We start from the raw sequence: 57,671 nt of genomic DNA, 5'->3' as shown, positions 1-57,671 counted from the left end.
AACCACCGTTTGGCATTGGCCTCACCGATGCCGATATCCAGGTCAGTGGGACTGATGTTGATGTCCCCCATAACCACTAGGTTATCATCCGGCGTGTGATGTTGGCTAAGGTGATCCATCAGGTCGGAGTAGAACTGTTGCTTGGCTGGGAATTTGGTCTCGTGGCTGCGATTCTCCCCCTGGGGGAAGTAGCCGTTGAGCACCCGTATCGGTTCTCCACCGGGGCCTTCAACGGTGGCCATGATCATCCGTTTCTGTGCGGCGTCGTCATCCGTGGTCCAGCCTTTCTGCACCTCTCGAGGAGGGGTGCGAGTAAGAAGGGCCACTCCATAGTGACCCTTCTGACCGTGGTGGACGACGTGATACCCCATCTCCTGAACCTGTTCCAGGGGGAATTGAGGGTCGTCCACCTTAATCTCCTGCAGTCCGATCACATCCGGTTGATGGGTGTCGATCAGCGCCTGCAGTTGATGTAGCCGAGCCCGAATGCCATTGATATTAAATGACACGAACTTCATTGGTGATTCCGTTTGTTGAGTGTTTAGGGCAGTACCAGCTTGTAAGGCTTGATGGTGGATTTGGCGTAGACTCCGGCGTCGATGTAGGGATCGGCGTCAGCCCAGGACTGAGCGGCTTCCAGGGAGTCAAAGTCGGCGATTACCAGAGAACCGGTGAAGCCTGCTTCGCCTGGATCTTCCGCGTCAACGGCGGGCAGGGGACCGGCAGCAAACAGACGGCCTTCTTCCTTTAGTTGCTGCAGTCGGGCCAGGTGCGCTGGGCGAGCCTCTTTGCGCAATGGGAGGCTGTTCTCAACGTCCTCGGAGTAGATCATGTACCACATAGCCATATCCTTCCTTATTGTGAAAATCATCCTGATTATCAGTGCTACTTATGGCTGAGTAAAGGGGTAGATCTCACCCTGTTGAAGAAAAGTGAATGTGGGTCAGCCCCCGGACAGCTTACCGGGGGCGCAAGGCTAATTATTTGCGGATGAAGAGATGGGTTCGGCGCTGATCTTCGCCTTGTACTCGGCTTCCAGCAGCAGATTGACCGGCCGGTAATGGTTGGCGCCGGCGGTGGCTTTACCCTGGAGTTCCCTGAGTTTCTCCAGGTTGTCCTGAGCCTTGGCAAAGTAGATTGGCGAGGCGTCTATCGCCTTCCAGAACAATTCCTGGGCATCCCCATAGCGTCCCTCAAGCATGGCGAAGTAGCCGAGATCGTTGAGGGCGTCGGCTTCTGGCATAACCTGTTTCAGTGCCACCAGAGCCCGCTTGTAGTGCTTCATGCGGGCGTACACCAGGCCTAGGTTGTTCCAGGCACGTTTAAAGTCGGGCTGCTTCTGTACCGCCTGCCTCAGGTGGATCTCCGCCTGTCGCAGGTTGCCATCCAGATAGTAGGAGTAGCCAAGATTGGTCAGCACATTGGCGGCAGAGGGCGCCCGGTTGAGCACCAGCCGGTAGTACTCCCGTGCGTCTGCGTAGTCGCCGCTGAGGTCTTTCAAGATGCCCAGGGCGTTGTAGCATCGAAGCGGGGAGTTTTCATCCAGTGGCTGCAGGGGGGCAGTCTCACCGACGACGACCAGTGAAGTTTGAGTCAGCAATCTGAGCTGATCCAGATCGGCGGCCTTGTTGAGATAGATCAGTGCCTGTTCGTTTTCCCCCATATTGAGCTTATGCAACCCCAAAGAGGTGAGGGCCTCGACATTATCCGGTTGTTTTTCCAGCACGTCGGTGAAGGCTTTAAGGGCGTACTCGGTGTGGCCCAGCTGGGTCTGGATTTCGCCAATCTCCATCAGAATCGCCGGATCGCCGGGCTTCTGCTCCAGAGCCTGGAGGTAGTGGGACAGGGCGTTGTCCAATTGCCCCCGTTTGACGGCCTTCTCTGCCTTGGCCACCAGCTCTGCCGGATTCGCCTGTGGCGGTGTGGTCTGCTTGGGCGCGGTGGCGCACCCAGCCAGGGTGAGCGCCAGAGCGATTGCGGTTATCAGTGTTATTCTTTTCATAGTGCGTCCTTGTCTAGAAAGCCACATCCCAAACCTCAGCCAACTTGAGCATCGCCGGGCCGATGGCCACGATAAAGAAGGAGGGCCAGATACAGAAGATCATGGGGAACATCATTTTGACCCCAAGTTTTCCAGCCATCTCTTCCGCAGCCTGAATCCGTTTTTCGCGATACTCGTCTGAGTAAACCCTTAATGTTTCAGCAATACCTGTACCCAGGCGCATGCTCTGGGTTATGGAGCCGTTCAGACCCTGAATGTCTTCCAGGCCGGTGCGCTCGGCAAACTCCTGCAGGGCCACGTTCATGGGCAGTCCGGCGCGACACTTCTGGCAAACCAGGTGCAGCTCTTCGGAGAGCTGGAAGTGGCTGAGGCGAATCTCGGTGGCGACCCGGTTGAGGGCGGCCAGCAATCCCAGTCCCGCTTCACAACATACCACCAGCAGATCCAATGCGTCAGGAAATCCCTGTTTGAGTTTGCGCATCCGCCGGTTAGCCAGATGGTCCAGAATCATGGAGGGCAGAATGAAGGCGATGCCCATCATCACGGCAATGCCGTAGAACAGGATGGTCCTGGAGGTATCGGGAAACGCCTTAAGCAGATAGAGAGTGCCAATGGCCGCACCCACAAACAGCAGTATGCGGCAGCCGTTGTAGATGGCGAGCGCACTGTTGGAGTGGAAGCCAGAGTGGATCAGGCGCTTACGGGTGTCCTCGTTGCCGAAGGCGAAGCGGCCGATCAACTCCTGTCGCTTCTTGCCGGACAGGCCATGCTCCAGGGACTCATCGAAGTCCTGCTCCATGCTGATCTGTGGTCCCTCCTGCATCTTCAGTTGAGCCAGGCGCTTGCGCGTCGGGGAGTACAGTCCACTGAGGATCTGCCCTATGCCTAAGGCCAGGGTGATACCGGCTGCGGCGGCGATGGCGTAAACCACGTACAACGCCTGGGTGGGATCATTCAGTAGTTCGGTAATCAGGCTTAACAGATAGTCCATGGTTACACCTCGATGCGAATCAGCCGGCCAATCCAGTAGGTACCCAAGAGCATGCCCAGGGCGCCATATATCATCAGTCTGTGGCCATCTGGGCTGTCGGTCAGCTCTCTGGCATAGCTGGGTGAGGTCAGGAACAGGAAGGCAAACAGGCCCAGGGGCATCAATACCAGTACCCAGGCGGACATGCGCCCTTCTGCTGACATGGACTTCACTTTGCGCTTGAAGGTAAATCTCTGACGGATGATGCGAGAGAGGTTCTTCATGTTTTCAGCCAGGTTTCCGCCGGTCTCCTTCTGTACCTGTACTGCCGAAGAGAAGGCCATTGCGGAGACCGAAGGGACTCGCTCAATGAAGCGCAGCAGAGCCCGTTTGGTGTCCTTACCGTAGTTGATGTCTGCAAACATCAGTCTGAACTCGAAGGCCAGCGGTCCCTCCATCTCTTCGTACACCAGTTTGATGGAGTCGGAGAAGGCGTAACCGGCCTGAAGGCCCCGGCGAAGGATGTCCAGGGCTTCAGGAAATTGGGTCTCTATCGCCTCCATGCGTTTATCGAAATCCCGATTGAGCTTCATATGGAACAGGGTTATGGTCAGTATCGCAGTGATGATGCAAAACAGCATGTCATTGGTGAACATCCAGCAGATGACGCTGAGCACCAGAGCGGTGATCAGTGCCATTATCAGATATTGGTGCCCCAGATAGGAGGAGCCGGACTGTTCCAGTTTGAAAGAGAGGTTCTGAATAAAGGCGAAGCTTTCCAGTTTCCTGCCCAGGGCCGAGGTTTTCTGCAATCGGTTGCGCCTGAGCAGAGACAGGTTTTCCTCATCGTCGCCTTTTTCCTTAGCAAGCTGCTTCAGGCGCTCTCTGATCACCCGGGTGTCACCCCGCTGAGGGCGATACACCGGCAGAAACAGTGCCTGGGAGAGCAGCAGTACGGCGGCAAACACACAGCCTAGGAAGATCAGTTCAATGCTCATGGCCGCCTCCTAGAGAATGTCCATGTTGTTGTCGACGCCGAAGAGTTCGAAAGGCAGGACAATCCCTTTCTTGGCCAGTTGGTCGTGGAAGTTGGGTATCACGCCACTGGCTCGGTACTGGCCGAGGATCTGGCCCTCTTCGTTTCTGCCCTGGCGCTGGAAGCCGAAGATCTCGGACATGGTGATCACTTCACCCTCCATGCCGTTGATCTCGGTGATGGAGACCACCCGACGCTTGCCGTCCTCCTGGCGCTCAAGCTGAACCACCAGGTCGATGGCGGAGGCGATCTGAGTACGAATGTTCTTTACCGGTACATCGAAACCGGCCATGCACACCATGTTCTCCAGACGGCTGAGGGCATCCCGGGCAGAGTTGGCGTGCAGGGTGGTCAGCGAGCCTTCGTGGCCGGTGTTCATGGCGGTTAGCATGTCCATCGCTTCGGCGCCCCGAACCTCCCCGACAACGATGCGGTCCGGCCGCATCCGCAGGGAGTTTTTCACCAGGTCTCTCTGGGTGACTTCCCCTCTTCCCTCCAGGTTGGAGGGGCGGGTTTCCAGGCGGACGATGTGTGGCTGCTGCAGTTGCAGTTCTGCCGAGTCCTCGATGGTGATGATGCGCTCATCTGAGGGGATGTAACCGGAAAGGATATTGAGCAGGGTGGTTTTACCGCTACCCGTTCCGCCTGAGACCAGCACATTGAGTTTGCCCATGACCACCGCATTGAGTACGTCGGACATTGCCTGGGTCATGGAGCCAAAGTGCACCAGCTGTTCTGCGGTCAGCTTGTCCACGGTGAAGCGGCGGATGGACATGCTGGGGCCGTCCAGAGCCAGGGGGGGAATGATGGCATTCACCCGGCTGCCATCTTTAAGGCGGGCATCCACCATGGGGCTGGATTCATCCACCCGACGACCCACGCCCGAAACGATCTTGTCGATGGTGTTAAGCAGGTGCTGGTCGTCGTTGAACTGCATGGGCACCTGTTCCAGCTTACCGAAGCGCTCGACGAAGATGTGGTTGTAGTTGTTGATCAGGATGTCGGAGATGGTGGGGTCTTCCAGTAGGGTCTCCAGCGGTCCCAGCCCCATAACCTCATCGTTGATCTGCTTGATGATTTTTTCTCTGGAGCTGAGATTGATGGGGCGGGGATTCTCATAGAGGATCTCGTTGCAGATCTTGGCAATCTGCTGTCTGGCTTCCACCTCGGACACGGCTTCCAGCCGGGATACATCCAGCAGCTGCATCAGGCGATCATGCAGCTCCTTCTTGATGATGTTTTCCTGTTCTGTCAGCAACTTCTTGCTGATGTCATTATCGTGTTGAGTTGCGTCCATAGCTTATCGTCTCCAGATCTTGTCCCATAGGCTGCCTTTGGTGTCATCTTCCATGACGGGCAGAAGGTCGTCGCAGATTGCCTTTATGTCTTTAGTGATCGCCTCTTTGGCGGCAAACTCCGAGAGACGTTTGCCCTCATCCACGCAGACGCTGACCCGCTTGAAGTCGTTGCGTACCGTGTAGACTGAGTTGATGCCCACGGTCTCTTTCACATCCGCGATAGTGAGCTGACTCTTCGAGGGGACATAGCGGTTGAATACGATGTGGATTCGCTCCTTGGGTATGCCCAGCTGTACGGTAAAGAAGCGGATGGCTGCCGCAGCGTCCCTCAGACAGGCGATGCTGTCCTGGATTACCAGCAGGATGTGCTGGGCATCGGTGAGGATGGGCAGGGACCAGTGATCCGGTCCCCGGGACAGGTCAACGGTGACTGAACTGTAGTGAGTACGAATCTTGAATAGCAGGGTTGGAAGATTCTGGAACTGGAAACAGTTGCTGTCCAACTGACTGAAGGGCAGTGCCGGCAGCAGGTGGATGTTGCCCAGTTGACTCATCAGGCCGGTGATGGCGGTGTCATCCAACTCCTCCACCTGAGACAGAGCATCGTGAAAGTAGTACTGGGGCTTGCTGTCCAGCAACAGCATCTGGCTGCCATGGAGATGATCACCGTCCAGCAGGGCGACGTTTTTCTGGGTTTCGCGCCGGGAAAGTTCATCGGCAATGGAGGAAGCCAGGAAGCTGGCTCCAGCTCCCCCTTTGGCGTTGACGACGGCGATGGTGGGGGCCAGCTCCATATTTTCTGCCATGCGAGCGGCCACTTTGTAGATGGCATTGGTCAGCTCTTCGGGGTCCGACTCCAGGGGAATGAAGTCATTGGCGCCGGATTGCATGGCGGTGCGCAGTACCTCAGCAGAGGCCTCTTTGCCCAGTATCAGCATATTGGTGCAGCGGCCGGCGAAGTTCTGAATCAGGGTTATCGCCTGCCGGTCATTATTGGGCACCAGCAGGATCAGCAGTTGGGTGCTGTCCAGCACCTCACGGTTGATCTGGTTGATGGGGAAGGAGTCCAGATTCAGGTTGGGCGTCGAACGCAGCACCTCAACCAGGGACATCTGGTCAGTCAGATTCGCGGCAACCAGAAGTGCACTGACCGGAACCGGCAACGCCTTGGGGCCTTTTGGGGGCTGGGTTTGAATACCCTGACCGCCCTCCTGTTCGCTCCATTGCTCCTTGCAAAGCGGAGTGTTTGATTTATCCATCTTCGGTTACTCCTTACCCTCAATCATGTGCATACCGTGGTGCCGAAACGGGTTCTTCCCAAGCTTTCTCTCGGCAGGGTGGTAACGAAATCCGGGGAGTTGATCTGAAACGTCAGTCCCGGTACCACGAAGGTATGCTGGTAATTGGTTATAGAGGCTCTGACCAGATCAATCTTGTCAAAGCTGGTTGCCGCGGTGCCATCCAACTGCAGGTACTCGATAGTGAGATTTGCGGTAGAGATGTTGGGGCCAAAGTCGGTGCCATCGAACAGGGCCAGGGTCTGCAACGCTGCCGGAGCCGTGGGCGAGGCGCTGAGATCAGGCGAGCAGACTGTCGCCAGTCTTGCAGCGCGCCGGGACGCTTCTGTCAGCACGTTATAGGAGAACATCAACCGGGAAACCTCCAGGCAGGCGAAGAGGGCGATGAACACTACGGTGGCGACGATGGCAAACTCCACCGCATACACCCCTTTCTGCTTCTTGAGTTGGCGACGCAGCATTTTCATGGAATCGCCCTCATGGAGATGGTGGCAGTCAGGGGGAAGTTGTAGTCCACGGTCTCGCCATAGTTCCCCGCCAGGTTGCCACTGAAGATGGAAGTCCAGTTGTAGGTGGCGGTGACTGTAATGAGATCGCCACCGCTGACAGTGATGCTGATGTCATCGGCTTGCAGGCCTGTCAAAAGTGGTGTGGTGCCACTGCTCTTGCCGTAAAGGGCCAATGCCTTGGCGGTGTTTTGAAGTTCCGGCTGCACCACCAGGTCACTGGCGCCATTGTTGGCGGAGATGGCTTTGGCTGCGACATAGCGGCATGCATCCCGCACCACGGAGTTGAGCTGGTTGTACTGATACATCAGTCTGCCCAGTTCCCCCACGCCGAAAAAGAGCAGAAACAGCAAGGGGAGGGTGACCATAGCTTCTATGGCCGCCACCCCCCGCTGTTTGCTGCGCGTTGCTCGAGTCAGTGCCAGCATCATGAATCCTTATTGTCCGGGTCCCGGTACAGGACTATGGTGAAGGGTCCATCGTCAGCGGAGGTGTCCTGGGTGGGGTTGCCTGTGCCGGTGCAGTCATCCACGAACTCGCCGATGACGTAGGCCAGGTTGCCCTTTTGGATCACCTCCTGCATAAAGTAGAAGCAGGCAAAACCTTTAAACACGATGTCGTTGTTTTGGCCATTGGCCAGTCCGTCACAGTCTCCCACGACGACGGCAAACTCCCGGCGTTTGGCGCCGCCATTGCTGTCCCAGCTGTCACCGGTGGCAGCGCAGCTGTTCTGGAAACGGGAGCCGCCATCTACTGTGTTGTCTACGTAGTTGTCGGCGTAGTCGGAGTAGCGGTACAGCGTAGGGGTACCCGTAGTAATGTCCACCACTTCTCCGTCGTCGGCGTATACGATCTCGTCATCGTCGTTGATATCCAGCTCTTCTCCGACACAGATGTCCTTATCTCTGGGGTGATCCGTCGAATTTACCGTTCCCCCATGGTAGATACCCAGACGGGTGTTCATCCCGGTGGCCACGGGACCCACATTGTTGCCGGGCTCGGTGGAGACGCCCTCGCTGCCGCCGAAACAGTAGTTGGTGCTTGAGTTCTCTCCCGCCATGGCGGCGCGGATGTCAGCTGCACCTGAGCTGTCCCCAAGGCGAATCAACTGGAAATTGCCTGCGCCAATGGCGGAGTCCTGCTGGCTGGAAATCTTCATCGACATGATGTTGCCGCGAGGATAGCCAAAGGGTTCACCCGGAGTATCCCCTTCGCACACCATCATCGGCAGCACGTTCTCGGCGCAGTTGACCAGAGGCAGGCTGGGGCCGGCCACCGCAGAGGCGCTGGTGAACTTATCCATGTTGATCGCCTGGCCCAGGTAGGTGGCCAGTTGTACATTCTCGACCCGCACCCGCACATACTCGGCACTGGTGTCCGTGGTGACGATGAAGGGATCTGGCTGGAGAGAGAACTCCACTGCCACCTGCGGCGCGACCTGGTTCTGGGTGTAGGTCAGGCTGGCGGTGTCGATATCCTCCTGAAGCTGGCTGAAATCGACGTTGCCCAGTACCGCGAGCAGGGTGGCTATGCCATCCTGCCGGGCTGTGGAATGGTCGTTGCCCTCTTTGACCACGGAGATGGCCGCACTGAGCGCAGCAGAGTCGACTGCGTTTTGCAGGCGAGTCTTGCTGAGAAGCAGGTGCCCGCTCTCAAGGGCCATGGCTGCCATGATCAGTATGGTCAGCAGTGCAACCGTGACCAGCACCAGGATCGAACCCCGCTGCTTACGCTGCGATTGCCCCGACGGCTGGAAAGACGCTCTCAACATTGTGGCCTCCTAGGTGGCGCCGATAGTTGGCTCAGTTACCTTCACCTCCCAGATTCGCCTCTTTAAATTCGCTGCGGGCGGTCTCTGGTCGGTAGGTGGAGGTGCGGTAGTTTTCCATTACCGCCACACCGTACTGGCCATCCAGGCTGCTTACTCGGCCGGCATTCCTTGCCACCGCGTCAGGGTCCAGAATCTCTTGCTGCTTGATGCTTCTGGTGGTGCCCCCCAAGTCAAACTGGGTCATGACGCTTGATGCGCAGCCACTGAGCAGCAGCGTTGCGGAAACAGCGATAACCATGGTTTTCATAACGCGCTCCTTAGAGTGAATGACCGTATTTGTTCTGGGTGCCACCAGTGTCCGTAGTCGGCATGGGCTCCTGGACTTCTGCTGTCGGGTTCGGGTTGGTATCCGGTTGAACGGACTCTTGTCTTTGAGACAGCTCACCCAGCAAGTAGAAGCCGACGTCCGAGGGAGACACGAATCCGTCGGTGGGCAGCACCAGGTCATCACGGATGATGGGACGCACCAGGCGTGGGGTAACCAGAATCACCAGTTCGGTTTCGCCATTGCGGTACTCCTGGCTGCTGAACAGCTGACCCAGTACGGGAATCTCACCCAGGCCAGGCAGTTCATCAATGCTTTCGCGCACCGTGTTGCTGAGCAGGCCGGCGATGGCGATGGTCTGGCCATCCCCAAGTTCTACCGTGGAGGCGGCGCTGCGTTTGATGATGGACGGGGTGACCAGTGCCGTGGTGGATCCCTGGGGAATCACGCCGACGGAGTTGGCGTTACTCAGTTCACTGACCAGCACATTCAGGTTGAGGTTGATCCGCCCGGAGTCGAGCACGGTGGGCACAAACTTTACGCCGACACCGAAGCTCTTGTACTCAATGGAGGTGCCTTCACGGCTGGGGACCGGAACCGGGAACTCTCCGCCGGAGAGAAACTCGGCCATCTGGCCACTGAGGGCGGTCAGGTTGGGCTCTGCCAACACCCGGGCAAGGCCTTGCTGCTTGGCGGCATCTAGAGCAAAGTTGAACAGGAAGTCGCCACTGACGTAGCTGCCGAAGAAGCCCTTGTCGTTGATGATGCCGTCACCACCGATGATACCGCCGATGAAGTCACTGCCCTCGGAGATGATCTGGAAGTCGGAGTCCAGTTGGCGGGCAAGCTCGCGCTGTACCTCGGTGACCGTCACTTCCAACATCACCTGGTGGCCGCCGCCCACAGACATGATGTTCAGTACGGAGCTGGGGTTGCCTTTGGTGTCCGCGGCGACTGCGTAACCCTGGGCCAGGTTCATGGCCATGGTCATCCTGTCGGTGTTGGACACCTGACCGCCGATCACCAGTTGACCCTGAGAGCTGTGTACCTCAATCAGCTCCTCCGGCAGGAACCGGTACAGCTTCTCCTTCAGGCCATTGAGGTCATGGGTGATCTCAATATCGATGATGTCGACCAGGCGATCTTCTTCATCCCACACCAGGATATTGGTGCTGCCCAGCTGCTTTCCGAGGATATACAGCTCGGTGGGTTGCATGATCAGGATGTCGGCGATCTCTGGGTTTCCGACAGACACCCGTGCTGCCTCATGCTTAATGGGCAGGGTACGGGACTTGTATATGGGCACCGGAAAGCTCTGCTGTTGCAGTGAGGTTGGGCCTCCTGCCTGAACCGGTGTAGCCATCATCACCATTGCCAGCACGAATCCCAGGCTGAACAGGTGATGGAGAAGCGATGTGTGGGATCTTGCCATAGCGTCTCTTTCCTTCTTCGCTGTGAACTGTCAGCTTTCAACACTGACGGTTTGCTGTGAAGTACCGCGAATCACTTCAATTTTTCTCTTGGATGATTGGGCTGGCCTTGGGGCTGCGGGAGCAGGCTCCTTAGGCTTGGCTTCCACCTTGGGGTCTTCCGATTCAGGGGTGAGTTGGGCCAACTCAGCCTCACTTTCGTCGGTGGGGTTGCGCAGCGCCAGCTGAATGATGCCGCGGCTGCGGGCACTCATCAGTGTTTCAGCTTCTTCAAGGGAAACCTCCAGGGTGACCGCCCTGACCACCAGCGGTTGATTGGTCTCTTGATCCACTTTTTGGTCAACCGCCAATACCTTAAGATTACTCAGTACAACATCGGTGACCGACTCTGCCGATTCACTGCGAAGGTTGCCGACTTTGTAGGTCACCAGAACATCCACCCTGTTTCCCGGTAGCAGGAAGCCTGCTACACCCACCACGTCGTTGACTCGGATGGTCACTGCCCGTTTGTTGGGTTCGATAAGGCTGGCCAGCACACTGCCCTCACCTCGTTGGGCCAATTTGTCCGGATGCAGGATATCGCCCCTTATCATGGGAAACTTGGCTACCATCTCAACTGCGTCCGAGGTGGAGGTGATGGCGTCATCGGGCACCAACTCATTGGGTATGTTTTGTATGCTCAAGTGGCGGGTTTCCAGTACGGTACCTGCGGGGACATTCACCGCCATGGTGACCACGATGGACTGGTTGGGGTTGCCCTCTGCAGGTTGCCGCTGTTTCAGCCAGCTTTGGGCTAGCAGAACTGCTCCGACACCGAACAGCAGAGACAACAGAACGAAAAACATTGACCTGGTATTCATCTCTCCTCCTGACCTTAGCCGCTGTCAGGCGCCTAGCGCGCCGAGCTGACAAAGTAGATCGACCATGCCCGCTCAATTAGCTGCTGAGTCACTGCCGCGGGTAGCTGGTTGTAACTGATCTGGTCCGCCACAATGGAGAGCAGATCTCTTGGGTGGCAGGGTAATAAGGGTTTCCCTGACCTGGCGTAGTGAGTATTTATTAGCCACTCACAAACTTTTGGATCGAAGTTTAAATTTAACTCTTCGCAGTTTTGCCGCCAGATGTCGATGTATTGATCTCCATTGATGGCGGAAAATTCTATCTTGTAACCGAGGCGTCTTAAGAAGGCGTCATCCACTAATTCGTTTGGATCAAGATTAGTCGAGAAAAGCAGTATCTGCTCAAAGGGCACATCGAAGTGCTCACCACTTGGTAGGGAAAGAAAATCACGACGCTCCTCCATTGGGACGATCCAGCGATTGAAGATCTCTTTAGGGGTTATTTGTTGCCGCCCCAAATCGTCAATCAGCAGGATGCCGTTATTGGCTTTAAGCCCAATAGGTGAGTGATAGGTTTTACTGTTGGGATCATAGTGGACATTAAGCATATCCCTGGTGAGTTCTCCGCCAACAACTAAAAGGGGGCGCCGACACCTGTGCCACCTTGCATCGTGACCCTCTGTGAGAAGCAGGGGACTATCTGACTCATCTTCGATTGATTCATGTAACTCATGAATCTGGGGATCGAACACCTGAATAATTGCCTGACCCACACAGATAGCGTGTGGAATAAAGACGTCATCGCCCAGCACCAGGTTAAAGTGCCTGCAGAGGTAACTCTTTCCCGTACCTGGAGGGCCGTAGATCAGTACGGGGCGCTTTGAGTTAAGTGCCGGACCTATCTCTTCCATCAATCGGTCTGGAAGGACGAGGTTCTCCATGGCGGCTTCAATCAGATGACGGGTAATGGCAACGTTTCGGCTTGATTGCGCTCGGCACACTTGCCAGTACTGGTCTAAAGGAACGGGCACTGGGCCCAGGTAACCACTTTTCAAAAATGCGGTTTCTGCTTGGGCACGGCCGGTGTGGCTCAGGGCGTAACGCATCTGGCCATCGCTGGAGGTTTGCTTGTTTTCGACCAGGCTTTCCTGTTTGCATTTGTCCAGCAGCTGCTGCACCAGATTGCCGGGGAGGGAAAGCCGGTCTGCCAGCTCATTGAGGGTAAGCACATCACCATCACTGAGGTGCTTGATAGCCAGGCTTTGGAGTATTGGATAGGAGATACCGACATCCCTCAGTGAAACTGGCTTGTTTACACCGGTCTGGAAAGAGGGTAATGCGGATGAATCTAATGCCTGGTTCATTTCAGTTGTCCTTAATTTATACCCTGTGTTTGACTTGCCTTTTTACTCAGAAATAGTAACGTCCGCCTTTGTCTGAAATTTATTGATATCCATCTCCGAGCATTCGCCTTTTTAAAGCCGAGACAGTTCTGCCAACAATTAAGTTGGCTTGGGAATCTGAGCTGGGGGAGTCTTCGGATTACTGGCCGTCACAATCTCCGGCAGCGTCTACGTTGCTGCACATTTCGGATATTCTTCCAGCAGTTTCAATTCCGAGTTCGCCAAACGCGACAACCATTCCTGCGGCAACCAGACTGCCTGCAATGGCGTACTCCACAGTAGAAAGTCCATTTTCATCCTTTAAGAACGCGCTAATCCCTGATTCTTGCATTCCCCTAACCCCTGTTCATTCCGTTGCATTAAATTGCGCACTAACTCAAGCCTAGACAACAGCAATGAAATTGGCCTTTCTCCTAATTGCGTAGGCTGGCACCAGTCTGCGATCGAAAATTTACAGACCGGGTAAATTAGTGGGGCCCAACATGATAACCAGCCAGCCAATAGCCAGGGCAGGAGCATAAGGCACTCTTAGTCCGGCAGCCTCGTAGGGACTGGGCTTGAAGTAGGTGCGGGTCATCAGGCATTGGTAGTAACGCTTGAGGCTGGCCAGCACCCCGTACCAGCCGACGCGAAACAGGGCGAAGCCCATGGTGGTGAACCCGCCTGCGATGATGCCGAAGCAGAGATTCCAGAACACCATGTAGGGGCCGAGAATGGCGCCTATGCCGATCATCAACTTGACGTCGCCTGCGCCCAGCATCTTCTTGACATAGAAGAAGATCAGCAAGACGGCAGCTGCCAGAGCCCCTCCCAGGGAGGTCAGCAAGCCGCTCCAACCCTCAAAGGCGAATTGCAGACCCAGCCCACTGATTAGTGCAGAAAGAACCAGCCAGTTAGGGATGCGCTCCGTCCTAAGGTCGGTGACAACTGCGATAAGGAAGACGATGGAGGTCAGTACGTACTGGCATTGTAATAGTGTCATGGTGATACGCCCCTGAAAAAACAGAGCACCGCCGACAGGCAGTGCTCTTCATTGCGACAAAGTATGTCAACGTCCGTGTTTACTGGCCGTCACAGTCACCGGTTGCGTCTACAGCAGCACACAACGCAGAGATCTCCTGTGTGGCCTCTGTCCCTAGCTCACCAAACGCGATAACCATACCGCCTACTACCAGGCTACCGGCAATGGCATACTCTACCGCGGACAAACCGCTCTCATCATTCCAAAACTCAACGAGTGCCTTCTTGAACATAACAATAATCTCCGCGCAGTTAGTATTACCTGTTTAATGTCCCAGGAATGTGTTCGAGCGATAGGGTAAGAGGTTGCTCGACACTGTTGTAAACTTAGTCGAGAAAATTCAGCTCTGCCTAGCCTGAAGTTGCGAAAACTGTCATTTAAATGATGCCAAGTGGATATTCACACATCTGTTTTCATTTGTTTGTGGAAAAAATGGTAAACATATCAGTTATCTAAATCAAATTGTATATGTCTGCAGCAATGGAGGCACTATTGTCCCCTTTTGGCCATGCGGGCATATAGACAATATACACCTTGGCAGTATTGCCCAGGCTTTGGGTAAAGCTGTCCCTGCTTTTTTTTGCATATTGCAATTTTTGACGTTCAGGTAAAGGGATATTTCTCTCCAGATAAGCGAGCAGACGATCGATATTCTGGATTCTGATACATCCATGACTAAGTGCTCTCTGGGGACGAAGAAACAGTTTCTGGTTTGGGGTGTCGTGAAGAAATATGGCGTTGCTGTTTACCAGGTTTAATCTGGCGCTGCCCAGTGCATTGTTACTCCCCGGCCTCTGTTTAAGCTGGTACTGCGACAACAGGCCGGGAAGCTGGCCCGGAGCGACATTTTTCCAGGGAAGAGGGGAGTTGGGCGATTTTGGGTCGATAAGTTCGAAACCTTGGCGCTTAAGGCTGTTGCTGTCCCGCCGGTAGGCCGGCAACAGCTCTCCCTTGATGATGCTCCAGGGCGGGGTCCAGCTCGGGTTGAGGGTCACCGAGCTGAAACGGCTGTTGAATCTGGGGGTGGGCGTGTCTGGCGCCCCGATGATGACCGGCAGGACCATGTGGACCCGCTTGCCTTCTAGGGCCATCAACTGATAGTGGGGCAGGTTCACCAATATGGCGTCCCCTGACAGCTGTGGGGGAAGTTGCAGCCACTGGCGCAGGCTGAACCTGATGGCGGCCAGTCTTTCCTCATTGTCCAGAGAGAGCGCATCAATGGTGTCTGCGGTCAGCCGACCAGACGCGGGCAACTGGCTCTCCCGCTGGAAGCGGCGCAGGGCATCGATCAGGGGAGGGTCCCACACATCCCGGTTAATCAGGTGGGGGGGCAGAGTGTCTCCAAGCCTGGCCGCCAGAAGGCGGCGCAAAGGAACAAGCTCTGGATGAGATTGCCCAAGTGAGAAGGTGCGGATGTCGGTGAAATCCGGTCTTGGCAGGTCAGCCAGCTTCTGTTCTTCATGGAGTGCGGCCCTGAGTCGCTCAAACGCCTGATAGCTTGGGGCAATGCCGCTTACCCAGGTTTGCAGCTCGGCGGGGGAACTGGCCTGGGCCAGTGCTTCCAGAACGGGATCCGGAGAGACTCCCCTCAGGGACGCCTGAAAACGGACCAGACGCTCGCTTGCCCTGAAGGCCTGGGTTGCATCTTCCGGTAGTGCAGGGCTGAACTCCAGATCCACCAGTATCCGGTACCAATGGTCCGCCCATGGGGCACTGCCTGGTGCTGGCCAGAGAGTCTGCCCCTGAAGCGGCAAAGAGAGGGTGAGCAGGAGCAGTAGCAGACTGCGCATCAGCTCTCCGAGGCCAGATAGTCAGGGTTACGACACTGGAGGTATCGGTGAAACGCATGACTGTGTCTGCCCTGGCTGCTGCCCTGTTTAAACTCAGTGGGGGTCATGCCGTAGTGGGCCTTGAAGGCCCGGCAGAAGTGGGATGGGGTGGAGAAGCCCAGCTTGTAGGCTACCGACGCAATGTTCAGCCCTTCGTCCTGGAGAGCATCCGGGGCGGCTTCCAGGCGGCGACAGACCAGATAGAGACTGAATTTGAGTCCCAGGTGCTGACGAAACAGGTGACACAGCCGGCTGTCGCTGATCCCCGCCTCATGGGCCAGCTTTTGCAGGGAGAGAGGCTGCTCGAACCGCTGCTCGATGTTCTCCAGAACATTGCGCAGCTTTTCATGGGTGGGACGCAAGCTGTGCCCCGGAGCCTGGAAGCCATCATTGAGCAGCAGCTTGAGCTCCACCGTGTCTGCGGGAGAGAGGGGCAACGCAAACACTTGGGTTATCTGCAGTGACAGGGCAAGTTTCAGTACAGGAATGTTGAGTCTGGGCACCAGCCAGATGATCTTCCGCTCGGGCTGTTGTTGCCTGAGCTCCCGGGCCCGGCTGAGCTCCGCCGCGCTCTGGGCATCGAACTCCACCAAGCAGGGGCAACCCTCTCGTTTCAGCTCGTTGAAGGGCTGTATCTCCACATGCAGCGCGTCCGCCAGTTGATGGCGCACACGTCCCAGGGGTTGTTCTGAGAAGTGGGTCAACACCACTCTTGGCACATCCATTGTTAACATAGTTTACCCCATTGTCATCATTGTCATCGGCCATGTTTCTGTCGGCACGGCTCACTATAAAGAGCTAGTACAAGTGGGGCGTTAGTGCAAAGAAATCATTTTATTAGTGGAAGTTAGATGTCTGGAATCCAGTCATGCGGAGACAAGAAAGCCCGCATGGGAGCGGGCTTTTGGGGCATTGGAGGTGGCCCTCGCGGCTGGTGGCGGGAACTAGTCCGCCAGGGGGAATTCAGGCCCCCAAGGGACTAGTCCGTCTTGTCCTCGGGTTTGAAGTCCTTGGGCAGATGCCGGTAGAGGTAGAGGATGGTCAGCAGGGTGTAGACCAGGGTCATCCCCATCAGGCCGAACACCTTGAAGTTCACCCAGGTCTCCTGGGACAGGTTAAAGGCGATATAAAGGTTGAGCACGCCGCTGGCCACGAAGAAAATCACCCAGGCCAGGGCCGCCTTTCGCCATACCTTGTCAGGCAGAGGCATCTCCTTGCCCAGCATCGCCTTGAGCAGAGACTTGTTCATCAGTTCGGCGATAAGCAGGGCGCCGGCAAACAGGAACTGGACTATGGTGACCTTCCATTTGATGAAGGTGTCATCCCTGAGCACCATGGTCAGGGTGCCAAACACCGCCACCAGGGCGAAGGTGATCAGGTGTTGTTTCTCAACCCGCTTGTAGAGCAGGTAGATAAGGGCTATTTGCAACGCAGAGGCGGCCACCAGGGCTCCGCTGGCGAGGAAGATGTCGTAAAACTTGTAGACGGCGAAAAATACCAGCAGGGGCAGGAAGTCGAGGATCTGTTTCATTGTGTCTCTGTCATCCAGGGGCAGGCGGACAGTCTAACCAATAGCACAAGTACTGGAAAGGCGGAGCGCAGGGGGCTCCGCCTTTTGGGGTGGGTTTTAACCAACTTTGCGGGTGGCGTCCTTCATGGCTCGGGTAAACCGGGTTAACTCCTCGGTCATACGCTGAATATCGCCATGATATTTCTCGATGATCTTCACTGTGGCACTGCCGGAGATGGCGCCGGCGGCGCCCGCGCCTACCGCATCGCGTACCTGCTGAGGCTCAGAGATGCCAAAGCCGAGGATTGCCGGAGGGGCGTCGAACGCCTTGAGGCTCTCCAGCAGAGGGCCAACCGGCATCCCCGCCTTGGTCTCGGTGCCGGTGACCCCGGCACGGGAGAGCAGGTAGGTGTAGCCTTCTCCTTGCTCGGAGACCGCCTTCAGGGTCTGTTCGTCGCCGTTGGGCGGTGCGATAAAGATGGGGGCCACGCCGTGACGTCGGGCAGAGTCGGCAAACTCCCGACTTTCCTCCACGGGGACATCGGCCACCAGTACCGAGTCGATGCCGGTGTCGCGGCAGCGCTGATAGAAAGCGTCGATCCCGGGGGAGAACACCAGGTTGGCGTACACCAGCAGGCCAATGGGCAGCTGGGGGTAACGCTGACGCACCTGGGCCAGCAGGTCGAAACAGCGGGCCGGGGTGGTACCGGCACTCAGGGCGCGCACCGTGGCGTTCTGGATGGTGGGACCGTCCGCCAGGGGATCGGAGAAGGGGATCCCCAGCTCCAGGGCATCGGCACCACCGGCCACCAGGGCGTCAATCACCGCCAGGGTCTGATCCGGGTGGGGGTCACCCAGGGTCACAAAGGGGACAAAGGCGCCTTCGCCCTTTTCATTCAGGGCGTCAAACAGGTTCTGGTAACGGCTCACAGTTTGCCCTCCTGCTCCAGGATGTTGTGTACGGTAAAGATGTCCTTGTCTCCGCGGCCGGAGAGGTTGACCAGCAGCAGGGTTTCCTCGGTGGCGGCCTCGGCCATCTTGTAGGCGTGGGCCAGGGCGTGGGAGGATTCCAGGGCGGGGATGATCCCTTCGCAGGCGCACAGGCGCTGGAAGGCGGTCAGGGCCTCGTCGTCGGTGATGGAAGGGTATTGGGCCCGGCCGGTGGCGGCCAGGTGGGCGTGCTGAGGGCCGACTGAGGGGAAGTCCAGTCCGGCGGAGACCGAGTAGGACTCCTGAATCTGGCCATGCTCATCCTGCATCATCGGGGATTTCATGCCGAAGAAGATGCCGGTGCTGCCGTGGGCCAGGGGAGCGCCGTGCTCGCCGGAGTCGATGCCGTGACCGGCAGGCTCCACGCCGATGAGGGCCACATCGGTCTCTTCAATAAAGTCGGCGAACAGGCCGATGGCGTTGGAGCCGCCGCCGACACAGGCGATCACCGCATCGGGCAGGCGCCCCTCTTTGGCCAGGATCTGTGCCTTGGCCTCCTCACCGATCATCCGCTGGAACTCGCGCACTATGGTGGGGAAGGGGTGGGGCCCGGCGGCGGTGCCCAGCAGGTAGTGGGCGTGGTCGTAGTTGGCGGACCAGTCGCGCATCGCCTCGTTGCAGGCATCCTTGAGGGTGGCGGAGCCGGCGTGCACCGGGATCACCTCGGCGCCCATCAGTCGCATGCGGAACACGTTGGGGCTCTGGCGCTCCACGTCCTTGGCGCCCATGTAGACCCGACACTTGAGGCCCAGCAGGGCACAGGCCAGGGCGGTGGCCACGCCGTGCTGGCCGGCGCCGGTCTCGGCGATGATCTCATGCTTGCCCATGCGCTTGGCCAGCAGCGCCTGACCCAGGACCTGATTGGTCTTGTGGGCGCCGCCGTGGAGCAGGTCTTCCCGCTTGAGGTAGATTTTCACCTTGGGGTTGGGGCTGAAGTTGCGGGTCAGGGTCAGGGCGGTGGGGCGACCGGCGTACTCTTTCAGCAGCTCGGTAAACTCCTTCTGAAACTCGGGGTCCTGCTGGGCGTCGACAAACGCCTTCTCCAGCTGCTTGAGGGCCGGCATCAGGATTTGGGGCACATACATGCCGCCATATTCACCGAAGTAGGGGTTTAGGATGGTCATGGGGCTTCCTCAGTATTGGCGCAGGCTGGCAAAGGCCTGGGCTATTTTATCTTGCTGTTTCAGGCCGGGGGCGGACTCCAGGCCTGAGTTGAGATCCAGTCCCAGGAAGCCGGCGGCGGCAGCCTCCTGAACGTTGTCGGGGGAGAGACCACCAGCCAGCATGGCGCTGGGGCGGTCCTCGCCCACCAGGGACCAGTCGAAGGTGGTGCCGGTGCCACCAAACTGGCCCGCCTTGGCGCTGTCGAACAGCAGCCGGTCGGCGTTGCTGACCCGGTTGCTGCCGTCGGGCTTGACCGCCTTCCAGATCTGGGTGTGTGGCAGTTGCGGGCGCAGGGCGTCGATGTAGGCCTCATCCTCACTGCCGTGCAGCTGCACTGCGTGCAAGGTCAGTTCGTTGGCCAGTTTGGCCACGGTCTCCGCGGATTCGTTGACGAACACGCCGACGAAGCGAAGATCGGCGGTCTGGCGTAGGCGGGCAGCCTGCTGCGGGGTGACGCAGCGGGGCGACTTAGGGGCGAAAATCAGGCCGCCATAGAGGGCGCCGGCCTCGGCCACCGCCTTCACATCGGCGTCGCGGGTGAGGCCGCACACCTTGTTCTCGCCGAAAATCAGCTGGCGGCAGGCCTGGTCAATGTTGTCCTGGGCGGTCAACTGGCTGCCCACCAGGAAACCATCCGCCAGGGGTGCCAGGCGGCGCACGTCCTGATGGGTGGCGATGCCGGACTCACTGATCACCACCCGGTCCTGGGGAATCCTGGGGGCCAGGCGCTCGGTGGTGGCCAGGTCGACGGAGAGATCGCGCAGATCCCGGTTGTTGATGCCGATGATGCGGGCACCCAGGGCGATGGCGCGCTCAACCTCTTCGTCGTTGCTGACTTCGGTGAGGATGTCCAGCCCCAGGATGTTGGCCTCTTCGGCCAGTGCCCGGTACTGCTCATCGTCCAGCACCGACAGCATCAGCAGGGCGGCGTCGGCGCCCATGTGGCGGGCCAGGCGCAGCTGGCGGGCGTCCACCACAAAGTCTTTGCACAACACCGGCACGCTGACCGCAGTCCGCACCGCCTTCAGGTACTCGAAGTCGCCCTGGAAGAACTGCTCGTCGGTAAGCACCGAGATGCCGGCGGCGTATTTGTCGTAGACCGTGGCAATGGCCACCGGGTCGAAGTCGGGACGGATCAGCCCTTTGGAGGGGCTGGCCTTTTTGCACTCCAGGATGAAACCGGCGTTGCCGCCTTTGAGGGCGTCATACAGGGAGCGGTCGCTGGGGGCGGCGCGGCTGTGCAGCAGTTCGCCGTAGCGCCGCTCCAGCTGGTCGATGTGCCGGGCCTTGGTGTCGACAATCTTGCCTAAGATGGTACTCACTTACACCGCCTCCTGTTGACTGAGCTGGGCGAAGTCGCGGATCAGCTGCAGCGGCTTGGCGGCGTCCATGGTGGCCATGGCCAGCTCGGTGCCGGCCTTCATGCTGTCCGCCTGACCGGCGAGGTAGAGGGCGGCGCCGGCGTTGACCGCCACCGCTGCCCGCTGGGCATCGGTGCCGCCACCGCCAAGCAGCTGCTCGGAGATGGCGCGGTTCTCTTCCGGTTCGCCACCGCGGATGGCGGCCAGATCGTACTGATTGACTCCGAGGTCGGCGGGGGAGAAGTGGCGCTCAATCATCTCGCCACCGATGATTTCCAGTGCCTGGCTGTCGCCGTGAATGGCCAGCTCATCCAGGCCGCTGCCGTGCACCACCATGGCCCGCTCCACGCCCAGAGAGCGAATCACCTCGGCGATGGGACGGATCAGCTCAGGAGCGTAGACCCCCAGCAGCATCTGGTTGGGGCGCGCCGGGTTGATCAGTGGCCCCAGCACATTGAACAGGGTGCGGGTCTTCATCACCTGGCGCACCGGCGCGGCGTGGCGCATGCCGGCGTGGTAGTGGGGGGCAAACAGGAAGGTCACCCCCAGCTGGTCCAGACACTGGGCGGAGTGATCCGGACACATGGTCAGGTTGACCCCAAACTGGTTGAGCAGGTCGGAGGCGCCGGAGCGGGAGGAGACGCTGCGGCTGCCGTGTTTGGCCACCCGGGCACCGGCGGCGGCGGCCACAAAGGTGGCGGTGGTGGAGATGTTGATGGTGTTGGCGCCATCGCCGCCGGTGCCGACGATGTCGATGAGATCACCTTGCGGGCGGGGGAAGGGGCGGGCCGCTTGGCGCAGGGCTTCGGCGGCACCGGTGATCTCCTCGATCTGCTCGCCCCGCAACTTCAGCGCGGTGAGCACACAGGCCAGCTCCACCTCGCTCACCTCTCCATGGACCACATAACTGAACAGGGTCTTGGCCTGCTCGCGGGAGAGGGCGTTGCCGTCAAACAGCTGGGTCATCATCTTTTGTACTGGAGTCAGCATAGGGGCGTGTCCTCGGTCAGCAGGGTCAGGGTGCGGGTCAGCAACCCGCTGCCCTCCAGGGTCAAAATGGATTCGGGGTGGAACTGAAAGCCCACGGCCCGGTGCTGTGGGTGGACGATGGCCATCGCCATCTCGTCGACCTTGGCGGGCACGTGCAGGCAATCAGGCACAGTATGGGCCACCAGGCTGTGGTAGCGCGCCACCGGCAGAGGGTTGGCCATGCCGCGGAACAGCGGACCGCCGTCGTGGCTCATGGGGCTGGCCTTGCCGTGCACCACCTCGCCGGCGAAGCCTACCTTGCCGCCGTAGTGCTCCACCAGGGCCTGATGCCCCAGGCAGATCCCCAGGATCGGCAGTTTGCCCGCCACCAGCTCAATAAGCTGCATCATGCAGCCCGCTTCGGCGGGAGCGCCGGGGCCGGGGCTGAGCACCAGCACCGCGTCCTGGTGCTCCTTCAGCAGTGTGTTCGCCAGCTGTGCGGCATCGATGTCGTTGCGGTAGACGGTCACCGGGTGGCCCAGGCTGCGGAACTGGTCCACCAGGTTCCAGGTGAAGGAGTCGAAGTTGTCCAGCAGGATGATGGGGTTCACAGGCTACCTCCCATGGCGCGGATCACCGCCATCGCCTTGTTGCGGGTTTCATCGGCTTCCGACTGCGGATCGGAGTCATACACCACGCCGGCGCCGGCCTGGACATAGGCGGTGCCACCGTTGACCAGGGCGGAGCGGATGACGATGCAGGTGTCCATGTCACCCCGGCCGTTGAGGTAGCCGACGGCGCCGCCGTAGCTGCCTCGCCGCTCCCCTTCCGCCTCACGCAGCAGCTGGGCGGCACGGACCTTGGGGGCGCCGGTGAGGGTGCCCATGTTCATGCAGGCCTGGTAGGCGTGCAGGGCGTCCAGATCCTCACGGAGCTGGCCGGTGACCCGGCTGACCAGGTGCATCACATGGCTGTATCTGTCCACCTTGAGTAGTTCGGGAATGCGGCGGCTGCCGGGCTGACTGATTCGGGCGATGTCGTTGCGGGCCAGATCCACCAGCATCATATGTTCGGCGGTCTCCTTCTTATCCTGGCGCAGGCCCAGTTCGATGCGGGCATCCAGATCGTAATCCAGGCTGCCGTCGGCGCGGCGGCCGCGGCGGCGGGTGCCGGCAATGGGGTAGATCTCCACCTGGTTGGAGTCGGCGCCATACTTGAGGGCGCTCTCCGGGGAGGCACCGAACAGGGTGAAGGTTTCATCTTGCATCACGAACATGTAGGGGCTGGGGTTGTCCCGGCGCAGTCTGCGATAGGCCTCGACAGGGTTGGGGCAGGGCAGGGAGAAGCGTCTTCCGGGCACCACCTGGAAGATGTCACCGGCGCGAATGTGTTCCTTGAGATTTTCCACCTTTTGACGGAACTGGGCGTCGTCCTGGCTGAGCTGGACGGTCGTCGGCTCTGCCACCGAGACCGCCTTGCCGCCGGTGAAGCCATCGATGCGCCGGGCCAGCTCTGCCAGGGACTGGCTCAGGTGGTGCTGGCTCATCTCGGCGTGGGCACCGCCAAACAGGGTGCCGATCAGGCGGGCGGAGCGGCGGCGGTGGTCCAGAACCAGAGTCTGCTCCGCCAGGTAGAAGAGGTAGTCCGGGCAGTTGTTGGGACTCTCTTTTACTTCCGGCAGAGGCTCCACCGTGGCCACCAGATCGAAGGCGAAGCAGCCGGCCAGCATCAGCGACTGGGCACAGGCGTCGTCGTGATCCACGCTAGCAAGAATACCGCGCAGCACCGACAGGGGGGAGGGTGCCTTGAGGCGGCTGTCCTCATCCAGGGCCTGGGGCTGTTGGGGCACCGTCAGCGTCAGGGTGTCGCCCTCAAGCCGGGGAGTGAACTCCGTCAAGCTGGCCTGAAGATGGGGCAGCAGGCTCTTGCCGTTGGCGCTCAGGGCCCGGCAGTTGATGCTGTGGCCGTTGCACTCGATGCGCAGGGCGGCGGCCAGCATCAGCAGGCTCTGGGTGTCCGCCTTGGTGTCCACTTCGGCGGACTCCAGCAGCATGGTGTTGGGCAGATCGCCAGCGAGCATCTGGAACAGATCCGCCGGTTGGTGTTGATATCTGCAACTGAGGGTCAGGGTGTGGCTCTGACCCGGTTTAAGAGATGCGATCACTTCAGGCTCCTTCCCGCGGCTTCCACAAAGGGTTTCAAAGAGGACATCAGGTCATCAAATTGTTGAGGATCCAGGTTTTGATGTCCATCGGAAAGGGCCTGGGCCGGGTTGGTGTGGGTCTCGACGATGATGCCGTCGGCGCCGACCGCGGCGGCGGCACGGGCCAGGGGGATCACCAGCTCGCGGACGCCGGTGCCGTGGCTGGGGTCCACCAGCACCGGCAAGTGGGTCTTGCGCTTGAGGTAGGCGACGGCATTCAGGTCCAGGGTGTTGCGGGTGGCGGTCTCATAGGTGCGGATGCCCCGCTCACACAGGATGACATTGGGGTTGCCGGCGTTGACGATGTACTCGGCGGCCAGCAGCAGCTCCTCGATGGTGGCGCTCATGCCGCGCTTGAGCAGTACCGGAGTGTCCAGCTTGCCTACCGCTTCCAGCAGGCGGAAGTTCTGCATGTTGCGGGCGCCGATCTGCAGGCAATCCACATACTGGGCCATCAGCTCGGCGTCGGCCGCGTCCACCACTTCGGAAACCGTGGGCAGGCCGCTGCGTTCGCTGGTGGCCTTTAAGATCTTCAGCCCCTCCTCACCCAGGCCCTGGAAGCTGTAGGGGCTGGTGCGCGGCTTGTAGGCCCCGCCACGGATGGCGGCAACCGGGTGGTGGGTCAGATAGTCGGCGATGCCATCGAGCTGGGCCTGACTTTCCACGGCACAGGGACCGGCGATCACGGTGAAGCCCTCTCCGCCGACGGCGTGGCGGCCAATCTTGACCCGGGTATCGATGGGGTAGAGTTCGCGACTCACCAGCTTGTAGGAGGAGAGGATGGGTTTGACCTCATCCACCAGGGGGTGGCTCTCCAGGTGTAAAGATTGCAATACACGTTCATCACCCAGGGCGCCGAGAACGGTACGCTCCACACCTGGCATGTAAAGGGGTTTGAGCCCTTTGGCTTCAATCTGGCTCAGCAGTTGCTGAGCGTCTTCTTTGCTGGCATGTGGCTTGAGAATGATGATCATGGCTGATTGTTCCGTCAAATAGATATAAAAAAACCCGCTTTGGTTACAAAGCGGGTTTTCGTTGTCTGGTTTCTGTTCTCTGTTACTCAGGCACAGTCCAGCGCACTTCCCGCTTGTTTGGGATGTGCCACCACCACTGAATGTTAAACAGAGTTGCCTGAGTCACGTTAGAGAGTCCGTAATTTCAAGTTTACGCAGAAGGTTTACACGGACAGTAACCCGAGGCGGCTAATGGTGTCAACCCTGGATTCAGCCGGTGATTGCCGTCGCAAAAGTCGCACTGGGCGTCCCGAGGCCAGATTGGCCCCCATCTTGGTGTCAAAGTGAAGTACAATATAGCTATCGTATTGTCTGTACAGACTGTTTTATGCAATTCCTGCAGTAGTCACTCAAGAGAACACCCAACTGCCCATGAAGTTTGATTTTCACTCCCACACCACCGCATCCGATGGCACCCTCACCCCGTCTGAGTTGGTGGGTCGGGCTCTCAACCAGCAGGTGGATGTGCTGGCCATCACCGACCATGACACCACCGCCGGCCTGGCGGAGGCCCGTGAGGCGGCCCGGAGCAGTGCGCTGACCCTGATCAGCGGCGTGGAGATCTCCACCAAGTGGCACAGCTTTGACATCCATGTGGTGGGGTTGGGGTTCGATGAGGAGAACGCCGAGTTGCAGCAGTTGCTGGCCGAACAGCGCCGCCGCCGGGATCTGCGGGCCAAGGAGATGGGCAACCGTCTGGCCAAGAAGGGGATCGCCGGCGTCTGGGAGGAGGCGGTGCGTAAGGCCAACGGCGCCACCGTGGGCCGGGGCCACTTCTCTCGGGTATTACTGGAGCGAGGTCTGGTGACCACTCAGCAGCAGGCTTTTGACAAATACCTGGGCCGGGGCAAACCGGGCTATGTGCCCAATGACTGGTGCGACATTGCCACGGCGGTGTCGGTCATTCAGGGGGCCGGCGGGCTGGCGGTGCTGGCACACCCCGGGCGCTACCAACTGTCCAACAAGTGGTTGCGCAAACTGCTGACCCTGTTCAGTGAGGTGGGCGGGGATGCCATGGAGGTGGTGCTGTGTCAGCAGCCCCAGAACGAACGCAGTTTCCTGGCACAGCTGTGCCGGGAACATCAATTGCTGGCTTCGGTTGGCAGTGACTTTCATCAGCCGGGCCGCTGGGTCGAGTTGGGCCGGCACCTGCAGTTGCCGGATCTGCCCGGCGTCTGGCAGAAGCTATACCAAGAACAATAAGTATCTGGAGGAGCAATGAGCCAGTTTTTCTATGTACACCCTGAGACGCCGCAGACGCGCCTGATCAATCAGGCGGTTGCCATCGTGCGAGGCGGTGGGGTGGTGATCTACCCCACCGATTCCGGTTACGCCATCGGCTGTGCCCTGGGGAATAAGAAGGCCCTGGACCAGATCTGCCGTATCCGTCAGATCGACAGTGACCACAATTTTACTCTGATGTGCCGCGACCTGTCGGAGCTGTCCCTCTATGCCAAGGTGGATAACCTGGCGTTTCGCCTGCTGCGCAACAACACGCCGGGTCCCTACACCTTTATCTTCAAAGGCACCAAGGAGGTGCCCCGCCGCCTGCTGAACGAGAAGCGTAAGACCATCGGCATCCGGATTCCCGATAACGCCATCGCTCTGGCGCTGCTGGAAGCCCTGGGGGAGCCGATGATGTCCAGCACCCTGATTCTGCCCGGCAAGGAGTTTGCCGAGTCCGATCCTGAGGAGGTGCGCGATCGCCTGGAGCACCAGGTCGACCTGATCATCCATGGTGGTTACCTGAGTGAGAGCCCCACTACAGTGGTGGATTGCAGTGACGATGATGTGCAGCTGGTCCGGGAAGGCGCGGGCGACCCCACACCCTTTTTATAGTATGGTTAGCTTTTTACCCTTGAACGCCTATAATAGCGCCGCCTGATATGAGCCAAGCTCCACTGACAGTTCAGCCGCCCCTGCCTCTGGCGGTGGTCCGAGGCAAGCCCCTGGTGGAGCTGCCGGCGGACCTCTATATCCCGCCGGACGCCCTGGAGGTGATTCTGGAGGCGTTTGAAGGGCCTCTGGATCTGCTGCTCTACCTTATCCGGCGCCACAAGCTGGACATTGTGGATCTGCCGGTGTTCGACATCACCCGTCAATACATGGATTACATCGCCCTGATGGACCATCTTCAGATGGAGTTGGCGGGCGAGTATCTGGTGATGGCGGCGACCCTGGCTGAGATCAAGTCGCGGATGCTGCTGCCTAAGCCGGAGACGGAGGAGGGCGAAGAGGAGGATCCGCGCATGGTGCTGATCCGCCAACTGCAGGCCTATGAGGTGATCAAGACCGCCGCAGAGCAGATGGATACCCTGCCCAGAGTGGAGCGGGACACCTGGGTGGCGCACGCTGGACGGGCGGCCAACCTGGTGCCTCGCGTGGTGCCGCCTGAGGTGAGCCTGGATGAACTGCTGGACGCCTTGCGAGGCGTGCTGTCCAAGGCGGAACTGTTTGAACAGCATCAGGTGGAGCGGGAAGCCCTCTCCACCCGGGAGCGGATGAGCCGGATCATGAGTCTGCTCAGTGCCGACCGGTTTACGCCCTTTGTCAGCCTGTTTGAGCCCCGGGAGGGGCGCGCCGGTGTGGTGGTGACCTTCCTGGCCGTTTTGGAACTCTCCAAGGAGAGCCTGGTGGAGATTCAACAGGTGAAACCCATGAGCCAGATCCACGTGAGGGCAAGGGCGTGAGCAAAATTAATGATGCCCAGCTTAAGCAGCTGATTGAGGCCGCCTTGTTTGTGGCGGACGCTCCCTTGAGTGCCAAGGGGCTGCGCCAGGGGGTACTGGCGGCGTTCCAGGTGACCCTGGGGCGGATCAATGAGGTGTTGGATGAGCTGGAGTCCGATTATGCCGGACGAGGCATCAATCTGGTGCAGGTGGCCGGTGGCTACCGTTTCCAGAGCAATACGGATCTGAGTGATCCCCTTTCCGCGCTGTGGCAGGAGAGGGCGCCCAGATACTCTCGGGCACTGCTGGAGACCCTGGCGCTGATCGCCTATCGCCAGCCGGTGACCCGGGGACAGATTGAGAAGATACGTGGGGTGGCGGTGAGTTCCAATATCATCCGCACCCTGATGGAGAGAGATTGGGTGAAAGTGGTAGGTCATAAGGAGGTGCCGGGACGGCCCGCCCTCTATGCCACCACGGATGCGTTTTTGCATTATTTTTGCCTGGGGAGTCTGAGTGACCTGCCACCACTGAGTGATGAGGGTGCCATCGAGGCCCTGCTCAGCGGGGGCGCGGTTCAGGACCCCGTACATTAAAGAAGAGAATTCATGAGCGAAAAGCTACAGAAGGTGTTAGCTCGTGCCGGCCACGGTTCCCGTCGTGAGATGGAAGCCGTTATTGAGGCTGGGCGAGTCAGTGTGAACGGCAGCGTGGCCAAGCTGGGTGACCGGATTGAAACCGGCGTTGACCTGCAGGTGCGCATCGACGGTCACCTGGTGTCCATCCAGACGGAAGACGACGTCATCTGCCGGGTTCTGGCCTACTACAAGCCGGAAGGGGAGCTGTGTACCCGTACCGACCCTCAAGGTCGTCCCACGGTCTTTGACCGTCTGCCCCAGGTGAAGGGCAGTCGCTGGGTAGCGGTGGGCCGATTGGACATCAACACCTCGGGCCTGCTGCTGTTTACCACCGACGGTGAACTGGCCAACCGACTGATGCACCCCTCCCGGGAAGTGGAGCGTGAGTACGCGGTGCGGGTATTCGGTGAAGTGTCTGAAGACAACCTGCGTGCGCTGCGCGGCGGCGTTGAGCTGGATGACGGTCCAGCCAGTTTCAAGCGTCTGATTGCTGCCGGTGGTGAAGGTTTGAACCATTGGTACCACGCGGTGCTGAGCGAAGGACGTAATCGCGAAGTGCGCCGTCTGTGGGAGAGTCAGGGCCTGCAGGTGTCCCGTTTGATGCGTATCCGTTATGGTGACATCACCCTGCCCAAAGGTCTGCCTCGTGGCGGCTGGACTGAGCTGCCCCTGGAGCAGGTGAACTACCTGCGTACCCTGGTGGAGCTGGATCCGGAAAGCCGTTCCCTGATGGATAAGGACAAGCAGTCTGCCCGTCGTAAGGCCAAGATCAAGACTGGTAAGATCCGCCGGGCGGTGAACAAGCACAGCCGCGGCCGGAGTCCCAAGCGCTAAACGCGACTTAGGCGTTTCCCATAAAAAAACCAGCCATCAGGCTGGTTTTTTTGTGTCGGGATCAGACTATAAGCCGACTTTCCCGGAGCAGCTGTTCATAGTCTACGGCGCTCAGTGGGCGGCTGAACAGGAAGCCCTGCCCCTGGTAACAGCCGCATTCGAGCAGCCTCATCACCTGGGTGTCGGTCTCGACCCCCTCGGCGATCAATTGCAGCTGCAGCGAGCGGGCCAGTTCGCCGATGGTGTTGATGATTTTCCTGTCCTTGTCATCGGTCTCGATGGCGTCGATGAAGGTCTTGTCCAGCTTGATCTTGTTGATGGGCAAGTCCTTGAGCAGGGCAAAGGAGGAGTAGCCGGTGCCGAAGTCGTCGATGGCGATGCTGACCCCGAGCTGCTGCAACCCCTTGAGGGTGGCGGCGGCTTCATCCGGATTGCGGATCAGCGAGTTTTCGGTGATCTCCAGCTCCAGACGGTTGGGGATGATTTCGTGTTGTTCCAGGCAGCGGCGCACTAGCCCAAGCAGGTCCCCCTTCTCCAACTGGGCGGAGGAGATGTTGATGGCCAGCCTGACGTCCAGCCCCTCTCTGTGCCAGCGGGCCAGCTGGCGGCAGCCCCGTTCGAGCACATAGCGGTCCAGCTCCAGGATCAGGCTGCTCTCCTCCGCCACCGGAATAAACTCCACCGGTGGAATGCGCCCCTTGATGGGGTGATACCAGCGTACCAGGGCTTCCGTGCCGACGATGTCGCCATTGACCAGTGAGTTCTGGGGCTGGAACTCCAGGTGCAGTCCCCCCTGGTTCAGTGCCTTGCGCAGCTCATTCTCCAGATCCAGCTTGCCGTAGAACAGGTGGGATTCGCTCTCATCGAAGAACTTGTAGGCGCTGCCACCATTGCCCTTGGCCAGGTACATGGAGATGTCGGCGTTCTTCAGCAGGGTTTCGGCATCGCCACCGTCACTGGGGTAGAGGCAGATGCCGATGCTCAGGCCGATGTAGAAGTTCTTCTCCTTAAGAGTGAACGGCTCTTTGAAGGACTCAATGGCGCGCTGGGCAATGTGCTCAATCTGGGCCTTGTCCTCATATTGCTCCAGCAGGATGGCGAACTCATCGCCGCCGACCCGGGCGACAAAGTCGCGGCTTCTCAGGGTGCGGCGCAGCCGGCTGGCCGCCAGCTTCAGCAGTTGGTCGCCGGAGTCATGGCCCAGGCTGTCGTTGATGGTCTTGAACTTGTCGAGGTCGATGAACATCAGTGCCATGCGGCCATTTCGGCCGTGACTGATGCTCTGGCGCAGCCTTTGCTGAAAGGAGGCGCGGTTGGGCAGGCCGGTGAGCTGATCGTAGTAGGCCTGATAGGTGATCTTCTTTTCGGCGGCCACCTGGGTGGTGACATCCAGCATGGATCCGAAGATGGCGATCTCACCCTTGTACTCTGTGGTGACGCAGTAGAACTCCAGGTGTTTGGTCTGGCCGGTCTTGGCGAAGCAGCGGATGCGGCGGTGCAGGTGAGGCCCCAGCCCCGCCTCTTCTGAGGTCTCTTTGGGGGCATCCAGCCAGTCCTTAATGTGCAGGAAGTCCTGGTAGTGGATCAGCTCGGAGAGGTCCTTGAGAGCCAGCAGCTCGTCGGGGGTGTAACCGATCATATCCGCGGCCCTGGGGTTCACATAGGTGAAGCGGCCATGGGTGATGATGAAGATGCCGGTAAGGGAACGTTCGGAGAGCTCCCGAAACTGCAGCTCGGAGTCCAGCAGCGCCTGAGTCTTCTGGGCCACCTGCTGCTCCAGCCGGTATTTGATGTTGCCCTGCTGCAGGATCCACAGGCTGATCAGCGAGGAGGTCACCAGGCCACAGATAAGAATAAACAGGAAGGAGATGGGGTGATTGACCTCCTCCAGGCTTTCTGCCCTCAGCTGACACTGCAGGCCATTAACCAGAAAGCTGCGGCTCTGCCCCGTCTCCACCGGCTTGCCGGTGTTGTTGTAGACGTGTTCAGAGATCAGGTTGCCGCAGTAGAGGCTGTAGTTGATGCTGTCGCCGGCCAGCAGGTTGAGACCGTCGAGTAACTTGCTGTCGCCAAAGCGCATCACCGCGTTGATGAACCCCCAGAATCGGGTGCCGTCTGACGGGGTGGTGCTCTGCTGGTGTTGATCATTGACGAAGATGGGCTGGCTCAGAACCAGGCCGGTGCCCCCCGCATACAGCGAATAGGGGCCTCCCATCACCGCTCGCCTGAGCCGGACAGCTTCCCGGGTGGAGTGTTGCCCACTGATCTCCTCGCCCAGGCCGGGGTGGGGCTGATCGGGGTAGACCGCCCAGATGCGGCTGTCCGGGGCCAGATCCAGCCCAACCACCGAGGGGTTGTTCTGCAGAATCAGATAGGCCAGCCGGTGAAACCGCTGCTTCAGTACCTCCGGCTCGGCATGGTGAATACGCTGGATGGAGGAGGCGGCCAGGTAGATGGCTGAGTGGATCTTGGCCACTTCCGAGACCATACGCTCCTCGGCGCTGCTCAGAAAATCGTACACCTTGGCGCGACGCTTCTCCGCCTCGTAATTGTCTATGGTCTGGGTGGCACTCAGGGTCAGCCCAAGGGTAAAGAGAAACACCAGGGCCGCCATCAGCATGCTGTAGCGCCTGATCTTCATCGCTCGCCCTGAGGCCGTTGGTTGCGGCGAGGCAGGTCGGTCAACCGACAAGGTCCATTTCATGGGTTTGACTGATCTCTGTTGGGCTTTTGTACAAAACGCGTCTGGGTTTTGTCTCAACTTTAGTTAAGAAAGTACAAAATTATCATTGCATTACAATAAATGCACCTGAGAGTTTTTCTGAGGCAGGTTAAGGGGGGCAGTTCTGTGATCTTCCTGGAAAAGTGCGGTTCACCAAAGGGAAAACCGCACTTTTTGCTTGAAGCCTTTTACGTTTTCGGTTGGGCGTCCAGGCTCTGGCCGTGAACGTCCAGGCTGTCATCGCCCATCAGGTAGAGATAGAGGGGCATGATCTCGTCCGGGGCCCTCAGGGTCTGTGGGTTCTCTGCCGGGTAGGCCAGGGCACGCATCCTGGTGCGGGTCGCCCCTGGATTGATGCAGTTCACCCGGATGCCGCTGCCGTCCAGCTCATCGGCCAGCACCTGCATCATCCCTTCGGTGGCAAACTTGGAGATGGCGTAGGGCCCCCAGAATGCCCGTCCTTTGCGGCCGACGCCGGAAGAGGTGAAGATCACCGAGGCCTTGTCCTGCTTCTTCAGCAGAGCCAGCAGTGCCTTGGTCATCATGAACTGGGCGGTCACATTGACCTTCATCACCTCTTCAAACATATCCAGCGGGACCTGGTCCATGGGGGTGAGGCTGCCCAGTTGACCGGCGTTGTGCAGCACACCATCCAAACGGCCAAACTGGCCTTCGATGGTGTCGGTCATGTCCCGGTAGTGTTCCTCGGTGGCCCCTTGCATATCCAGAGGGATGATGGCGGGCTGAGGAGCGCCCAAGGCTTCAATTTCGTCGTAAACGGCCTCAAGTTTTTTCACACTGCGGCCGAGCAGAATCACAGTGGCGCCATGGCTGGCAAAGCTTAACGCGGCCTGTCGACCAATGCCGGCCCCGGCGCCGGTAACCAGAATGACCTTGTCCTTGAGAAGATCTTTTTTGGGGCTGTATTCCAACATCCTTTCACGCCTTCCTTATGTTGCAGTGCGCTTTATTCGGGAGTTTGCAGTACTCAAAAACAGCCGTTTCAAACAAGCGATTGCATTCTGGGTACCACGAAATGGGGTATTGGTTGCAAAAATGTAGCTAACATATGGTTTTTGCGTTACTTTGGGTGAAGTCGCAATGGGCATATAGAGCGGCATTTCCACCAGAAACGCGCCTATTGTGACGAATTTCACTACGGAAAACAAAACTAATGCTGGCGGCCATTTTCCCGTCTGAAGCCCTTAATCCCTTGGGGGCGGTCGCGAGCGTACAACAAGGATTGGGGAGAGAAAATGAGACGACTGCTGTTAAGTACCGCCGTCCTGTCGGCCTTGGCATTGTCCGGTTGTAGCGGAGACAGCTACCAGGAGGACAGCAATAAGGCCGATCCTATCAAACGTTATGCTCGGGTCAGCTTTGATCCCGCCAATGGTGTGGTCCCCCTGCCCAATGATCTGCTGTTCCTCGGTACTCCGGATGGTACCCTGCAGATCCCTGCCGAAGTGGCCGGGGCGCCCTACACCGATCCTGAAGCGGCCCTGGGTGCCCTGGACGGTTGGGGCACGACTCAGCCGATTCAACTGAATATTGAGCTGCTGGATGATGTCACCATCGACATGGCCAGTGCCTCTCAGGCAGGCACTGTACGTCTGTTTGCGGTGACCCTGGGCGGCGCACTCTCCCCGGATGCGGAGTGCAGCGGCGCACCCTCTCTCTCCATCTGTAAGATGGGCGATGAGCTGACCTGGGGCGTGGACTTTGTCACCACGGTCAGCGGCAGCACGCTGATTGCCCAGCCGCTGAAGCCGCTGCCAGCCACCAGTGGCTACCTCTATGTGGTCACCAACCAGCTGCTGGACTCTGACGGCCGTTCCATTGACGCCTCCGAGACCTACAAGCAGCTGAAGCTGGACATTAATACCAAGCCATTGCCCGAGGGCTCCAGCCGCGATCTGCAGGCCCTGACCAACAACTACCTGGGGGCCCTGGCCAGTGGCCATGGTATCGACCCGGATACGGTCAATTACACCGGGGTGTTCACCACCCAGTCTGTGTTTGATGTGCTGGAGACCACCAAGCAACTGGTGGCCTCTCCGGATCCGGCCCATGACCCGTTCGAGCCAAGCTGGACACAGCTGCCGACCCCAACCGGATTGACCGCGGCGCAGATTCTCGGATTGCAACCGGAGATGGGACTGCCTTACCTGCTGGCGGATGCCACCGATGTGTTGACCGCTGAGATCGAGCTGCCCTACTACCTGACCGCGCCGACCCCGGCCAACCCCACCATCTCCAGCACCTGGAACGCCCTGGGGGACAGCCCGGTGGCGGTGCTCCAGGCCCTGCAGGCCGGCACCCTGACTCTGGAGAAGTTCTCCGAGCAGATGGTGGCCTGTGGCCGCGACCCCGTGGCCGCCGTGGAGGACCCCAGTGAAATCGTCGGCTGTACCATCAACCTGGATGATGGCTCCCCGTCGGATCCTGCCCGTCACCTGACCCGGTTCAACCCGGTGCCTGCGCCCAAGAGCCGTCAGGCGATGCCGGTGCAGATCACCATCCCCAATCCTGCCAAACTGGCGGCGCTGGGCATCGATGTGTCCGTGCCCGCCACCGGCTGGCCCCTGAGCATGGCCCTGCACGGCCTGTCCGGCACCAAGGAGACCACCCTGGCCAATGTGGGCCCCCTGACTGCTGCTGGCCTGGCCACCATCGCCATCGATATGCCACTGCACGGTGCCCGGGGGTTCGACTTCAATGGCGACGGCGTCTATGAGATCAGCGCCACCGACCCCAGCCTGGGCGCGCCCTTTGCCAATGGCAGCGGGCTGGTGTTCGTCAACATCGGCAGCGGCCTCACCACCAGGGATAACTTCCGTCAGGCGGTGATCGATAACCTGGCCCTGCGTGCCGCGGTAACCGGTCTGGTGATGGGGCAGGTGACCAATGAGCAGCCTCCGCTGTTCGACCTGACCAAGGTAACCCTGCAGGGACTGAGTCTGGGTGCCATCACCGGCACCGATGTGACCACCTACGCCAACACCCCCATCGCCGGCGTGCCTGTTGAGATGAACCCCTTCACCCTGCAAGCCAGTTCCCTGACGGCCCCGGCCGGCGGTCTGGCGGGCGTGTTTGCCGGCAGCCCGGCCTTCAGGCCTGCCCTGATTGACGCCCTGGTGGGGACCCTGGCGGAAGCCGCGGGCATTCCCAAGCCTGAACCTGGCACGCCAGAGTATGAAGCCCTGGCCAAGCAGGCCGAGGAGGAGCTGATTCCACCTCTGATGTTCTCCATTCAGACTCAGATTGAGTCGATGGACCCCATCAACCACGGCGCCGCCCTGGCGGCCACCGGCAGCAAGGTGCACGTGATTGAGATCATCGGAGACGGTGCTGGCAACCTGCCCGATCAGACTCTGCCTCCGGTTGTCGCAGGCGCGCCTCTGTCCGGTGGTGAGCCGCTGATCGCCGCCATGGGGCTGGGCTGTATCGATACCACCACTCAGGGAGAGAGCGTTTCCGGTGCGGTGCGCTTCCTCAAGGGGCATCACAGCTCTCTGCTGTCCCCCAATGAGATCCCTGGAGTGACCGACGGCAGCGCCGCCGCGGCGACCGCCGAGATGCAGACTCAAGTGGCGGGTTTTGCCGCCTCCAACGGCATGGCCCTGCCGGTGACCAACGCCGACCTGGTTCAGCCCTGCTCCTGATGCACGGTTGCTGACACTCCAAGACCCAGCCCCAGGCTGGGTCTTTTTTTGCTTTTCGGTATAGAATGGGCGCAAACCTCTCTAGGAGTTTGATTTTGGAGTTTTTATACGAGTACGGCCTGTTCCTGGCCAAGGCGGTGACCCTGGTGGGCGCCATCGCCGCGCTGATTGTGGTTGCCGCAGTGATGGGACGCCAGCAGCGGCCCCAGAAAGGGGAGTTGCAGCTGACCAACCTCAGCCATCAGCTGGAGGATTATGAGCATCACCTGGAGGAGATGCTGCTGACTAAGGAGCAGCTCAAGGCCAAAGAGAAGGCTCATAAGAAGGAGGAGAAGGCCAAGACCAAGGAGGCCAAATCCAAGGTGGATGAGCCCAGAGAGGGCCGGGTGTTTGTCCTGGACTTCAAGGGGGGCATCGAAGCCAACGAAGTGGCCAGCCTGAGGGAGGAGATCACCGCCCTGCTGACCGTGGCGGACAAGCAGGATGAGGTGCTGGTGCGCCTGGAGAGCGGCGGCGGCGTGGTCCATGGCTATGGCCTGGCTTCCAGCCAGCTGGCTCGGGTCCGTGACGCCGGCATCCCCCTGACCATTGCCGTGGACAAGGTAGCCGCCAGTGGCGGATACATGATGGCCTGCGTGGCAGACCGCATCGTGGCGGCGCCCTTCTCCATCATTGGTTCCATCGGCGTGATTGCCCAGCTGCCCAATTTCAACCGTCTGCTGAAGCGCAGCCACATCGACTATGAGCAGCACACCGCCGGCCAGTTCAAGCGTACCCTGACCGTGTTTGGCGAGAACACCGACGAGGCCCGGGAGAAGTTCAAGGAGGAGCTGGAGGAGACCCACGGCCTGTTCAAGTCCTTCATCGCCAAGTATCGTCCCGAGCTGGCCTTGGAGAAGGTGGCTACCGGTGAGCACTGGTTTGCCACCCAGGCCCTGGAGCTGGGACTGGTGGATGAGCTGGCGACCTCGGATCACTGGCTGATGCAGAAAGCCAAGGACAAAGAGGTGCTGAAGCTGGCCTTTGTGATTAAGAAGAATCTGGCCAACCGTTTCGGCCGGGGCGTGTCGGAAGCTTTGGAGAGTGTGCTCTCCAAGGTGACTGAGCTGAATCAGAAGAGCCGATTAAGCTGAGCCTGAATATGATGAAAAAAGGCGCCCATGGGGCGCCTTTTTTGTCTGGGTTACTCCTCGTGGGGAGCGTCAAACAGGCTCAGCAGCTGGTCACCGGTGAGACCGGTGGCCAGGCTCTGGTTTTCCTTGTCATAGATGGCGTCCGCCAGGGCCTGTTTCTGCTGCTGCAGTTCCATCACCCTTTCCTCGATGGTCTGTTCGCAGATCAGCTTGTAGACGAACACCGGCTTGTCCTGACCGATGCGATAGGCCCGGTCGGTGGCCTGATTTTCCGCGGCCGGATTCCACCAGGGATCGTAGTGAATCACCGTGTCCGCCTGGGTCAGGTTTAGGCCCACTCCACCGGCTTTCAGGGAGATGAGGAACACCGGTACCTCGCCATCCTGGAAGCGATTGATCGCCTCCTCCCGCTTGCGGGTCTGGCCGGTCAACTTGCTGTAGGGGATGCCGGCCTCCACCATGCGCTGCTCAATCAACGCCAGCATCTGGGTAAACTGGGAGAAGATGAGGATGCGGCGGCCATCTTCCAGCATCGAGGGGAGCATCTCCATCAGGAAATCCAGCTTGGCGGACTCCTGTACCCCCTGGGCTTGCTCCAGCTTCACCAGCTGCGGGTCACAGCAGATCTGTCGCAGCTTGAGCAGGGCATCGAGGAACTCTATCTGGCTCTTGGCCATCCCCTTGTTCTTGAGCAGCTCGCGTACCCTGGATTCCATGGCGGCGCGAACGCCCTCATACAGCATGCGCTGGGGCCCGGGAAGGGGGATGGTCTGCACCATCTCGGTTTTGGCGGGTAACTCCTGAGCCACCTGGCTCTTGGTGCGGCGCAGCAGGAAAGGGGCCAGCCTGGCCATCAGTTCCCCCTTGAGCTCGCCATTGCCCTCTTTTTCGATGGGTTTACGGTATTGCTGGGCAAACTGACTCTCTCTGCCGAGGAAGCCGGGCATCACGAAGTCGAACAGGGACCACAGCTCTCCCAGGTGGTTTTCCATGGGGGTACCGGTCAGGCACAGGCGCTGACCGGCAGCCAACTGCTTCACCGCCCGAGTGATCTTGGCGCTGGTGCTCTTGATCGCCTGGGCCTCATCCAATATGGCCAGGGAGAAACTCAGGGTGCGGAACTGCTCGATGTCCCGGCCCACCAGACCATAGGTGGTGACCACCAGATCGTATTCTCCCAGAGTCTCAAACAGCGGGTGTCTGTCCTGACCGTGGAGTACCTGCACCTTGAGCTGGGGACAGAACCGGGCAGACTCGCTGCGCCAGTTGCTGATCAGGCTGGTGGGGCACACCAGCAGTGCCGGGGCGGTCAGCTGGCCGCGTTGCTTCAGGGTCAGCAGGTGCGCCAGGGTCTGCAGGGTTTTACCCAGACCCATGTCGTCCGCCAGGATGCCGCCGAAGCCGAACTGATGCAGGAAGGCCAGCCAGTTCAGACCCTGTTGCTGATAGGGACGAAGCTGGGCCTGAAGCCCGGCTGGCGGTTCAATCTCCTCGATGCCGGCAAAGTGATTCAATTTGTGGGCCAGGGCCCGAATCCGTTCACCGCCGACCCAGCGCGCCTTGCCTGGCAGGTGTTCCAGCACCGCAGCCTGATGGGTGGGCAGGCGCACCTTGTCGCCGTCGGCGGAGGAGAGCTCCTCCAATACCGCCAGCACCGGACGGATGGCGCGGTTGGCGATGCGCAGAGGCATGGCGCCTTCACGGTGGAGCAGGATCGGGTCTTCATTGCCGCGCCAGTCGGAGTTCTGTTCCAGCCAGGTGAGCAGCAGCGGCAGCAGCTCCACCTGCTTCTGATCGATCTCCACCGACATCCCCAGGCTGAACCAGTTGTCCCCCTCCTCGATGCTGAGATCGAAGGCGGGGATCTCGTGGGGCAGCAGCGGCAGACTGGGGTCAATTTCCAGCCGCCAACCCTGGCCGTCGATGGCCCCCTGATGCTGGCTTAACAGCCGCTGCCAGAACGCCAGATCCGTGGAGGCGGTCGCCAGCTTCAGGTAGGCGGCCAGAGACTGCTGGGGGGCATCCAGACCAGGGTGTTCGAACTCGGACAACTGCAGCTGGCGATACAGCTCCAGGGCACGCTCCTCTCGGTCGCCCTCCCGGCTGACCTGCCAGTGGCCGCGGTCATCGGAGAAGCGGGTCTGCTGTGGCCTCTCCAGCACGCTGGGGCTGAGGATCAGCTCGCCATACTCGAACCAGAAAAAGCTGACTATCCCCTCATCGCTGGGGAGCAACTTGAGCACAGGGGTGAAGGGGGCGTCTATGCTCCGGTAGTCGGTCTGGATTGGGTGGGGCAGGGTTGCCTGATCAAACTGCTGGGCGATTTGATCGCCAAAATGCACCGCTTGCTCCCTGGGAAGGGCGGGCAGGCGCTTGAGCTGATGCAGTACCTCGGTGGAGAGTTCGGTCTCCAGTGGACCGGCGCTGAACTCCTTGAGGTTGATGTACCAGGGCGAGCCAAAAGGCACCAGCACCCAGGGCTCACCGCAGTCCAGGCTGGAGTGCAACTGGTACTGGTTGTCCTGCTCCCAGTGGAAACGCAACTGGCGGCGTGGGCCCAGGGTCAGGGTATTGCCGGGCTCCTCCCAGAAAGCCAGTCCCCGCTCCAGCAACTTCTCGAAGGCGTAACGATCCAGTTCGCTCTCCAGATGGGCGTACCGGTACCAGAGGTTGCCCCGGGTCGCCAGAAGCAGACGGCTGTAGGTGACCACCTCTTCGCTGGCCCAGCCATCACCCTGATGGGTGGCTACGTTAAACAGCTGCTTGACGGAAAATTTGCTGAACCCCCCCCGCTTCAGCCTGCGACAGTTGCCCACCTCCACGGTGAGGGACTCGGCGGCGCTGGCGTCTCTGGCGACGGTAGGGGCGATGCGAAACAGCCCCTCCAGAACGGTGTCGGCCGGCGCTTCGGCCGCCTTAGGAGGGTGGATCTGGTTGAATTTTTCCAGCCAGGCCTGATACCTGTCCTGGTGACCATGGTGCTGATCCAGAAGAGTCAACAGCAGGGCGACGGCGTGTTTGCACTGCTGTCCGACCGGGCAGTTGCAGAAGCTCTCCAGGGAGGCTTTGCTGCCGTTTTTGCGCACCTCGATGCTGGTGTCGTACTGGTTATCGCGTCGGCCCAGGGTGGTGCCATGCACCGTGCCGCCGCCGGGCCCAAGCTCCGCCTGGAGCACCATCTCCTCTTCGAAATAGCGCTTGCCCCTGGCGAAGGTGGCTTCGTCGAAGTTTTTCTCTACATCCGCAAGACGAAATAAAAGCATCAATAATCAAGCCGGGTCACAGAGTGAATCGACCATCTTACCATCGACCCCACAGAGGGTTAATAGCCTTCAATCCCAGTTTTCAGCCGAACCGGTATAACCGCTCAGGGATCAGGCGGTTTGTTCAGTTTCAGTCTGGTTTAGCCCCTGTTTCTTGTGGTGGAGCGCCTTTTACGACCCTCTCCCGGCATCAGCCCAGGGTCGTAGGGCGGTCGAATCACATCGCGTCGAACGGATGTGACTCCGGCTGGACGACCCTATGGGGCGGCGTGAGGGCCGGCTATTGCCAGCGTCGGAATTCAGCAGACCTGGCACCCTGCATATTTCAAAATGGCATTCAAAATTGAAAATTGATTACTTTTGGTTATATGAAAGTGCCAAGTTGAATTGTTGTTAACGCTGATCTGACGTTCACTTAGACGCTGACTTAGACTGACTTAGGATCACAGGATGTCCCCTTCCCTGACCCATCTGGATCGCCTCGAGGCTGAGAGCATCCACATCTTCCGCGAGGTGGCGGCGGAGTTTGAGAAGCCGGTAATGCTCTACTCCGTCGGTAAGGATTCCTCGGTGCTGCTCCACCTGGCGCGAAAAGCGTTCTACCCGGGCAAAATCCCGTTCCCTCTCCTGCATGTGGACACCACCTGGAAATTCAGGGAGATGATCGAATTTCGCGACCGTATGGCCAGGGAGCACGATTTCGAGTTGTTGGTGCACAAGAACCCAGAAGGCTTGGCCATGGGGATAAGCCCCTTTGTCCATGGCAGTGCCCTGCATACCGACATCATGAAGACCCAGGGCCTGCGCCAGGCCCTGGATCATTATGGGTTTGATGCGGCGTTCGGCGGGGCCCGCCGGGATGAGGAGGTCTCAAGGGCCAAGGAACGGGTCTACTCCTTCCGCGACAGTAACCATCGCTGGGATCCCAAGAATCAGCGCCCTGAGTTGTGGAACCTCTATAACGCCCGGGTGCATCCGGGAGAGAGCATTCGGGTGTTCCCCCTCTCCAACTGGACCGAGCTGGACATCTGGCAGTACATCTACCGCGAACAGATAGAGATTGTGCCCCTTTACCTGGCGCAGCCGCGCCCGGTGGTGGAGAGAGAGGGCAGCCTGATCATGGTGGACGACGAGCGGATGCCTCTGGAGCCCGGTGAAACGCCGCAGATGCGCAGTGTTCGATTCCGCACCCTGGGGTGTTACCCCCTGACCGGCGCCGTCGAGTCTGAGGCCGACACCCTGCCGGGGATCATCGAAGAGATGTTGCTGGCCACCACCTCGGAGCGTCAAGGCCGGGTGATCGATCGGGATTCCGCCGGGTCGATGGAGAAGAAGAAGATAGAAGGTTACTTTTAGTCCGATGGAGAGCACCATGACCAACAATCCAACCCCGGTGGCGCTCCGAGTGGCGCAGTACCTCAAGCAGCATGAAAGTAAGGCGCTGCTGCGCTTCATTACCTGCGGCAGCGTCGACGACGGCAAGAGCACCCTCATCGGCCGTCTGCTGCACGACACCAAGGCGCTGTATGACGATCAGCTGGAAGCGGTCAACGAGCAGAGCCGCACCCAGGGCACCACGGGAGAGCGCCCCGACCTGGCCCTGCTGGTGGATGGCCTGCAGGCGGAACGGGAACAGGGGATCACCATCGATGTGGCCTACCGCTACTTCTCCACTGACAAGCGCAAATTCATCATTGCCGACACCCCGGGTCATGAGCAATACACCCGCAACATGGCCACCGGTGCCTCGACGGCAGATCTGGCTATCATCCTGGTGGATGCCCGCTACGGGGTGCTGGAACAGACCCGGCGCCACAGTTTCTTGGTCTCCCTGTTGGGGATCCGGCAGGTGGTGGTGGCCATCAACAAGATGGACCTCAAGGAGTATGACCAGGGGGTGTTTGAGACCATTCAGGCCCAGTATGCCCAGATGGCTGAGGAACTGAATCTGGAGGCGATTCACTACCTGCCCATCTCCGCCCTGGAGGGGGACAACGTCGCCCAGCTTTCCCCGACGATGCCCTGGTATCAGGGCCCCAGTCTGCTGGAGCTGTTGGAGCAGGCACCCGGCGCCGACCGCGCCGCCGACCAGGCGTTGCGCCTGCCGGTGCAGCTGGTGGTCAGGCCCAATCTGGATTTTCGCGGCTTTGCCGGCACCCTGGCATCGGGGACCCTGAGCCTGGGGCAGGGCGTAAAAGTGCTGCCCTCAGGTACCCGCGCCAAGGTGGCGGGCATTCACCAATTCGGCAAGGATCTGGCCAGTGCGGTGGCCGGTCAGGCGGTCACCGTGACCCTGGACCGGGAGATTGACGTCAGCCGGGGCGACTGGCTGGTTGCCGACGACGAGTCTGTCACCCTGAGCCAGGGCTTGCGGTCCAAACTGGTGTGGATGGCCGACACCCCTCTGGAGCCGGGCAGAGAGTACCGCATCAAGCTGGCCACCAGTTCGGCCCGAGCCAGGGTCAGCAAGGTGGAACACCGCATAGACATTCGCAGTTGGGAAGCGATGGAGAGCGATACCCTGGGGCTCAATGACATCGGCCAGGTGGTTCTGCAGACGGACCGACCCCTGCCTGTGGACAGCTACGCACAGCTGCGGAACACCGGCGCCTTTATCCTGATCGACCCGGTGACCAATGGCACCGTCGCGGCAGGCATGGTGCAGGAAGCCTCCGGGACAGGCGCTGTGCCACAACACGATTATTCTCCGTTTGAACTCGAGCTCAATGCGCTGATTCGCAAGCATTTCCCTCACTGGGATGCCAGGGACCTCAGCAAGCTGACCGGAGGCGGGTCCAACGGATGACCGCGGTTCACGGCCAACTCCTGGCCCTGGCGGCCTCGCTGTTTCTCGGGCTGGTGTTCACCCGCCTGAGACCGGTGCTGCTGTTCTCCGGCGGTGCCATCGCCCTGGTGATGCTGGGGCAACTGCAGATGGATAGGCTGCTGAACCTGGCGGCCAACCCGGGGGTGATCAGCCTGCTGCTGCTGATCCTGGCCTCGGCAGGTGTCGAGAAGACCCGGCTACTGAGTTGGCTCAGCGGCCGGCTGTTTCGTCGCTCCTATCGCAGCACCCTGTTGAGGATGGGCGGTGGCACCATGGCGGCCTCGGCGTTTCTGAACAACACGGCGGTGGTGGCGGCTTTGATGGGGCGGGTGAAGGCCAACGCCGACCACCTGCCTTCTCGGCTGCTGCTGCCCCTCTCCTATGCCGCCATTCTCGGGGGGACCCTGACCCTGGTGGGCACGTCCACTAACCTGATTGTCAACAGCTTCCTGTTGGAGGCGGGCCAGCCCGGGTTGGCGATGTTCGACTTTCTGCCTGTGGGCCTGGGGGCGGCCGTTGCCGGTTTGGGGCTGATACTGCTGTTGTCGCCGCTGCTGCCCCATAACGTCGACCATGCCGAGGAGGAGGATCCCTACTTTATCGAGGCCAAGCTGCAACCGGGCAGTCCCCTGGCGGGACGAACCGTCCAGGAGAACGGTTTGCGGGCACTGGAGCGGCTCTATCTGGCTGAGGTGGTGCGACGGCATCAGGTGATCTCGCCGGTGTCGCCGGACACCCGGCTGGAGGAGGGGGACAAGCTGGTGTTCTGTGGGGATGTGAGCCGGGTGACTCTGCTTTCCCAGTTTCGGGGGTTGACCCTGTTTGCCGAGGGGCAGGCACCCCTGGACAGGCAACTGACCGAGGTGATTGTCAGTCCCACCTCCAGCATCATTGGCCAGACACTCAAGTCGGCGGAATTCCGGGGGCGCTTCGATGCCGCCGTGGTGGCGATGCGACGCCGGGGGGCTCGTCTTTCGGGCAAGCTGGGACAGATCCCCATCGAAGCGGGGGATGTGCTGGTGCTGTCCCCCGGGGCGGATTTTGTGCCCTCACCCCGCCACTTCTTTGTCGTTGGGGATACCCAGCTGCAGACGCCGTTGACCCTCTCTCAGGAGTGGCTGGCCATTGGTGGTTTCGTTACCGCCCTGACCCTGAGTGCCCTGGGGCTGGTGGAGCTGGTGGCGGCCCTGGCCCTGCTGCTGCTGGTGATGCTCTCCGCAGGCATCCTGTCGGCCCAGGAGGTGAGGACCCGCTTCCCCTTTGAGATCTGGCTGATCATCACCGGAGCCCTGGCGATGGCGGACAGTGTGGCTCAGTCTGGGTTGGCATTGATGGCGTCGGAGCAGCTGCATCTGCTGTTCAATGGTCAGGGGGTGGTGGTGGCCTTCGTCGGCGTTTATCTGGTGGCACTGCTGCTGACCGAGGTGATGACCAACAATGCCGCGGCGGCCCTGAGTCTTCCCCTGGCCCTGGGGCTGGCGGATGCCTTTGGTACCAGTGCCATGCCCTTTGTGATGGCGGTGGCCTATGGTGCCAGCGCCAGCTTCATCAGTCCTTTCAGTTATCAGACCAACCTGATGGTGATGAGTCTGGGGCAGTACCGGTTTAAGGATTACCTGAAGCTTGGGTTGCCTCTGTCGCTGCTCTACAGCCTGGTGGTGCTTTACCTGATCCCCCGTTTCTTTCCGTTTTGAGGTAACAATGACAGAGAATCTAACCTGGCACAGTCACACCGTAAGCCCAGAGCAGCGTCGCCGGCTCAAGGGGCATGGCAGTGCCCTGTTGTGGTTTACCGGGCTCAGCGGCTCCGGTAAATCGACCCTGGCCAATGCGCTGGAGCAGCGGCTGATGACCCACAAGGTGCACAGCTATCTGCTCGATGGCGACAATGTCCGCCTCGGCCTGAATGGTGACCTGGGCTTCAGTGATCAGGATCGGGTGGAGAACATTCGCCGCATCGGCGAGGTGGGTAAGCTGTTTGTGGCGTCCGGTACTCTGTGTCTGAGCGCTTTTATCTCCCCTTTCCGCGAGGACAGGCAGCGCGTCCGTGATGCCATGGCTCCTGGCCAGTTCATTGAGGTGTTTGTGGATGCGCCCCTGGAAGTGTGTGAACAGCGGGATCCCAAAGGCTTGTATCGACGAGCCAGGGCGGGAGAGATCCGCCACTTCACCGGCATCGATTCAGACTATCAGCCCCCCCATGATCCGGAAATCCACATCCAGACCGACCGGCTTGACACCGGCCAGGCAGTGGACAAGATAGTGGATTACCTGCAACGCCACGGAGTGCTTACCCCTTGAACCTGGACACCTTCACTTCAACTCAGCGCCTTGCTCTTCTCGAGGGGATGGAAGCCATTGCCCTGGAGGCCGGCGAGGCGGCCATGGTGCACTACGGCAATCCGCAGACCCGGTATAAGGGCGACAGCACCCCTCTCACCGAAGCGGACCTGGCCAGCCACAGGGTATTGGTGAAAGGGCTCGGTGCTCTGACGCCGGAACTGCCCATCCTTTCGGAGGAGTCAGGGGTACCAGACTGGGAGGAGAGGCGTCACTGGCGTCGCTACTGGCTGCTGGACCCCATCGACGGCACCAAGGAGTTCATTGCCGAGAACGGCGAGTTTACCGTCAACATCGCGCTTATTGAGCATGGTCGCCCGCTGTTGGGGGTAGTGGTGGCTCCGGCGCTGTCACGCAGCTACAGCGGTGGCCCCGGGCTGGGAGCCTGGTTGACTCAGGGCGGGGTGAAGTCTGCCATTGCTGCGGTGCCTCAGAGGGCGGTTCCGAGGGTGGTGTGCAGCCGCTCTCACCCCTCTGCCGAACTGGCTGCCTGGCTCAAGGCGTTGGGTGAGGTGGAGAGGGTGCCGGTTGGCAGCTCCCTGAAGTTGTGTCTATTGGCTCAGGGGGAAGCGGATCTTTATCCCAGGCTGGGGCCTACCAGTGAGTGGGATATTGCCGCGGCCCATGCGGTGTTGCTGGGAGCCGGTGGAAATCTGTCGCTGATGGAGGGCGGTGAGCTGCTTTACAACGGCAAACCCTCGTTACTCAATCCCCACTTCCTGGCCAGAGGGACCAACTGAGGGCAAAAAAAACCACCCCAAATAGAGGTGGCAGGAAAATATGGAGATGATGATGAAACAAATCTGAGTTCAATTTGTTACATAGGTTCAGAGCCCCCACCCTTGAGAAAGTTCAAAGAAAAAGGGGAAAAAATTGATTTTTTTTTGCTCTTTTTTCTGAAGTGATTGTTTTAAACGCACTTTCCATAGGGAAATAGTGTGCCGCTGAGTGCCTTCTGGGGCCGGGCTCCGGGGTTTACCTATCTTTACCTCAAGCCTCTCCTGCCGTTTGTATACTTAGATCAAACGCCACCGAAGGAGGCGGGTATGAGGGCTACAGTGATGTTGGGGGTCATCCCCACTCTGGTTTTTGCATTGGCTGGCGAGGCTGAAGCCCAGGGCTATGGCGCAGAGACTGCCAGCGGCATCTCCGTCGTCGTCGGATATGGCTCGGGCTATCCGCGCCACTATTATGATTACAGGCGTCACCACCATCGTTACTCCCCCTTCTATCCTCGCGCTTACTACCATGGTCGCCATTACCGGCGACACGACTATGATGATCGCCCCAGGAAGCCCAGGGCTGCCCGGATAATCATTGTTGATGGCATCACCTACGCGCTGATCGATGGGCAGTACTATCGCCGCCAAGGAGACAGTTACCGACTCGAGTCCCCCCCTCGGGCAGGCAGCTACCGGGTGCTGAGTGCCCAGGAAAAGCCAAAGCAGCGGTACGCGCCGGGCCGGACTTTGTCACAGTTACCCGAGCCGAAACGACAGGTTCGAGTCAGAGGCCAACTCTACTGGGTACATCATGGGGTCTGGTTTGCCTCTCTGGAGCAGGGTGGTTTCGTGGTGATTCAGCCGCCGAAATAGCTCCTGCGCACCGGGCTGAAGATTTTTTTCGGTGCGGGATGAACTTTGTCGCCGGCCCAGACTCTATACCTGTGTAACGAATTTTGTTTCATCATCTCCCTAAATTTTTCTGCGCCGCCTCCTTGAGGTGGCGTTTTTTTTGATTGCCTGTCCAGATTGCGTCTTTCTGAACCAGAAAAAACCAAGACAGGACGGAACTAAGTTGCAGAGGGCGACTCTATATCCCTGTAACGAATTTTGTTTCATCTCCCTGAATTACTTTACGCCATCTGCTTGAGATGGCGTTTTTTTTGGAAAGGGTACGCGCCCCTCATGGAGTTCTGCCGCAGCAGAATCCGGGAAAAATTGCAGGGCTTGGGAACTCTCTGGCCGCTGTGGACTCTATAACTCTGTAACGAATTGAGTTTCATCATCTCCCTGAATTATTTTACGCCGTCCGCTTGAGATGGCGTTTTTTTTTGGAAAGGGTACGCGCCCCTCATGGAGTTCTGCCTCAGCAGAATTCGGGAAAAATCGCAGGGCTTGGGAACTCCCGGGTCGCTGGGGACTCTATAACTCTGTAACGAGTTGAGTTTCATCATCTCCCTGAATTATTTTGCGCTGCCTCTGTGAGGTGGCGTTTTTTATGATCGGTTCGGACACCGGGAAAAGTTGAGAAAAATCTGGCAGGGAGGGAACTAAGTCGGAGGCGGGTACTCTATATAGGAGTAACGAATTTGGTTTCATCATCTCCCTACATTCTTTTGCGCCACCTCATTGAGGTGGCGTTTTTTTTCGGGGCCCGGGAGGGCCCCGGAAATAAGATCAATTGGAGCTTCGGCGCTTTCTTACCGCTTTGGCTAAATTTTTCAGTGCCTTGGCGCTGTCATCCCAACCGATGCAGGCGTCAGTGATGCTTTGACCGTAGGTCAGGGGTTCGGTCAGGCTGAGATCCTGGCGGCCCTCCACCAGGTGGCTTTCCACCATGGCGCCAAACAGGTTGTGATCGCCCCCTGCGACCTGGGCACAGACATCCTCACAGACCTCCAATTGCCTCTTGAACTCCTTGCGGCTGTTGGCGTGGCTGAAGTCCACCATGATATTGGCGGGCAGGGCGGCCTTGTGCAGCTGCTCGGTGATGGTGGCCACATCTTCGGCACTGTAGTTGGGCTGTTTGCCACCACGCAGGATGATGTGGCAGTCCTGGTTGCCGGTGGTCGCGACGATGGCGGAGTGGCCATACTTGGTGACGGACAGGAAGTGGTGTGGGGCACTGGCGGAGTTGATGGCGTCGATGGCGATCTTGATGGTGCCGTCGGTGCCGTTTTTGAAGCCGACCGGACAGGAGAGGCCGGACGCCAGCTCCCTGTGTACCTGGGATTCGGTGGTGCGGGCACCAATGGCTCCCCAACACATCAGGTCTGCGACGTACTGAGGGGTGATCATATCCAGAAACTCACCCGCAGTAGGAAGGCCCATCTGGTTGAGGTCCAATAACAGTTTGCGTGCGGTTCGCAGGCCGTCATTGAGACGGAAGCTGTTGTCCATCATGGGATCGTTGATGAGCCCCTTCCAGCCGACGGTGGTGCGGGGCTTTTCGAAGTAGACCCGCATGACAATCTCCAGATCCTGTTTCAGCTCTTCGCGCAGCTTGGCCAGTTTCTGGCCATATTCCAGAGCGGCTTCGGGGTCGTGAATGGAACAGGGGCCAATGATTACCAGCATGCGGTCATCCTGACGATTCAGGATGTTGTGAATGGACTGGCGGGCCTGATAGACCGTCTCGGCGGCTCGGTCGTCCAGGGGAAATCGTTCCAGAATCGCAATGGGGGGCAGCAGTTCTTTGATCTTGTCGATGCGAACATCATCGGTTTGGTAGTACATAATGCGACTCCAGAAATATGTTTTTAATTAGAAAGATACCTAATCCGGTTGGGGGTCCCACTCCGACTCTAAATGAGGGGAGGTCTCAGAGGCAAGGGAGACTCTGCAACTTTTTTCAAAAATCCCTGAACTTTTTGCGATCCAGGGACTCTGAATCAACAGTAAACGCATTTAGGTATGCCTGTTTTCATCATCATCTCCTTTGCTACAGAATTCTTAGTACAGCCACGCCAACTTGGGGTGGCTTTTTTTTGCCTGAGCCAATGAGATTTGGGTCAAGGGGGCACCAGGAGATGTTGACCATTAATCCAGGCTTTTGCGCCACGCAGGTGTGCTGTGGCACTGGATCGCTTGGAGCCCGGCCGTTCAGTGGCGCGGTTCTGAGGTAACAGGTGGCACTCTTATCGGGTTGGCCTGACAACCCCCACCCGGCACCCATCGCATTTAGCGCAGGACTGTGGTGTCGGTAATCGAACTTCTTGATTGGTTACCGTCGTGCCCGGCCAAACTCTCTCCACCCAGGACCTGCCCCCCTAGCAGGCTGATATACTTGAGTCAGGGAATGACATCTGTACCCCCCCCTCCGGCAACCCACCTCTAAGGAGGCCGATATGCCCAATCTCCACTCCGAAAAAGTTCATAAAGGTAAATGGTCTGATCTGGCCTTGTGGCGGAGGAACCGCTTTTCTCCCCCCGACAGATTGTTTTTCCCCATAGTGATTGTGCTGCTTTTTGCGACCGCCGTTCTCGGACTGCTGACTAAGCTGTTCTGAGGTGGGGCGTTGCTCAAACTCTGTTATGATTCCGGTACCTAAATTGGAACAATAGACTGGCCATTAACGGTTATGCGAATCGGAATTGATCTGGGCGGAACCAAAATCGAAGGGATCGCCCTCAGCGACCAGGGGCAGGAGTTGTGGCGCGAGAGAATCGCCACCCCTCAGGGAGATTATCAGGGGATTCTCCAGGGCATTGCCGGCCTGGTTCAGCGAGCGGAAGCCAACCTGACACTGACCGGCAGCGTCGGAGTTGGCATCCCCGGCGTGCTCTCCCCTCAAACAGGCAGGGTGAAGAACGCCAATACCCAATGTCTCAATGGTCAGGCTCTGGATCAGGACCTCTCCCAACTCTTGAACCGCGAAGTGCGCCTTGCCAACGACGCCAACTGCTTTGCCGTGTCTGAGGCGGTGGATGGCGCCGGGCAGGGTAAGAGTATGGTGTTTGGTGTGATTCTCGGCACGGGCTGTGGGGCCGGTATCGCCCTCAATGAGCGACCCCTGCAGGGAGCCAATGGCCTGTCCGGGGAGTGGGGACACAATCCGCTGCCCTGGATGACCCGGCAGGAGTACCCCGGACCTCAGTGCTTTTGCGGGCGCCATGGCTGCATCGAGACCTTTGTGTCCGGTACAGGCTTTAGCCGACAGTACAGCCGACTGACTTCTCACAACCTTCCCGGAGATCAGATCATTCACCGCATGCGTCAGGGGGAGCCTGCCGCCGGCTCAGTGTTTGAACTCTATTGCGATCAGCTGAGTCGTGCCCTGGCCCATGTGGTCAACCTGCTTGATCCGGAGATCATTGTGCTGGGTGGGGGAATGTCCAATGTTCACGAGCTCTATCCAGAGCTGAATCGCCGTTTGGCTGCCGATGTCCTGGGCCGAGAGTGCGTCACGCCAGTGGTGGCCAATGGTCATGGGGATTCATCCGGGGTGCGCGGTGCCGCCTGGCTCTGGGGACGCTGATGGTCGGTTTCTGGATTAAGAAAGGGATCTCGGCACTGCTGCTTCCCATCCCGCTGGCTGTCCTGCTAATTCTGTTTGGGCTGTGGCTGTCCAGAAGTCGCTCCCGCCTGGGAAGGGCTTTCGTGCTGATGGGACCGGCACTGATGTTGTTTCTCAGCTCCAGTTTTGGCAGTCAGTGGCTGGCTCGACCCCTGGAGCAGCAGTATCCGGTTTGGAGCGGTCAGGGAGCGGAGGTGATCATGGTGCTGGGCTCGGGTCATGACTCCTCCATAAGTCCCATGGCCCATCAGCAGCTGTCGGATACCGCCCTGGCCCGCCTGACCGAAGGGGTCAGGTTGCAGCAGCTGTACCCGGGCAGCACTCTGGTACTCAGCGGCTGGGGTGGTGAGGATCCCCTGCCTCACGCCCAGGTGGCTGCAGCCGCGGCTCAGGGCATGGGGGTTCCAGCAGAACAGATCGTGACCTTTCCCACCGCCCTGGACACCGCCATGGAGGCGCGCCTGTTCAGGGAGCGATTTGGGGAGAGGGAGGTGATCTTGGTCAGTTCAGCCACCCATATGCCCAGGGTGATGGCGCTTTTTCTCGGTCAGGGGGTACAGGCTCAAGCTGCGCCGACGGATTTTATTGGCCGGGGTGCCTCCTGGTGGCAGTTCAGCGCCTCGAATCTCCAGACCTCAGAGCGGGCACTTCATGAGTATCTTGGCTTACTCTGGTGTCGATGGGCGTCACTGTAGCTTCCCGGCGAGCGCGGCGTAGCAGGGAGGTCTGGTGCGCTTGTCGTAATTCCAAACTGATTTTATCTACGGCGGTGGCAAACTCACTGTCACACAACAGGATGTGGAAACCGCTTTTCTGGGCCAGCTGATCGCTCAGATACTGCTGTTGGTGCAGCAGGTCCGGCTGTGCCAGCAGGCCATCGGTGACCGCGGGGACGCCAAATTGTTTCAGCTGATGCTGGCTGAGGCGACACCAGCGCCGAAGCTGGCGAGGGCTGAGTTGCTGCCAGATTCTGGCATCAGATTTGAGTCGAATACCGAGAAGCTGATGTTCACTCACAAAGTCAATGCGTTGAATTTGATCCCAGCGAATGGGGACGACGGTTTGGTCAATGAGAAGAAGAACACCGCGGTCGTCCGCAATCAGGCTGTGTCGCGCCTGTCTGATGTGTCCCATGGCCACGGCCAGTGCCACTGCCGAAACCAGAACCCAGCCAATGGTGAGAGGATAGAGGTTGCCAAAATTGATCACGAAACCCAGCGACGTCAGCAGACTGATCAAGGCACCCAGAAACAGGGGTTGACCGTAATGCCGACTCCTGGGTGAGAAAGTGAGTACATCCATTCATAGCCCCTTGTTCCACTCGTATCCGCTGAAAATACAGCACGAGTTGAATTCAACATCACACTAAGAATAGTCAGGGATGGAGAAAAAAACAGCGCCATTGAACGCTGCTTTTCGTCAGCTATTCAGAGACTCTTGCCAAGGTGTTTTAGGTAAGCTAGGAACTCCTCTTTAAGCTGTGGGTGGCGCATGCCGTACTCGACATTGGCTTTGAGGTAGCCCAGTTTGCTGCCACAGTCATGGCTCCTCCCCTTCATGGCATAAGCACAGACAGGTTCCTGGTCCAGCAGCATGTCGATGGCGTCGGTCAGCTGAATTTCATCGCCGGCTCCCGGTGGTGTTTTGCCCAGCAGAGGCCATATGTTGGCAGACAGGATGTAACGGCCGGCGACGGCCAGATTGGAGGGGGACTCCTCCGGCTCAGGCTTCTCCACCATCTTCTTAATGGGCGCAGTATCGCCGTGCAGCAGCTCGGTGCCCCCGAGATCCACAATGCCGTAGCTGGAGACCTCAGAATCCGGCACCGACTCCACCATGATCTGGCTGGAGTGGGTTTGCTCGAACTGCCTGACCATCTGCGCCAGGTTGTCTCGCTTCGGGTCGGCGGCACTGTCGTCGATCAACACATCGGGCAGGATGATGGCGAAGGGGTTGTCTCCGACCAGAGGGCGGGCACAGAGGATGGCGTGCCCCAATCCCTTAGCCTCCCCCTGGCGAACGTGCATGATGGTGACCCCCTTGGGGCAGATCGCCTGGACTTCATCCAGCAGTTGGCGTTTCACCCGCTTCTCCAGCGTCGCTTCGAGTTCGAAGCTGGTATCAAAATGATTCTCGATGGAGTTCTTACTGGCATGAGTCACCAGTACGATCTCTAAGATGCCGGCGTCGATCGCCTCATTGACTACATATTGGATCAGGGGCTTATCCACCACGGGTAACATCTCTTTGGGAATGGCCTTGGTGGCTGGCAGCATTCTGGTGCCCAGTCCGGCAACGGGGATGACGGCTTTTTTGACGCTGTGATTGTGCATGAGGTTGGCCCCTGCATTTTTTGGTCCTCTGGGCCGCATATTAGGGCAAGTTGGGCGTCAGTGCCCGGTTATATGTCGGTTGGTGGTCGAGAAGAGCGGGTCTGCGTCAAGCGCCATGGCGTCTCATTTTAGGGCGGTTTGCCCCGTGAAGGAGAGGGCTGGCCGAGGGACCGGGTCAGCCCTTGCCTGGGTCAGAGCTGAAGCCGTCCGCTGTTTTGCTCCAGGGTTTTCTTGCCGATTCCCTTCACCTCGGCCAGTTGGGCCAGATCGGTAAAGGGGCCATTTTGCTCGCGGTAGGCGACGATCGCCTTAGCCTTACTCAGCCCCACTCCTTTCAGCTGAGCCGCTATCTGTTCGGCGTTGGCGGTATTGATGTTGACCGGCATCTGTTCGGCGGCCGCCTGAGGGGCTTCCCCTGCGTGGACGAACAGGGGGGCAGACATCAGTGCTGAGCATAGAATCAGGTGTTTTATCATGGTGTTCTCTCCTTGGTTTCACCAACTTGCCCCCGGTTGGGGCGCACCTATGAAGTTAGTTTAGGGTGGGCGGCGTCAATGTGATTTCTTGTGATTGTCGCAGGTCATCTTTTCCGTCACAGGCACTAATGGTTGTGATCGGGATCACAAGGGTCAATTCATGGCGTGAGGTTGCGGTCACGAATGTTGTTTTTGGGGTAAAAAACAGAAATCGGCCACGGCGCTCAGGATGAAACTTTGCTTCATTCGCCTTTGGTCTAAGCCGGCCCGGTGGGGCGGTTGTTTTAGCAGAGAGTTGCACCACCGGCGGGTTTCAGTTTGGTAGTTTTGGGTGGCGTGTTGAGCGGCGTTCGGTATCAAATTACTGAATTTGAGAGCTTGTGCCCTCTCATTTTTCCCCCGTAACCTAAGAAAAAACACACTTGGTTAAAGGGAAATTTATGTCCGAAATCACACAGTCCCAGGGAGCGACTGAGCAGGGGTACCTGAGCTCGCTGATGGACAAGAAGATGATTATCCTGTTGTGCGATGTGGCCCTGTTTGCAGCGCTGATCGCCTGGTTGCCATTTGACCCTGAGATCAACAAAGGGTTGGCGATGCTGGTCTGCATCGCGATCCTGTGGCTCACCGAAGCGATTCACATCAGCATTACGGCTCTGCTGGTGCCGGTGCTGGCGGTGGCTTTGGGGATCTTCACCATGCCTAAGGCGATGGCCAACTTCTCCAACCCGATCATTTTCCTGTTCTTCGGCGGTTTTGTTATGGCCGCAGCCCTGAATGCCCAGGGGATCGACAAGATGATCGCCAGCAAGGTGATCAACATGGCGAAGGGCAAGCTGGCGGTGGCTACCCTGATGCTGTTCTCTGTGACGGCGTTGCTGTCCATGTGGATAAGCAACACCGCCACCGCAGCGATGATGCTGCCTCTGGCCCTGGGGATGCTGTCTCAACTGGACAGAGAGGAGAACCACAGGACCTATGTGTTTGTGCTGCTGGGTGTCGCCTACAGCGCCAACATCGGTGGTATCGGCACCCTGGTGGGCAGCCCGCCAAACGCCATTGCTGCCGCCGAAGTGGGCCTGAGCTTCTTCGAGTGGCTGGAGTATGGCATTCCCGTGGTACTGCTGCTGTGGCCCCTGGCGATTGGTGCCTTGTACTTCTTCGTTAAGCCTAATCTGAACCAAAGCTTCAACTTCCGTGCCAGCGAAGGGCGCCTGACGGGCCATGCCAAGTGCACCCTGGCGGTGTTTGCAGTGACCGTGGCTGCCTGGATCTTCTCCAAACCCCTGAGCCAGGCCTTAGGCGGCATCGCTAAGTTCGATACCTTCGTAGCCCTCAGCGCGGTGGGTGCCCTGGGTATCCTGCGACTGGTAAAGTGGAAGCAGATTGAGAATACCACCGACTGGGGTGTGCTGCTGCTGTTTGGTGGCGGCCTGACCCTGAGTGGTGTGCTGAAAACCACGGGAACCAGTGTCTTTATGGCGGAGCAGGTCACCCATCTCTTTGGCTCCTCCCACCTGGCCCTGTTTATTCTGGCGACCACGGTGTTCGTGGTGCTGCTGACCGAGTTTGCCAGTAATACCGCCAGTGCGGCCCTGCTGGTGCCGGTGTTTGCCTCCATCGCCGAGGCTCTGGGGATCTCCTCGGTGATGCTGTCTATGGTGATTGCGTTCTCCGCCTCCTGTGCCTTCATGCTGCCGGTGGCAACGCCGCCCAACGCCATTGTGTTTGGGGCCGGTTACATTCGCCAGACCGAGATGATTCGGGCCGGCGTGATGATCAACGTCATCGCCATCGCGGTTATCTACGGCCTGTCACTGATTCTCTGGTAATCCCTGGGGGGCGGACTGTGCATTGCTTGCGCAAACAGACGCGCGACGGCCCAAGTTCGCCCCTTTCTTCTTGCAACACTCCGGCGCATCAGTAATAATGCGCCTGCCTTTAAGGGCTCATGTCTATGATGCCCCCGGTCCTCTCGCAATGCTAATTCGTTTACCTGGTCAGGCCCGGAAGGGAGCAGCCAAGGCGGGTGACGCATGTGCCGGGATGTGGCTGGGGGCGTCACCAATAATTCCCCTTTATAATCAATAACTTAGCTGAATTTGACCCTCAGGTGATACACTTGGTGGTACATTTTGCGTGCAAAACAGGCATCAGTTCAGGCTAAGAAACACCCCCATTCGGCGCCCTATCTCTTCCAGTCCAGGCATGGCATCTGGTATGCCCGCGTCGTCGTTCCCAAAGACTCTCCACTGCGCTCCACAAAGTCCGAGATCCGCCAGTCGCTGCGCACCCGCTGTTATCGGGAAGCTGTGCAGCGGTCATGGTTGGTGTTGGAGCAACTGACTAGCCATGCAAAAGGAGAAGGGACACAGCAGCTTCAAAACACCACTCAGAGCAACACAGTGCCTTCCCATAAAGTACCGGTTGAACCACTCCAGCAGAAGGCGCAGAGGCCACAGGATGACTCTCCGAAGTTGTCAGAGGTCATTAGGCTCTTCACAGCAGAGAAGCGCAGAGAGGGGGCATGGCGACCTCATGAGATAGCGCATAACGAATTTGCCTATGCGGAACTGATTAAAATCGTGGGTGACATACGGCTTAGCCGATTCGATGGCAGAGTGGCGCTTAAGTACAAGCAACACTTTCTGAATGCTGGGAAGCTGGCGATCCCAACGATCAACAAGCGGATTGGCAAGGTAAAGAACCTTCTGCAGTGGGCGGCCCCGTACTATGGCACCCAAAATCCAATGCAGGGGATAACCCTGAAGCAGAAGAGACGCGTAAGGGACCAGAGAAAGGCTGTCAGCGATGCCATGGTGCGCAGGCTGCTGATTGCTGCAAGAGACCAGGAGAAGTATCAGAAAACGCCTTTTAAGCGCTGGTTGCCTTTCTTGGGAGCCTACACAGGGGCGCGTATCGCAGAACTGGCACAGCTCTATCTCGACGACCTCAAGGTGATTGACGGCTATCCATGTATCCATATTCAGGCTACACAGCCGTACCAGTCATTGAAAACGCCTTCCAGCGAGCGAGTTATTCCGATTCATCCTCAACTCATTGAAGAGGGATTCCTGAAGTTCGCTGAGGCGCGTAGGGCCGCGGGTCATGCTCGTTTGTTCCCTGAGATTCCTGCAGGTAACAGGCGAGGCTTCGGTCACAAGCCGTCGTTATGGTTTACCAAGTTCAGGGCAAAGCTGGGCTGGGGAGAAGGGGAGACTTTTCACAGCTTGCGGCATACTGTAGTGACGAAGCTAAAGCGGGGCGGCTTTAGCAGTGAACTGGTTGCGGGGTTGGTAGGGCACAGTCATGGCTCTATCACGTTCGATAGGTACGGGAAGGAGTACAGAGTAACGGATCTGGTTTCGCTCATAAGAGCTATCGATTATGACCTAGACAAGACCGAGGCTGAGTAAAAATCCAACAAAAACTTGTCAGTGATCGGTGAGATTGCCATGTTAGATAGGTTGTAATTCTTTGATGGTGGGCAAGTTTTGCTCACTTCTCATGTATTAACGTACACGGAAGTACTGACGAACATCACATGGAGTAAAGCATGGCTATGGATTTCATAGATCGTTTGCAGGCCCTGGCTAAGAAGCTGGAGCAAGTGAAAGAAACGTTGGCAACTGAGGAAGCCACCAAGAACGCCTTGGTGATGCCATTCCTTCACTCGGTGCTTGGGTATGATGTCTTCGACCCCACAGAGGTTATCCCGGAGTTTACTGCGGATACAGGAACGAAGAAGGGGGAGAAGGTTGACTATGCCCTGATGAAGGATGGAGAGGTTCAGATCCTGATCGAGTGTAAGAAATATGGTGAACAGCTAACTTCAAAGCATGCGAGTCAGCTATTCAGGTATTTCTCTGTAACGAGGGCACGATTAGCCATTCTGACAAATGGTGCTCAATATGAGTTTTATACTGACCTTGATGCCCCGAACAAAATGGACGAAAAGCCATTCCTGACTCTAGACCTTGAAGACATTGATGAACACGCGGTGCCAGAGGTTAAGAAACTGACAAAGTCCTCCTTTGATGTGGAATCTGTTGTGGGTGCCGCAGGGGAACTGAAGTACCTGAATCAGATCAAAAAGCTGCTGTCCGAACAATTCAAGGATCCAGAAGAGGATTTCGTTCGTTTCTTTGCAAGCCGTGTTTACTCAGGAGTACTGACAGCCAAGGTAAAGGCGCAGTTTCTTGAGATCACCACTAAGGCGCTGAAGCAGTTTCTAAATGACAGTATCAATGAGCGGCTCAAGTCAGCGATGGGAAGCGATTGTAGTGGTCTAATGATCCCGGACACCACTTAAGGTGGTAAAGTCACCACCGTAACAAGAGGTGTTCCATGACCAGAAAACGTCGTTCCTTCACGCCCGAGTTCAAGCTCGAGGCTGCCAGTCTAGTACTCGACCAGGGATACTCAGTCCCCGAAGCCAGCCGCTCTCTCGATATCGGTGAGACCATCCTCAGGCGCTGGGTTAAGCAGCTGGAGGAGGAGAGAGGCGGCACCACACCGACAAACAAAGCCCTGACTCCAGAACAGCAGAAGATTCAGGAGCTGGAGGCCCGGATTAACCGTCTTGAGCGAGAGA

52 protein-coding genes and 1 other RNA gene (1 of these 53 running past the window's edge) are annotated in these 57,671 nt (G+C 58.8%); 20 read left to right on the top strand and 33 right to left on the bottom strand.

Going from position 1 to position 57,671, the window contains the following annotated elements:
- From xthA to G505_RS0114735, 26 genes are all read right to left on the bottom strand, one after another.
- Positions 1-518: the 5' portion of an exodeoxyribonuclease III gene (gene xthA, locus G505_RS0114865; RefSeq protein WP_028110275.1), read on the bottom strand. The gene continues 289 nt to the left of window position 1, outside the view; only the first 518 of its 807 coding nucleotides appear in the window; its start codon is at positions 516-518; the stop codon falls past the left edge of the window.
- Positions 519-541: 23 nt separating this feature from the next.
- Entirely contained in the window at positions 542-841 is a 300-nt protein-coding gene (locus G505_RS0114860; protein ID WP_028110274.1) for a YciI family protein, read from the bottom strand.
- A 135-nt stretch (positions 842-976) separates the two neighbouring features.
- Positions 977-2,002, bottom strand: coding sequence for a tetratricopeptide repeat protein (locus tag G505_RS21700; protein WP_051216286.1), 1,026 nt, complete (start codon positions 2,000-2,002; stop codon positions 977-979).
- A gap of 13 nt (positions 2,003-2,015) precedes the next feature.
- Complete coding sequence (locus tag G505_RS0114850) at positions 2,016-2,993, bottom strand: type II secretion system F family protein (RefSeq protein WP_028110273.1); 978 nt, start codon at positions 2,991-2,993, stop codon at positions 2,016-2,018.
- A 2-nt stretch (positions 2,994-2,995) separates the two neighbouring features.
- Positions 2,996-3,970 (bottom strand): type II secretion system F family protein, encoded by a 975-nt coding sequence (locus G505_RS0114845; protein WP_028110272.1) that lies wholly within the window; start codon positions 3,968-3,970, stop codon positions 2,996-2,998.
- Positions 3,971-3,979: 9 nt separating this feature from the next.
- Complete coding sequence (locus G505_RS0114840) at positions 3,980-5,305, bottom strand: TadA family conjugal transfer-associated ATPase (protein WP_028110271.1); 1,326 nt, start codon at positions 5,303-5,305, stop codon at positions 3,980-3,982.
- 3 nt (positions 5,306-5,308) lie between these two features.
- Positions 5,309-6,565, bottom strand: coding sequence for a CpaE/TadZ family protein (locus G505_RS0114835; protein WP_028110270.1), 1,257 nt, complete (start codon positions 6,563-6,565; stop codon positions 5,309-5,311).
- 23 nt (positions 6,566-6,588) lie between these two features.
- On the bottom strand, positions 6,589-7,071 hold the full coding sequence (locus tag G505_RS0114830) for a TadE/TadG family type IV pilus assembly protein (RefSeq protein WP_028110269.1): 483 nt from the start codon (positions 7,069-7,071) through the stop codon (positions 6,589-6,591).
- Positions 7,068-7,538 (bottom strand): TadE/TadG family type IV pilus assembly protein, encoded by a 471-nt coding sequence (locus G505_RS0114825; protein ID WP_028110268.1) that lies wholly within the window; start codon positions 7,536-7,538, stop codon positions 7,068-7,070. Before G505_RS0114825 ends, G505_RS0114830 begins: the two co-directional genes overlap by 4 nt.
- Positions 7,538-8,881 carry a Tad domain-containing protein gene (locus G505_RS0114820; RefSeq protein ID WP_035385452.1) on the bottom strand — a complete coding sequence of 448 codons (1,344 nt, stop codon included), beginning with the start codon at positions 8,879-8,881 and terminating at the stop codon, positions 7,538-7,540. The genes G505_RS0114825 and G505_RS0114820 overlap by 1 nt, the downstream gene beginning before the upstream one ends.
- A gap of 31 nt (positions 8,882-8,912) precedes the next feature.
- Positions 8,913-9,188 (bottom strand): hypothetical protein, encoded by a 276-nt coding sequence (locus tag G505_RS21695; protein WP_051216284.1) that lies wholly within the window; start codon positions 9,186-9,188, stop codon positions 8,913-8,915.
- 10 nt (positions 9,189-9,198) lie between these two features.
- Positions 9,199-10,638 carry a type II and III secretion system protein family protein gene (locus G505_RS0114810; RefSeq protein WP_028110266.1) on the bottom strand — a complete coding sequence of 480 codons (1,440 nt, stop codon included), beginning with the start codon at positions 10,636-10,638 and terminating at the stop codon, positions 9,199-9,201.
- A gap of 30 nt (positions 10,639-10,668) precedes the next feature.
- Positions 10,669-11,496 (bottom strand): Flp pilus assembly protein CpaB, encoded by an 828-nt coding sequence (gene cpaB / locus G505_RS0114805; RefSeq protein WP_028110265.1) that lies wholly within the window; start codon positions 11,494-11,496, stop codon positions 10,669-10,671.
- A gap of 32 nt (positions 11,497-11,528) precedes the next feature.
- Entirely contained in the window at positions 11,529-12,839 is a 1,311-nt protein-coding gene (locus G505_RS21690) for an AAA family ATPase (RefSeq protein ID WP_084644013.1), read from the bottom strand.
- Positions 12,840-13,017: 178 nt separating this feature from the next.
- Positions 13,018-13,209: a Flp family type IVb pilin gene (locus G505_RS0114795; protein ID WP_028110264.1), complete on the bottom strand. Its 192-nt coding sequence runs from the start codon at positions 13,207-13,209 to the stop codon at positions 13,018-13,020.
- Positions 13,210-13,329: 120 nt separating this feature from the next.
- Positions 13,330-13,860, bottom strand: a complete 531-nt coding sequence (locus tag G505_RS21685; protein ID WP_084644012.1) for an A24 family peptidase — start codon at positions 13,858-13,860, stop codon at positions 13,330-13,332.
- A gap of 491 nt (positions 13,861-14,351) precedes the next feature.
- Positions 14,352-15,689 carry a L,D-transpeptidase family protein gene (locus G505_RS0114780; protein ID WP_028110262.1) on the bottom strand — a complete coding sequence of 446 codons (1,338 nt, stop codon included), beginning with the start codon at positions 15,687-15,689 and terminating at the stop codon, positions 14,352-14,354.
- The gene (locus G505_RS0114775; RefSeq protein WP_084644011.1) at positions 15,689-16,462 is read right to left on the bottom strand and encodes a helix-turn-helix transcriptional regulator; all 774 of its coding nucleotides are present in this window, start codon (positions 16,460-16,462) and stop codon (positions 15,689-15,691) included. The genes G505_RS0114780 and G505_RS0114775 overlap by 1 nt, the downstream gene beginning before the upstream one ends.
- A 245-nt stretch (positions 16,463-16,707) precedes the next feature.
- Positions 16,708-17,259, bottom strand: coding sequence for a septation protein A (locus G505_RS0114770; protein WP_028110260.1), 552 nt, complete (start codon positions 17,257-17,259; stop codon positions 16,708-16,710).
- Between the two features lie 96 nt (positions 17,260-17,355).
- Positions 17,356-18,168: a tryptophan synthase subunit alpha gene (gene trpA / locus G505_RS0114765; protein WP_028110259.1), complete on the bottom strand. Its 813-nt coding sequence runs from the start codon at positions 18,166-18,168 to the stop codon at positions 17,356-17,358.
- Positions 18,165-19,352 carry a tryptophan synthase subunit beta gene (gene trpB, locus G505_RS0114760; protein ID WP_028110258.1) on the bottom strand — a complete coding sequence of 396 codons (1,188 nt, stop codon included), beginning with the start codon at positions 19,350-19,352 and terminating at the stop codon, positions 18,165-18,167. Before trpB ends, trpA begins: the two co-directional genes overlap by 4 nt.
- A gap of 9 nt (positions 19,353-19,361) precedes the next feature.
- Positions 19,362-20,714: a bifunctional indole-3-glycerol-phosphate synthase TrpC/phosphoribosylanthranilate isomerase TrpF gene (gene trpCF, locus G505_RS0114755; RefSeq protein ID WP_028110257.1), complete on the bottom strand. Its 1,353-nt coding sequence runs from the start codon at positions 20,712-20,714 to the stop codon at positions 19,362-19,364.
- Complete coding sequence (gene trpD, locus G505_RS0114750; protein WP_028110256.1) at positions 20,715-21,743, bottom strand: anthranilate phosphoribosyltransferase; 1,029 nt, start codon at positions 21,741-21,743, stop codon at positions 20,715-20,717.
- Complete coding sequence (locus tag G505_RS0114745; RefSeq protein ID WP_028110255.1) at positions 21,737-22,333, bottom strand: aminodeoxychorismate/anthranilate synthase component II; 597 nt, start codon at positions 22,331-22,333, stop codon at positions 21,737-21,739. Before G505_RS0114745 ends, trpD begins: the two co-directional genes overlap by 7 nt.
- Complete coding sequence (locus G505_RS0114740) at positions 22,330-23,886, bottom strand: anthranilate synthase component 1 (protein ID WP_028110254.1); 1,557 nt, start codon at positions 23,884-23,886, stop codon at positions 22,330-22,332. Before G505_RS0114740 ends, G505_RS0114745 begins: the two co-directional genes overlap by 4 nt.
- Complete coding sequence (locus G505_RS0114735) at positions 23,883-24,899, bottom strand: bifunctional 3-deoxy-7-phosphoheptulonate synthase/chorismate mutase (RefSeq protein ID WP_028110253.1); 1,017 nt, start codon at positions 24,897-24,899, stop codon at positions 23,883-23,885. Before G505_RS0114735 ends, G505_RS0114740 begins: the two co-directional genes overlap by 4 nt.
- 411 nt (positions 24,900-25,310) lie before the next feature.
- On the opposite strand from G505_RS0114735, the gene rnm reads away from it, so the two are divergent.
- From rnm to rluB, 5 genes are read left to right on the top strand one after another with little or no spacing between them, the layout of a single operon-like run.
- Positions 25,311-26,141 (top strand): RNase RNM, encoded by an 831-nt coding sequence (gene rnm / locus G505_RS0114730; RefSeq protein WP_028110252.1) that lies wholly within the window; start codon positions 25,311-25,313, stop codon positions 26,139-26,141.
- Between the two features lie 15 nt (positions 26,142-26,156).
- Complete coding sequence (locus G505_RS0114725; RefSeq protein ID WP_028110251.1) at positions 26,157-26,777, top strand: L-threonylcarbamoyladenylate synthase; 621 nt, start codon at positions 26,157-26,159, stop codon at positions 26,775-26,777.
- Between the two features lie 47 nt (positions 26,778-26,824).
- Positions 26,825-27,628, top strand: a complete 804-nt coding sequence (locus G505_RS0114720) for a segregation and condensation protein A (protein WP_028110250.1) — start codon at positions 26,825-26,827, stop codon at positions 27,626-27,628.
- Positions 27,625-28,203: an SMC-Scp complex subunit ScpB gene (gene scpB / locus G505_RS0114715; protein ID WP_028110249.1), complete on the top strand. Its 579-nt coding sequence runs from the start codon at positions 27,625-27,627 to the stop codon at positions 28,201-28,203. The genes G505_RS0114720 and scpB overlap by 4 nt, the downstream gene beginning before the upstream one ends.
- Before the next feature lie 12 nt (positions 28,204-28,215).
- A complete protein-coding gene (gene rluB / locus G505_RS0114710) occupies positions 28,216-29,079 on the top strand; it encodes a 23S rRNA pseudouridine(2605) synthase RluB (protein ID WP_028110248.1) in 864 nt (287 codons plus the stop codon).
- A gap of 61 nt (positions 29,080-29,140) precedes the next feature.
- Here rluB and G505_RS21680 read toward each other — a convergent pair whose 3' ends face one another.
- Positions 29,141-31,720, bottom strand: coding sequence for a bifunctional diguanylate cyclase/phosphodiesterase (locus G505_RS21680; protein ID WP_051216276.1), 2,580 nt, complete (start codon positions 31,718-31,720; stop codon positions 29,141-29,143).
- 269 nt (positions 31,721-31,989) lie between these two features.
- Entirely contained in the window at positions 31,990-32,736 is a 747-nt protein-coding gene (locus tag G505_RS0114700) for a YciK family oxidoreductase (protein WP_035385451.1), read from the bottom strand.
- 321 nt (positions 32,737-33,057) lie between these two features.
- Between G505_RS0114700 and G505_RS0114695 the strand changes: the two genes are divergently transcribed.
- Both G505_RS0114695 and sohB read left to right on the top strand, forming a co-directional pair.
- Positions 33,058-35,466, top strand: coding sequence for a VolA/Pla-1 family phospholipase (locus G505_RS0114695; RefSeq protein ID WP_028110246.1), 2,409 nt, complete (start codon positions 33,058-33,060; stop codon positions 35,464-35,466).
- Positions 35,467-35,561: 95 nt separating this feature from the next.
- Positions 35,562-36,599, top strand: coding sequence for a protease SohB (sohB, locus tag G505_RS0114690; RefSeq protein WP_028110245.1), 1,038 nt, complete (start codon positions 35,562-35,564; stop codon positions 36,597-36,599).
- Positions 36,600-36,649: 50 nt separating this feature from the next.
- Here sohB and G505_RS0114685 read toward each other — a convergent pair whose 3' ends face one another.
- The gene (locus G505_RS0114685; protein WP_035385450.1) at positions 36,650-39,862 is read right to left on the bottom strand and encodes a DEAD/DEAH box helicase; all 3,213 of its coding nucleotides are present in this window, start codon (positions 39,860-39,862) and stop codon (positions 36,650-36,652) included.
- A 450-nt stretch (positions 39,863-40,312) separates the two neighbouring features.
- On the opposite strand from G505_RS0114685, the gene cysD reads away from it, so the two are divergent.
- The 6 genes from cysD to G505_RS0114655 all read left to right on the top strand — a co-directional run bounded on the left by cysD (position 40,313) and on the right by G505_RS0114655 (position 46,624).
- Positions 40,313-41,218: a sulfate adenylyltransferase subunit CysD gene (cysD, locus tag G505_RS0114680; protein WP_028110243.1), complete on the top strand. Its 906-nt coding sequence runs from the start codon at positions 40,313-40,315 to the stop codon at positions 41,216-41,218.
- A 16-nt stretch (positions 41,219-41,234) separates the two neighbouring features.
- Positions 41,235-42,668 carry a sulfate adenylyltransferase subunit CysN gene (gene cysN / locus G505_RS0114675; protein ID WP_028110242.1) on the top strand — a complete coding sequence of 478 codons (1,434 nt, stop codon included), beginning with the start codon at positions 41,235-41,237 and terminating at the stop codon, positions 42,666-42,668.
- A complete protein-coding gene (locus tag G505_RS0114670; protein ID WP_028110241.1) occupies positions 42,665-44,383 on the top strand; it encodes an SLC13 family permease in 1,719 nt (572 codons plus the stop codon). The genes cysN and G505_RS0114670 overlap by 4 nt, the downstream gene beginning before the upstream one ends.
- A 7-nt stretch (positions 44,384-44,390) precedes the next feature.
- Positions 44,391-44,990, top strand: coding sequence for an adenylyl-sulfate kinase (gene cysC, locus G505_RS0114665; RefSeq protein WP_028110240.1), 600 nt, complete (start codon positions 44,391-44,393; stop codon positions 44,988-44,990).
- A gap of 47 nt (positions 44,991-45,037) precedes the next feature.
- Positions 45,038-45,769, top strand: a complete 732-nt coding sequence (gene cysQ, locus G505_RS0114660; RefSeq protein WP_035385454.1) for a 3'(2'),5'-bisphosphate nucleotidase CysQ — start codon at positions 45,038-45,040, stop codon at positions 45,767-45,769.
- Between the two features lie 306 nt (positions 45,770-46,075).
- Positions 46,076-46,624, top strand: coding sequence for a hypothetical protein (locus G505_RS0114655; protein WP_028110238.1), 549 nt, complete (start codon positions 46,076-46,078; stop codon positions 46,622-46,624).
- 804 nt (positions 46,625-47,428) lie between these two features.
- Here the strand turns inward: G505_RS0114655 and aroG are convergent.
- Entirely contained in the window at positions 47,429-48,487 is a 1,059-nt protein-coding gene (aroG, locus tag G505_RS0114650; protein ID WP_028110237.1) for a 3-deoxy-7-phosphoheptulonate synthase AroG, read from the bottom strand.
- Positions 48,488-49,332: 845 nt separating this feature from the next.
- Between aroG and mak the strand changes: the two genes are divergently transcribed.
- Both mak and G505_RS0114635 read left to right on the top strand, forming a co-directional pair.
- Positions 49,333-50,229 (top strand): fructokinase, encoded by an 897-nt coding sequence (gene mak, locus G505_RS0114640; protein WP_028110236.1) that lies wholly within the window; start codon positions 49,333-49,335, stop codon positions 50,227-50,229.
- On the top strand, positions 50,229-50,963 hold the full coding sequence (locus tag G505_RS0114635; RefSeq protein ID WP_035385449.1) for a YdcF family protein: 735 nt from the start codon (positions 50,229-50,231) through the stop codon (positions 50,961-50,963). The genes mak and G505_RS0114635 overlap by 1 nt, the downstream gene beginning before the upstream one ends.
- Here G505_RS0114635 and G505_RS23090 read toward each other — a convergent pair.
- The 3 genes from G505_RS23090 to G505_RS0114620 all read right to left on the bottom strand — a co-directional run bounded on the left by G505_RS23090 (position 50,881) and on the right by G505_RS0114620 (position 53,077).
- Complete coding sequence (locus G505_RS23090) at positions 50,881-51,570, bottom strand: hypothetical protein (protein WP_157509228.1); 690 nt, start codon at positions 51,568-51,570, stop codon at positions 50,881-50,883. The two genes, G505_RS0114635 and G505_RS23090, sit on opposite strands and share 83 nt — an antisense overlap.
- Positions 51,571-51,695: 125 nt before the next feature.
- The gene (gene galU / locus G505_RS0114625) at positions 51,696-52,601 is read right to left on the bottom strand and encodes a UTP--glucose-1-phosphate uridylyltransferase GalU (protein WP_028110233.1); all 906 of its coding nucleotides are present in this window, start codon (positions 52,599-52,601) and stop codon (positions 51,696-51,698) included.
- Positions 52,602-52,792: 191 nt separating this feature from the next.
- Positions 52,793-53,077 (bottom strand): ComEA family DNA-binding protein, encoded by a 285-nt coding sequence (locus tag G505_RS0114620; RefSeq protein ID WP_028110232.1) that lies wholly within the window; start codon positions 53,075-53,077, stop codon positions 52,793-52,795.
- A 497-nt stretch (positions 53,078-53,574) separates the two neighbouring features.
- On the opposite strand from G505_RS0114620, the gene G505_RS21675 reads away from it, so the two are divergent.
- From G505_RS21675 to G505_RS0114600, 5 genes are all read left to right on the top strand, one after another.
- Positions 53,575-54,909 (top strand): SLC13 family permease, encoded by a 1,335-nt coding sequence (locus G505_RS21675; protein WP_245568386.1) that lies wholly within the window; start codon positions 53,575-53,577, stop codon positions 54,907-54,909.
- Between the two features lie 132 nt (positions 54,910-55,041).
- Positions 55,042-55,138, top strand: an RNA gene (gene ffs / locus G505_RS22805) — signal recognition particle sRNA small type.
- Between the two features lie 74 nt (positions 55,139-55,212).
- The gene (locus G505_RS0114610; RefSeq protein ID WP_028110231.1) at positions 55,213-56,493 is read left to right on the top strand and encodes a tyrosine-type recombinase/integrase; all 1,281 of its coding nucleotides are present in this window, start codon (positions 55,213-55,215) and stop codon (positions 56,491-56,493) included.
- Between the two features lie 140 nt (positions 56,494-56,633).
- Positions 56,634-57,389 (top strand): type I restriction endonuclease, encoded by a 756-nt coding sequence (locus tag G505_RS21670; protein ID WP_245568385.1) that lies wholly within the window; start codon positions 56,634-56,636, stop codon positions 57,387-57,389.
- Between the two features lie 35 nt (positions 57,390-57,424).
- On the top strand, positions 57,425-57,671 hold a 247-nt coding region (locus tag G505_RS0114600; RefSeq protein ID WP_028108789.1), incomplete at its 3' end, for an IS3 family transposase.

This window comes from Ferrimonas futtsuensis DSM 18154 (genome assembly GCF_000422645.1).
Taxonomy (GTDB): domain Bacteria; phylum Pseudomonadota; class Gammaproteobacteria; order Enterobacterales; family Shewanellaceae; genus Ferrimonas; species Ferrimonas futtsuensis.
Note: the sequence above shows the minus strand (reverse complement) of the source record. Positions and strands in the feature narration are given on the sequence as shown.

Excerpts from the sequence above, each read along its gene's own strand:
- aroG (WP_028110237.1), bottom strand. The coding sequence starts at position 48,487 with ATGTACTACCAAACCGATGATGTTCGCATCGACAAGATCAAAGAACTG.
- rluB (WP_028110248.1), top strand. The coding sequence starts at position 28,216 with ATGAGCGAAAAGCTACAGAAGGTGTTAGCTCGTGCCGGCCACGGTTCC.
- G505_RS0114620 (WP_028110232.1), bottom strand. The coding sequence starts at position 53,077 with ATGATAAAACACCTGATTCTATGCTCAGCACTGATGTCTGCCCCCCTG.
- G505_RS21680 (WP_051216276.1), bottom strand. The coding sequence starts at position 31,720 with ATGAAGATCAGGCGCTACAGCATGCTGATGGCGGCCCTGGTGTTTCTC.
- G505_RS0114795 (WP_028110264.1), bottom strand. The coding sequence starts at position 13,209 with ATGCAAGAATCAGGGATTAGCGCGTTCTTAAAGGATGAAAATGGACTT.
- G505_RS0114780 (WP_028110262.1), bottom strand. The coding sequence starts at position 15,689 with ATGCGCAGTCTGCTACTGCTCCTGCTCACCCTCTCTTTGCCGCTTCAG.
- G505_RS0114845 (WP_028110272.1), bottom strand. The coding sequence starts at position 3,970 with ATGAGCATTGAACTGATCTTCCTAGGCTGTGTGTTTGCCGCCGTACTG.
- G505_RS0114635 (WP_035385449.1), top strand. The coding sequence starts at position 50,229 with ATGGTCGGTTTCTGGATTAAGAAAGGGATCTCGGCACTGCTGCTTCCC.
- G505_RS0114830 (WP_028110269.1), bottom strand. The coding sequence starts at position 7,071 with ATGAAAATGCTGCGTCGCCAACTCAAGAAGCAGAAAGGGGTGTATGCG.
- G505_RS21685 (WP_084644012.1), bottom strand. The coding sequence starts at position 13,860 with ATGACACTATTACAATGCCAGTACGTACTGACCTCCATCGTCTTCCTT.
- G505_RS0114735 (WP_028110253.1), bottom strand. The coding sequence starts at position 24,899 with ATGATCATCATTCTCAAGCCACATGCCAGCAAAGAAGACGCTCAGCAA.
- mak (WP_028110236.1), top strand. The coding sequence starts at position 49,333 with ATGCGAATCGGAATTGATCTGGGCGGAACCAAAATCGAAGGGATCGCC.
- G505_RS0114655 (WP_028110238.1), top strand. The coding sequence starts at position 46,076 with ATGAGGGCTACAGTGATGTTGGGGGTCATCCCCACTCTGGTTTTTGCA.
- G505_RS23090 (WP_157509228.1), bottom strand. The coding sequence starts at position 51,570 with ATGGATGTACTCACTTTCTCACCCAGGAGTCGGCATTACGGTCAACCC.
- G505_RS0114725 (WP_028110251.1), top strand. The coding sequence starts at position 26,157 with ATGAGCCAGTTTTTCTATGTACACCCTGAGACGCCGCAGACGCGCCTG.
- G505_RS21700 (WP_051216286.1), bottom strand. The coding sequence starts at position 2,002 with ATGAAAAGAATAACACTGATAACCGCAATCGCTCTGGCGCTCACCCTG.
- G505_RS0114820 (WP_035385452.1), bottom strand. The coding sequence starts at position 8,881 with ATGTTGAGAGCGTCTTTCCAGCCGTCGGGGCAATCGCAGCGTAAGCAG.
- trpD (WP_028110256.1), bottom strand. The coding sequence starts at position 21,743 with ATGCTGACTCCAGTACAAAAGATGATGACCCAGCTGTTTGACGGCAAC.
- G505_RS21695 (WP_051216284.1), bottom strand. The coding sequence starts at position 9,188 with ATGAAAACCATGGTTATCGCTGTTTCCGCAACGCTGCTGCTCAGTGGC.
- G505_RS0114850 (WP_028110273.1), bottom strand. The coding sequence starts at position 2,993 with ATGGACTATCTGTTAAGCCTGATTACCGAACTACTGAATGATCCCACC.
- cpaB (WP_028110265.1), bottom strand. The coding sequence starts at position 11,496 with ATGAATACCAGGTCAATGTTTTTCGTTCTGTTGTCTCTGCTGTTCGGT.
- cysC (WP_028110240.1), top strand. The coding sequence starts at position 44,391 with ATGACAGAGAATCTAACCTGGCACAGTCACACCGTAAGCCCAGAGCAG.
- G505_RS21690 (WP_084644013.1), bottom strand. The coding sequence starts at position 12,839 with ATGAACCAGGCATTAGATTCATCCGCATTACCCTCTTTCCAGACCGGT.
- G505_RS0114720 (WP_028110250.1), top strand. The coding sequence starts at position 26,825 with ATGAGCCAAGCTCCACTGACAGTTCAGCCGCCCCTGCCTCTGGCGGTG.
- cysQ (WP_035385454.1), top strand. The coding sequence starts at position 45,038 with ATGGAAGCCATTGCCCTGGAGGCCGGCGAGGCGGCCATGGTGCACTAC.
- G505_RS0114840 (WP_028110271.1), bottom strand. The coding sequence starts at position 5,305 with ATGGACGCAACTCAACACGATAATGACATCAGCAAGAAGTTGCTGACA.
- G505_RS0114770 (WP_028110260.1), bottom strand. The coding sequence starts at position 17,259 with ATGAAACAGATCCTCGACTTCCTGCCCCTGCTGGTATTTTTCGCCGTC.
- G505_RS0114810 (WP_028110266.1), bottom strand. The coding sequence starts at position 10,638 with ATGGCAAGATCCCACACATCGCTTCTCCATCACCTGTTCAGCCTGGGA.
- G505_RS0114670 (WP_028110241.1), top strand. The coding sequence starts at position 42,665 with ATGACCGCGGTTCACGGCCAACTCCTGGCCCTGGCGGCCTCGCTGTTT.
- rnm (WP_028110252.1), top strand. The coding sequence starts at position 25,311 with ATGAAGTTTGATTTTCACTCCCACACCACCGCATCCGATGGCACCCTC.
- galU (WP_028110233.1), bottom strand. The coding sequence starts at position 52,601 with ATGCACAATCACAGCGTCAAAAAAGCCGTCATCCCCGTTGCCGGACTG.
- G505_RS0114700 (WP_035385451.1), bottom strand. The coding sequence starts at position 32,736 with ATGTTGGAATACAGCCCCAAAAAAGATCTTCTCAAGGACAAGGTCATT.
- G505_RS21670 (WP_245568385.1), top strand. The coding sequence starts at position 56,634 with ATGGCTATGGATTTCATAGATCGTTTGCAGGCCCTGGCTAAGAAGCTG.
- G505_RS0114825 (WP_028110268.1), bottom strand. The coding sequence starts at position 7,538 with ATGCTGGCACTGACTCGAGCAACGCGCAGCAAACAGCGGGGGGTGGCG.
- trpB (WP_028110258.1), bottom strand. The coding sequence starts at position 19,352 with ATGACCATCCTAAACCCCTACTTCGGTGAATATGGCGGCATGTATGTG.
- G505_RS0114860 (WP_028110274.1), bottom strand. The coding sequence starts at position 841 with ATGTGGTACATGATCTACTCCGAGGACGTTGAGAACAGCCTCCCATTG.
- G505_RS0114835 (WP_028110270.1), bottom strand. The coding sequence starts at position 6,565 with ATGGATAAATCAAACACTCCGCTTTGCAAGGAGCAATGGAGCGAACAG.
- G505_RS0114685 (WP_035385450.1), bottom strand. The coding sequence starts at position 39,862 with ATGCTTTTATTTCGTCTTGCGGATGTAGAGAAAAACTTCGACGAAGCC.
- cysD (WP_028110243.1), top strand. The coding sequence starts at position 40,313 with ATGTCCCCTTCCCTGACCCATCTGGATCGCCTCGAGGCTGAGAGCATC.
- G505_RS0114775 (WP_084644011.1), bottom strand. The coding sequence starts at position 16,462 with ATGTTAACAATGGATGTGCCAAGAGTGGTGTTGACCCACTTCTCAGAA.
- cysN (WP_028110242.1), top strand. The coding sequence starts at position 41,235 with ATGACCAACAATCCAACCCCGGTGGCGCTCCGAGTGGCGCAGTACCTC.
- G505_RS21675 (WP_245568386.1), top strand. The coding sequence starts at position 53,575 with ATGGACAAGAAGATGATTATCCTGTTGTGCGATGTGGCCCTGTTTGCA.
- G505_RS0114695 (WP_028110246.1), top strand. The coding sequence starts at position 33,058 with ATGAGACGACTGCTGTTAAGTACCGCCGTCCTGTCGGCCTTGGCATTG.